General features: G+C 72.4%; 39 protein-coding genes and 2 pseudogenes. 24 read left to right on the top strand and 17 right to left on the bottom strand.

Features of this window, described 5'->3' with window-relative positions:
- Window positions 1-50: 50 nt before the first annotated feature.
- Both eno and ACWDN5_RS25405 read right to left on the bottom strand, forming a co-directional pair.
- Window positions 51-1334: a phosphopyruvate hydratase gene (eno, locus tag ACWDN5_RS25410; RefSeq protein ID WP_310973674.1), complete on the bottom strand. Its 1284-nt coding sequence runs from the start codon at window positions 1332-1334 to the stop codon at window positions 51-53.
- Window positions 1335-1408: 74 nt separating this feature from the next.
- Window positions 1409-2512 carry a sensor histidine kinase gene (locus tag ACWDN5_RS25405; protein WP_310973673.1) on the bottom strand — a complete coding sequence of 368 codons (1104 nt, stop codon included), beginning with the start codon at window positions 2510-2512 and terminating at the stop codon, window positions 1409-1411.
- Between ACWDN5_RS25405 and ACWDN5_RS25400 the strand changes: the two are divergent.
- From ACWDN5_RS25400 to ACWDN5_RS25365, 8 genes and pseudogenes are all read left to right on the top strand, one after another.
- Window positions 2469-3016: pseudogene (locus ACWDN5_RS25400) on the top strand (GTP-binding protein). The gene ACWDN5_RS25405 and the pseudogene ACWDN5_RS25400 sit on opposite strands and share 44 nt — an antisense overlap.
- On the top strand, window positions 3013-3876 hold the full coding sequence (locus tag ACWDN5_RS25395) for a hypothetical protein (protein WP_449678000.1): 864 nt from the start codon (window positions 3013-3015) through the stop codon (window positions 3874-3876). Before ACWDN5_RS25400 ends, ACWDN5_RS25395 begins: the two are co-directional and overlap by 4 nt.
- Window positions 3877-4039: 163 nt before the next feature.
- Entirely contained in the window at window positions 4040-5557 is a 1518-nt protein-coding gene (locus ACWDN5_RS25390; protein WP_449677999.1) for a cellulase family glycosylhydrolase, read from the top strand.
- A 123-nt stretch (window positions 5558-5680) separates the two neighbouring features.
- Window positions 5681-6517 (top strand): serine hydrolase, encoded by an 837-nt coding sequence (locus ACWDN5_RS25385; protein ID WP_449678004.1) that lies wholly within the window; start codon window positions 5681-5683, stop codon window positions 6515-6517.
- Between the two features lie 196 nt (window positions 6518-6713).
- Complete coding sequence (locus tag ACWDN5_RS25380) at window positions 6714-7865, top strand: thioester domain-containing protein (protein ID WP_449677998.1); 1152 nt, start codon at window positions 6714-6716, stop codon at window positions 7863-7865.
- A 193-nt stretch (window positions 7866-8058) separates the two neighbouring features.
- A complete protein-coding gene (locus ACWDN5_RS25375) occupies window positions 8059-8886 on the top strand; it encodes an AraC family transcriptional regulator (RefSeq protein WP_449678003.1) in 828 nt (275 codons plus the stop codon).
- A 73-nt stretch (window positions 8887-8959) separates the two neighbouring features.
- A complete protein-coding gene (locus ACWDN5_RS25370) occupies window positions 8960-9799 on the top strand; it encodes a dioxygenase family protein (protein ID WP_449677997.1) in 840 nt (279 codons plus the stop codon).
- A gap of 113 nt (window positions 9800-9912) precedes the next feature.
- Complete coding sequence (locus tag ACWDN5_RS25365; RefSeq protein ID WP_449677996.1) at window positions 9913-10659, top strand: thioesterase II family protein; 747 nt, start codon at window positions 9913-9915, stop codon at window positions 10657-10659.
- A 34-nt stretch (window positions 10660-10693) separates the two neighbouring features.
- On the opposite strand, the gene ACWDN5_RS25360 is transcribed toward ACWDN5_RS25365, so the two are convergent.
- Together ACWDN5_RS25360 and ACWDN5_RS25355 are read right to left on the bottom strand one after the other, a co-directional pair.
- Window positions 10694-11767, bottom strand: a complete 1074-nt coding sequence (locus tag ACWDN5_RS25360) for a glycoside hydrolase family 19 protein (RefSeq protein WP_449678002.1) — start codon at window positions 11765-11767, stop codon at window positions 10694-10696.
- A 277-nt stretch (window positions 11768-12044) separates the two neighbouring features.
- Entirely contained in the window at window positions 12045-12293 is a 249-nt protein-coding gene (locus ACWDN5_RS25355) for a hypothetical protein (RefSeq protein ID WP_310973662.1), read from the bottom strand.
- A gap of 172 nt (window positions 12294-12465) precedes the next feature.
- Between ACWDN5_RS25355 and ACWDN5_RS25350 the strand changes: the two genes are divergently transcribed.
- A complete protein-coding gene (locus ACWDN5_RS25350) occupies window positions 12466-12783 on the top strand; it encodes a zf-HC2 domain-containing protein (RefSeq protein WP_310974180.1) in 318 nt (105 codons plus the stop codon).
- A gap of 294 nt (window positions 12784-13077) precedes the next feature.
- Here ACWDN5_RS25350 and ACWDN5_RS25345 read toward each other — a convergent pair.
- The 5 genes and pseudogenes from ACWDN5_RS25345 to ACWDN5_RS25325 form a co-directional block, all read right to left on the bottom strand.
- Window positions 13078-13122: pseudogene (locus ACWDN5_RS25345) on the bottom strand (hypothetical protein); the annotation flags it as partial.
- A gap of 625 nt (window positions 13123-13747) precedes the next feature.
- On the bottom strand, window positions 13748-14392 hold the full coding sequence (locus ACWDN5_RS25340) for a hypothetical protein (protein WP_449677995.1): 645 nt from the start codon (window positions 14390-14392) through the stop codon (window positions 13748-13750).
- 264 nt (window positions 14393-14656) lie between these two features.
- Window positions 14657-15064, bottom strand: a complete 408-nt coding sequence (locus ACWDN5_RS25335; protein WP_449677994.1) for a hypothetical protein — start codon at window positions 15062-15064, stop codon at window positions 14657-14659.
- A gap of 43 nt (window positions 15065-15107) precedes the next feature.
- Complete coding sequence (locus ACWDN5_RS25330; RefSeq protein ID WP_449678001.1) at window positions 15108-15977, bottom strand: oxidoreductase; 870 nt, start codon at window positions 15975-15977, stop codon at window positions 15108-15110.
- Window positions 15978-16431: 454 nt separating this feature from the next.
- Window positions 16432-17616, bottom strand: coding sequence for a glycoside hydrolase family 3 N-terminal domain-containing protein (locus tag ACWDN5_RS25325; protein WP_449677993.1), 1185 nt, complete (start codon window positions 17614-17616; stop codon window positions 16432-16434).
- Window positions 17617-18391: 775 nt separating this feature from the next.
- Here ACWDN5_RS25325 and ACWDN5_RS25320 point away from each other — a divergent pair.
- The 5 genes from ACWDN5_RS25320 to ACWDN5_RS25300 are packed head-to-tail and all read left to right on the top strand — an operon-like array spanning window position 18392 to window position 23322.
- Complete coding sequence (locus tag ACWDN5_RS25320) at window positions 18392-18970, top strand: helix-turn-helix transcriptional regulator (protein ID WP_310973654.1); 579 nt, start codon at window positions 18392-18394, stop codon at window positions 18968-18970.
- Window positions 18971-18977: 7 nt separating this feature from the next.
- A complete protein-coding gene (locus tag ACWDN5_RS25315; RefSeq protein WP_396136961.1) occupies window positions 18978-20225 on the top strand; it encodes an ABC transporter substrate-binding protein in 1248 nt (415 codons plus the stop codon).
- Window positions 20226-20231: 6 nt separating this feature from the next.
- Entirely contained in the window at window positions 20232-21128 is an 897-nt protein-coding gene (locus tag ACWDN5_RS25310) for a carbohydrate ABC transporter permease (protein WP_449677992.1), read from the top strand.
- Window positions 21125-21949 carry a carbohydrate ABC transporter permease gene (locus ACWDN5_RS25305; protein WP_449677991.1) on the top strand — a complete coding sequence of 275 codons (825 nt, stop codon included), beginning with the start codon at window positions 21125-21127 and terminating at the stop codon, window positions 21947-21949. Before ACWDN5_RS25310 ends, ACWDN5_RS25305 begins: the two co-directional genes overlap by 4 nt.
- A complete protein-coding gene (locus ACWDN5_RS25300) occupies window positions 21946-23322 on the top strand; it encodes a GH1 family beta-glucosidase (protein ID WP_449677990.1) in 1377 nt (458 codons plus the stop codon). Before ACWDN5_RS25305 ends, ACWDN5_RS25300 begins: the two co-directional genes overlap by 4 nt.
- Here ACWDN5_RS25300 and ACWDN5_RS25295 read toward each other — a convergent pair.
- Both ACWDN5_RS25295 and ACWDN5_RS25290 read right to left on the bottom strand, forming a co-directional pair.
- On the bottom strand, window positions 23281-26907 hold the full coding sequence (locus ACWDN5_RS25295) for a BTAD domain-containing putative transcriptional regulator (protein WP_449677989.1): 3627 nt from the start codon (window positions 26905-26907) through the stop codon (window positions 23281-23283). The genes ACWDN5_RS25300 and ACWDN5_RS25295 overlap by 42 nt on opposite strands.
- Before the next feature lie 101 nt (window positions 26908-27008).
- On the bottom strand, window positions 27009-30260 hold the full coding sequence (locus ACWDN5_RS25290) for a BTAD domain-containing putative transcriptional regulator (protein WP_449677988.1): 3252 nt from the start codon (window positions 30258-30260) through the stop codon (window positions 27009-27011).
- Window positions 30261-30433: 173 nt separating this feature from the next.
- Here ACWDN5_RS25290 and ACWDN5_RS25285 point away from each other — a divergent pair, with 173 nt between their 5' ends.
- Genes ACWDN5_RS25285 through ACWDN5_RS25270 form a run of 4 tightly spaced genes read left to right on the top strand, consistent with a single transcriptional unit; the run spans window position 30434 to window position 32952 of the window.
- On the top strand, window positions 30434-30688 hold the full coding sequence (locus ACWDN5_RS25285) for a WXG100 family type VII secretion target (RefSeq protein ID WP_449677987.1): 255 nt from the start codon (window positions 30434-30436) through the stop codon (window positions 30686-30688).
- The gene (locus ACWDN5_RS25280) at window positions 30685-30930 is read left to right on the top strand and encodes a WXG100 family type VII secretion target (protein ID WP_103336999.1); all 246 of its coding nucleotides are present in this window, start codon (window positions 30685-30687) and stop codon (window positions 30928-30930) included. Before ACWDN5_RS25285 ends, ACWDN5_RS25280 begins: the two co-directional genes overlap by 4 nt.
- A 46-nt stretch (window positions 30931-30976) precedes the next feature.
- Window positions 30977-31579 carry a helix-turn-helix transcriptional regulator gene (locus ACWDN5_RS25275; RefSeq protein ID WP_086845415.1) on the top strand — a complete coding sequence of 201 codons (603 nt, stop codon included), beginning with the start codon at window positions 30977-30979 and terminating at the stop codon, window positions 31577-31579.
- Between the two features lie 47 nt (window positions 31580-31626).
- Window positions 31627-32952 (top strand): amidase family protein, encoded by a 1326-nt coding sequence (locus ACWDN5_RS25270; RefSeq protein WP_449677986.1) that lies wholly within the window; start codon window positions 31627-31629, stop codon window positions 32950-32952.
- 615 nt (window positions 32953-33567) lie between these two features.
- On the opposite strand, the gene ACWDN5_RS25265 is transcribed toward ACWDN5_RS25270, so the two are convergent.
- The 4 genes from ACWDN5_RS25265 to ACWDN5_RS25250 form a co-directional block, all read right to left on the bottom strand.
- The gene (locus tag ACWDN5_RS25265; RefSeq protein WP_449677985.1) at window positions 33568-34770 is read right to left on the bottom strand and encodes a cell division protein DivIVA; all 1203 of its coding nucleotides are present in this window, start codon (window positions 34768-34770) and stop codon (window positions 33568-33570) included.
- Between the two features lie 135 nt (window positions 34771-34905).
- Window positions 34906-36900 carry an SDR family oxidoreductase gene (locus tag ACWDN5_RS25260; protein ID WP_310973639.1) on the bottom strand — a complete coding sequence of 665 codons (1995 nt, stop codon included), beginning with the start codon at window positions 36898-36900 and terminating at the stop codon, window positions 34906-34908.
- A 101-nt stretch (window positions 36901-37001) separates the two neighbouring features.
- Complete coding sequence (locus tag ACWDN5_RS25255; protein ID WP_449677984.1) at window positions 37002-37817, bottom strand: class F sortase; 816 nt, start codon at window positions 37815-37817, stop codon at window positions 37002-37004.
- A gap of 4 nt (window positions 37818-37821) precedes the next feature.
- Entirely contained in the window at window positions 37822-39291 is a 1470-nt protein-coding gene (locus ACWDN5_RS25250) for an MSCRAMM family protein (protein WP_310973636.1), read from the bottom strand.
- A 313-nt stretch (window positions 39292-39604) separates the two neighbouring features.
- On the opposite strand from ACWDN5_RS25250, the gene ACWDN5_RS25245 reads away from it, so the two are divergent.
- Together ACWDN5_RS25245 and ACWDN5_RS25240 are read left to right on the top strand one after the other, a co-directional pair.
- A complete protein-coding gene (locus ACWDN5_RS25245; protein WP_449677983.1) occupies window positions 39605-40438 on the top strand; it encodes a Bax inhibitor-1/YccA family protein in 834 nt (277 codons plus the stop codon).
- Window positions 40439-40631: 193 nt separating this feature from the next.
- Window positions 40632-41318: an LppU/SCO3897 family protein gene (locus ACWDN5_RS25240; RefSeq protein ID WP_310974176.1), complete on the top strand. Its 687-nt coding sequence runs from the start codon at window positions 40632-40634 to the stop codon at window positions 41316-41318.
- Between the two features lie 55 nt (window positions 41319-41373).
- Here the strand turns inward: ACWDN5_RS25240 and ACWDN5_RS25235 are convergent, their stop codons facing one another.
- The gene (locus ACWDN5_RS25235) at window positions 41374-42594 is read right to left on the bottom strand and encodes an acetyl-CoA C-acetyltransferase (protein WP_310973632.1); all 1221 of its coding nucleotides are present in this window, start codon (window positions 42592-42594) and stop codon (window positions 41374-41376) included.
- A 116-nt stretch (window positions 42595-42710) separates the two neighbouring features.
- On the opposite strand from ACWDN5_RS25235, the gene ACWDN5_RS25230 reads away from it, so the two are divergent.
- From ACWDN5_RS25230 to ACWDN5_RS25215, 4 genes are all read left to right on the top strand, one after another.
- Window positions 42711-43655 carry a pentapeptide repeat-containing protein gene (locus ACWDN5_RS25230; RefSeq protein WP_449677982.1) on the top strand — a complete coding sequence of 315 codons (945 nt, stop codon included), beginning with the start codon at window positions 42711-42713 and terminating at the stop codon, window positions 43653-43655.
- Window positions 43656-43705: 50 nt separating this feature from the next.
- Entirely contained in the window at window positions 43706-43864 is a 159-nt protein-coding gene (locus tag ACWDN5_RS25225) for a hypothetical protein (protein WP_310973629.1), read from the top strand.
- 115 nt (window positions 43865-43979) lie between these two features.
- Window positions 43980-45350 carry a cystathionine beta-synthase gene (locus ACWDN5_RS25220; RefSeq protein WP_310973627.1) on the top strand — a complete coding sequence of 457 codons (1371 nt, stop codon included), beginning with the start codon at window positions 43980-43982 and terminating at the stop codon, window positions 45348-45350.
- 127 nt (window positions 45351-45477) lie between these two features.
- Entirely contained in the window at window positions 45478-47028 is a 1551-nt protein-coding gene (locus ACWDN5_RS25215; RefSeq protein ID WP_449677981.1) for a hypothetical protein, read from the top strand.
- Between the two features lies 1 nt (window position 47029).
- Here the strand turns inward: ACWDN5_RS25215 and ACWDN5_RS25210 are convergent, their stop codons facing one another.
- On the bottom strand, window positions 47030-48022 hold the full coding sequence (locus ACWDN5_RS25210; protein ID WP_449677980.1) for an IS481 family transposase: 993 nt from the start codon (window positions 48020-48022) through the stop codon (window positions 47030-47032).
- Window positions 48023-48147: the final 125 nt, after the last annotated feature.

The following is a 48147-nucleotide window of genomic DNA, read 5'->3' as shown; positions in this document are numbered from 1 at the left end:
GTGGTAAGGCGGGTTCTAACCCGCCTTACCACTCACGACCGGCCGCGGTCTCAGCGCCGGCCGCTGATCGTGGTCGCCCCGGCGTAGCGGGCCTCGGCGCCGAGCTCCTCCTCGATGCGGATGAGCTGGTTGTACTTGGCCGTGCGGTCCGCCCTCGACAGCGAGCCGGTCTTGATCTGGCCGCAGTTCGTGGCCACCGCGAGGTCGGCGATCGTCGTGTCCTCCGTTTCGCCGGAGCGGTGGGACATCACCACCGAGTAGCCCGCCTTGTGTGCCGTCTCGACCGTGGTCAGGGTTTCGGTCAGGGTGCCGATCTGATTGACCTTCACCAGGATCGAGTTCCCGATGCCGCGCTCGATGCCGTCGTTCAGCAGGTTCACGTTGGTGCAGAAGACGTCGTCGCCGACGAGCTGGACGCGGTCGCCGATCGTGTCGGTCAGCTGCTTCCAGCCGGCGTAGTCGTCCTGGGCCAGACCGTCCTCAATGGACACGATCGGGTAGCGGGCGGTGAGCTCGGCGAGGTAGGCGACGTGCTCTTCGACGCTGCGCTTGCGGCCTTCGCCGGTGTAGTCGTACACCTCGCCGGTGTAGAACTCCGACGCCGCCGGGTCGAGCAGCAGGGCGATGTCCTCACCGGGCGTGTAGCCGGACTGCTCGATGGCCCGCAGCACGAACTCCAGCGCTTCGTCGGCCGAGCTCAGGTTGGGCGCGAAGCCGCCCTCGTCGCCGACGTTGGTGCTGTGCCCGGCGTCGTGCAGCGACTTGCGCAGTGTGTGGAACACCTCGGAGCCCATCCGCACCGCTTCGGCGAACGTCGTCGCGCCGACCGGGCCGATCATGAACTCCTGGAAGTCGATCGGGTTGTCCGCGTGCGCGCCGCCGTTGATGATGTTCATCATCGGCATCGGCAGCAGGTGCGCGAACACGCCGCCGGCGTACCGGTACAGCGGCAGCCCGTTGGCGGCCGCGGCCGCCTTGACCACGGCGAGCGACACGCCCAGGGTGGCGTTCGCGCCGAGCCGGGCCTTGTTCGCGGTGCCGTCCAGCTCGACCAGCGCGCGGTCGACCGTCGCCTGCGCCTCGGCGTCCAGGCCCACGATCGCCTCGGCGATCTCGGTGTTGACGGCGTCGACGGCCTTGCGCACGCCCTTGCCGTGGAACCGCGTCTTGTCCCCGTCCCGCAGCTCGACCGCTTCCCGGGTCCCGGTGGAAGCACCGGAGGGCACCGCGGCCCGGCCCCGCGAACCGTCCGCCAGTTCGACGTCGACCTCGACGGTCGGGTTGCCCCGGCTGTCCAGCACTTCACGGCCCTTGACACCGACGATGGCAGTCATCGCACTCCTCGTGAGTTCGTCGAGCGGGAGCGGCGCCACGGTGAGCCGCGAGACGAGGCGAGGCTAGCAGAATTTCACTGAATCGATCCCGAACAATTTTTGCCCCGGCGGGCGGGGAGCCGGACCGTGACGAGGAGGCCGCCGTCCGGACGCGGTGCCAGCTCCAGCATCCCGTCGTGGGCCCGGACGATGCTGTGCACGATCGCCAGCCCGAGGCCGACGCCGTCGTGCTCGTCGGTGCGCGTGCGCGCGGTCCCGCGCTGGAAGGGCTCGGTCAGCGTCGGGACCAGCTCGGGCGGCAGCGGCCGCCCGGTGTTCTCGACCAGCAGCACGCTCGCGTAGCGCCGGCGTTCGGTGTGGACGGTGACCGTGCCGTCCGGCAGGTTGTGGACGATCGCGTTCTGGACGAGGTTCACCGCCATGCGCAGGAGCAGCGCGGCGGACCCGGTCGCGTGGACCGGCTCCCCGGTGACGTCCAGCTCGATCCGCCGCTGTTCGGCCAGCGGCAACAGCGTTTCCGCGGCTTCTTCGGCGACGAGGGAGAGGTCGACGGCCTCGCGGGTGAAGTGCCGCCGGTCGCTGCGGCTGAGCAGCAGGAGGGCCTCGGTGAGGTCGATCGCCCGGGTGTTCACCGTGCGGAGCCGGTCGACGAGCTCCTCCCGGGGATAGTCCGGGTCCTGGCCGGCGACGTCGAGGATGGCCTGCGAAATGGCCAGCGGCGTGCGCAGCTCGTGGGAGGCGTTCGCGGCGAACCGCTGCTGCTCGCCGACCTGGGATTCGAGCCGTTCGAGCATGGTGTCGAAGACGTCGGCGAGCTCGCGGAACTCGTCGGAGGGGCCGGTCAGGCGGATGCGGTGGGACAGCGAGCCGTGCGCGGCCAGCCGGGCGGCGTCGGCGATCCGGGTGAGCGGGCCGAGCATCCGCCCGGCGAGGAGCCAGCCGCCCAGGACACCGAACACGAGCAGGAAGCCGAGCGCGGTGGCGGCGGCGGGCGCGAACGTGCGCACGAGCAGGTACCGGTTGGGCGCGATCCCGAGCAGGCCCTGGTCGTTGTCGGGCACGTACCGCAGCAGGGACGCCCACACGACGGCGAGCAGCACCGCGCCGGCGAGCAGGAGGAACCCGGCGTAGCTGATGGTCAGCTTCAGCCGCGCGCTGAGCCCGGGGCGCCTGTTCACGAGCCGTGAGGGTAGGCCGGACGGGATATCGCGGGCATATGCGGTTGATCCGTACCGGCGCGGGATCACGATCAGCACCGGCGTGGTCTCCTGCCGGGCCGGCGACCGGACGGTCACCGTCATCGACACGCCCAGGCACGCCGAATTCGTCGCCGAGGTCGAACGCGCGTGCCGACGCTGGTGTTCGTCAACAAGCTCGACCAGCCCGGCGTCGATGCCGCCGGGGTGCTCGACGAACTGCGGGCGAAGGTGTCCCACGCGATGGGGCCGGCCGCCGAGGCCGTTCGTGACCAGGTGACGGCCGGTGCGGCCTACCCGGTGTTCTTCGGCTCGGCCATCAGCGGCGCCGGCGTGCCCGAGCTCATCGCCGGGATCGTCGACTTCCTGCCCACGGCGGTGCCGGGCCCCGAGCTCCGCGCGACCGTCTTCAAGATCGAACGCGGCCGCGGCGGCGACCGGATCGCCTACGCCCGCATGCACGGCGGCGACGGATCACGGCGATGACGCTCGCCGGCGCCAAGGTCACGTGCGCGGGTGCGGGCGACCTGGTCCGGCTCTCGGGCCTCGGGGACGTCCGCGTCGACGACCGGCTCGGTTCCGCGGACGGCGTGGCGGGCGCCGGGCTGTTCCCGCCGCCCGGGCTCGTTTCGGTCGTCACCGCGCGGCCCGGCGAGGAAACCCGGCTGCACCAGGCGTTGCGGGAGCTGTGCGACCAGGACCCGCTGCTCGGTCTGCGGATCGATCGCGGCGGCCTGTCGGTGCGGACCTACGGCGAAGTCCAGATCGAGGTGCTCCTCGAGCGCCTGCGCGAGGAGTTCGGGCTCACCGCCCGGTTCACGCCGCCGGAGCCGATCCATGTCGAAAAGCCCGTCGGCGCCGGGGAAGCGGTCCAGTTCCTGGACCGGCTCGGCCCGGCCGTCGAACGCGGCTCGCTCCCGCGGGCCTTCCACACGGCCATCGAGCAGACGGTGTACCGCGCGGCGGGGTGCGGCCCACACGGCTGGGAGGTCACCGACTGCGTCGTCACCCTGACCCACTCGGGGTTCCAGCCGCTCAGCACGGCCGGCGGGTTCCGCGAAGTCACCGCGCGGCTGCTGGCGCTGGCGCTCGCGCGGGCGCGGACCCGCGTGTACGAGCCGGTGGACCGGTTCGACATCGAAGTGCCCGAGCACGCGGCCGGGGCGGCGCTGATCGCGCTGGCCAAGCTGGAGGCCGTCTGCGGGCCACCACTGGTCGAAGCCGGGGTCGCCCGGCTGAGCGGCACGCTCCCGGCCGCGGGCTTCCGGCGCCGATTGCCCGCCCTCGGCCAGGGCGAAGCCGTCTTCACGGCCGAACCCGGCGGCCACCGCCCGTGGCGGCCGTAGGGGACTCCAGGCGGCGGAGACGCCTGCGGTCGTCGGGTGAACGCGCCCGGCGCTGTTCGGCCCCATTCCCGGCGTTGGTGATTGACAACCCGGGGCCGGGCAGCGACGGTGTGACGGCGTCTGGGAACGCTCCCAGAGGCTCACTTCGCCGAAGGGAGTGCCGATGTGGGGAAGAGCCGGGAAACGTCCTGCCGCGCTCGCGGTGGCGGGGCTCGCGGTGGCCGCCGGGGTCGTCACGTCGACGACGGCGGTGTCGTCCGCGCGTGAGTCGAGCGCCGCGTTCGCCTGCCGCGTCACCTACTCGGCCAACGACTGGGGAAGCGGGTTCGGCGTCACCGTCGGGATCGCCAACGTCGGCTCCGCGGCGGCCGACGGCTGGACGCTGACCTACTCCTACGCCGGGAACCAGACCCTCCAGCAGGGCTGGATGGGCACGTGGACGCAGTCCGGCAAGCGGATCACGGTGAAAAACGCGAGCTGGAACGGCGCCATCCCGGCCGGCGGCTCGGTCAGCACCGGCGCGAACTTCTCCTACAGCGGCACCAACACCACCCCCACCGACTTCGCGGTCAACGGCGCCGCGTGCACCGGAACCCCGCCGACCACGGCGACCACCCCGATCACCAAGCCGACGACGACCACCTCGACCCCGCCGCCGCCCGGCCCGGCGCCCGCGCTGCACGTCTCGGGCAACCAGTTGCTCACCGCCGACGGCCGGACCTACCGGCTACTCGGCGTCAACCGCTCCAGCGGTGAGTTCGCCTGCGTGCAGGGCAAGGGCATGTGGGACAGCGGCCCGGTCGACCAGGCTTCGGTCGACGCGATGAAGGCGTGGAACGTCCACGCGGTGCGGATCCCGCTGAACGAGGACTGCTGGCTCGGCCTGTCCGGCACGCCCAGCGGCGCCTCCTACCAGCAGGCGGTCAAGGACTACGCGAAACTCCTGGAGGCCAACGGGATCAACCCGATCCTGGACCTGCACTGGACGCACGGCCAGTACACCGGGACGTCGTCGGCGTGCACCGACGTCAACGCCACCTGCCAGAAACCGATGCCCAGCCGGCAGTACACGCCGGCGTTCTGGACCCAGGTCGCCACCGCGTTCAAGGGCGACGACGCCGTGGTGTTCGACCTGTTCAACGAGCCCTACCCGGACGCGGCCGCCAACTGGTCCGACGCGGCCGCCGCGTGGAAGTGCCTGCGCGACGGCGGCACCTGCACCGGGATCGGCTACCCGGTCGCGGGGATGCAGGAACTCGTCGACGCCGTCCGCGCGACCGGCGCGAAGAACGTGGTGATGACCGCCGGCCTCACCTGGACCAACGACCTCACCCAGTGGCTGGCGTACAAGCCCGTGGACCCGGCGGGCAACCTGGTGGCGTCCTGGCACAGCTACAACTTCAACGCCTGCGTCACCGTGTCCTGCTGGGACAGTCAGATCGGGACGGTCGCGGCCCAGGTCCCGGTGCAGGCCGGGGAAATCGGGCAGAACAGCTGTGCGCACGACTACGTCGACCAGGTGCTGGCCTGGCTGGACGCGCACCACCTCGGGTACACGGCCTGGACGTGGAACCCCTGGGGCTGCAGCGGCGGTAACGTGCTGATCGAGGACTACGCGGGCACGCCCACCAAGACCTACGGCGAGGGGTACCGAGCCCACCTCCTGACGGTCGACCCGTGACGGGCCGGTGGTCGCCGCGGCCCGCCGGCCGGGCCGCGGTGACCGCCGGTGCTCGCCCCGGCGAGGTCGTCCGTGCGAGTCTGCACGGTGGACACACCCGCTCGCCGTCACCCGGGGGACTTCATGGGCAAGCTCCTGCTCGCCGCGCTGCTCGCGGCCTTCGCGCTGGGCCCGTCGCCCGCGCCGCCACCCCGGCCTCCGGCGTCGCCGCCGGACGCCGGTGACCCGTTCGGCGCGGACCTGCGGGCGCGGATCGCCCGGGCGCAGGCCTACGCCGACAGCCGCCCCGGGGTCACCGGGATCGTCCTGCGGGACCGCTCGACCGGCGCCGTCTACCGCAGCCCGGCCGCCGGCACGCTGATCTGGGCCTGCTCGACGCCGAAGCTCGCGATGGCCGTCGACCTGCTGCTGCGGTCGGACTCCGGAACGGTCACGCTGTCCGCCGAAGATCGCGACCTGATGCACCGGATGCTCCATTCGAGTGACGACGACGCGGCCCAGGTGTTGTGGACCCGTTATGGCGGCGAAACCGAATTCGGCCGTCGATTTCCGGCATACGGGATGACCGACATGCGGTTCAGCGACCGGCACCCGCACCACTGGGGCTGGATCCGCACCACGGCGGACGACCTGGACCGGCTGATCGAATACGTCCTGACCCGGATGCCCGCCCGGCACCGCGACTACCTCGTCCGGGAACTGCGCACCGTGGACGGCAACCAGCAGTGGGGCGTCTGGGGTGCCGGGGCGGCCGCGCACCCGGGTAACAAGAACGGCTGGTCGGATGACAACGACGACGGTTCGTGGATCATGAACTCCGTCGGTTTCGCCGGTCCTGACGAGCGGTACGCCCTGGCGCTGATGAACGACACGCGGGTGATCGCCGGCGGCGACGAGGTCGGCAAGGAGACCACCACGAAGATCGCCGGAATCCTGTTCGAAGGGTATTTCGGCGCCTGAAATCTGGGCCTCTTTCAGGGGATTTCTCCGGCGATTCGTGTTTATGGGGGCACCGTGCGTAGCTCTTGTGTGGTCTGTGTATGCTCCGATATCGCTTGACCGGGTGATCACTCACCCGAATCAGTGGCCGCCGTGGTCGGGGATGGTGATCCCACGGCGCCCCTAACGGCGTGGTTCGGGCTCGGATAGGAGATTTATGCAGGTCAGGTCAGCTCTCGTGCGTGGCGGGATCGCGGTGCTCGCCGCGGCCGCCGCGGTCATGGTCAGCGCCCCCTCGGCCCTCGCGGACGACGGCGCCGCGCGCGGCCGCGTCGTCGAGGACGCGGGCACGGTCGGCTACCGGATCAACCTCGAAGGCGGCGGCGACTACATCGCGAAGCTGTTCGGCTTCAAGCTGTCGGACGGCAAGACGCTCAAGCTCTACTGCGTGCAGATCACCGTCGGCATGCGCACCGACGTCGACATGGTCGAGACGCCCTGGAACAAGTACCCGGCCGCGAACTCGCCGTTCAACAAGAACAGCGACAAGATCAACTGGGTGCTGCACCACGGCTACCCGGGCGTGAAGCTCACCGACATCGAGGCCGCCCTTGCCAAGCAGGGCGTCAAGGTGCACGACGGTGTCTCCGAGCGCGAGGCCATCGCCGCCACGCAGGCCGCGGTCTGGCACTTCAGCGACGGTGTCAACCTCAACCTGACGAAGCCGCTGGCCGAGAACAACCCGGCCGAGGCCAACGCCGACGTCGCCGCGCTGTACAGCTACCTGATCGGCGACCAGAACAAGGGCATCGGCGAGCAGCCGAAGCCGACCCTGAACATCGCGGGGCCGAAGACCGAGGGCAAGGCCGGCACCAAGATCGGCCCGTTCCAGGTCGCCACGTCCGGTGACATCACGTCGCTGACCACCGAGCTGCCCGACGGTGTCAAGGTCACCGACGCCGACGGCAAGGAGCTGAAGACCGCCGACGTCAAGGACGGCAGCAAGCTGTTCGTCGACGTCCCGGCCGGCGCCAAGCCGGGCAACGGCTCGTTCTCCCTGAAGGCCTCCGGCGAGCTGGACACCGGCCGCCTGTTCGTCGCGGAGAACTACGCGAAGAAGCCGGCGCAGTCGCTGATCGTCGCCGACTCGGAGAAGACCCAGGTGGCCGCGAAGGCGACCGCGTCCTGGACCGAGGCGGGCGCCCCGACCACCACCGCGCCGAGCACCACGCCCGGTGGCGCGCCCTCCGGTGGTGGCGACCTCGCCAACACCGGTGTCGACGCCGCGGTTCCGTTCGGCATCGGCGGCCTGCTGCTCGGCGGCGGCGCGCTGATGCTGCTGCTGAACCGGCGCCGCAGCCGCGCCTGATACGTACCACCGAGCGGGGCTGGTCCACTGTGGACCAGCCCCGTTCCGCTGTCCGGTATCCGACGATCGGATTGCGATCATCGGGGCAAAACGGCCGAATCGCCGTCGGATTGGTCTAGACTTTTCGGCCATGCGCGGTACGACCGTTCCGCCCGGCACGCCCTGCCGGACCCCGCGGCCGGGGGAGCTGCCGATGCACCGGCTGGAGGTTCCCGCCCCGCACGCGCCGCCGTTCGCCGTCGGCACGTTCGACGCGATCGGGCCGCTGTCCCGCGCGGACTTCCCGCACCGGCACACTTTCCACGAGCTCGTCCACGTCACCGGCGGCACCGGCGCGCACGTCGTCGACACCGCGCGCTGGCCGCTGCGGCCGCCGCACTTCGGCGTCATCGCGCCCGGGCAGGTGCACCAGTGGGCCGGCGTCCGGGGGCTGACCGGGCACCTCGTGCTGTTCACCGACGACTTCCTCCTCGACCACCCGGCCGACCGCGAGCTGCTGCGGCGGCTGAGCGAACGACCGTGGCTGCACCTGGACGAGCACGCCGACGCGCGGGTCGCCCGGCTGATCGCCGACCTGGAGGACGAGTACCGCCGCGGCGGTGAGGGCACGGAGTCGGTGCTGCGGGCGCTGGTGCACGTCCTGGTCGTGCGGGCGGGCCGGCTGCTGGGCACGCCGCCGCCCGCGCCCGCCGGTGTGGTGGCGGCGGAGTTCGTCCGGCGCACCGGCCGCCCCGGGCCCGGGCCGTGGTCGGTGCGCGCGCACGCCGAACGCCTCGGCGTCACCCCCGGCCACCTCACCGAGGCGGTGAAGGCCGCGACCGGCCGCACGGCCGCGCAGCTGCTGCGCGAAGCCAGGATCCGGGAGGCGCAACGGTTCCTGCTCCGGACGGACCTCACCGTCCGGCAGGTCGCGAGCCGCGTCGGCTTCGCCGACCCGGCCTACTTCTGCCGGTTCTTCCGCCGCGAAACCGGGCTGAGCCCCGGTGCCTTCCGGCGCGGCGGGGAGAAGCACCACGACTGACGGGTCCAGTCCATCGCCGCCCGCCCGGTGCCTGCCTACGTTCGAGGGATCCCCCACCCACGAGGAGCCAGGCATGGACGAGGAAAACCAGTTGAGCCGCAAGACGGTGCTCAAGGCCGCGCTGGCCGCGGGCGTCGCCGCGCCGGTCGCGCTGATCGGCGGCCCGGCGCTGGCCCGCGCGAACGCCGTCGGCGGCACGGCACCGGAGCTGACCCCGGCCTGCCACGACGGCGACGAGCCGACGATCGAGCAGACCGAGGGCCCGTACTTCAAGCCGAACTCGCCGGAACGGACCAACCTCGTCACACCCGGCACCCAGGGCACCCGGCTGACCGTGACCGGCTACGTCTTCGGGCGCGCCTGCCTGCCGATCAACCGCGCGCTGCTGGACTTCTGGCAGGCGGACGTCAACGGCGCCTACGACAACACCGGCTACACCTTCCGCGGGCACCAGTACACGAACGCCCAGGGCGCGTTCACGCTGTCCACGATCGTCCCCGGCCTCTACCCGGGCCGGACCCGGCACATCCACGTCAAGGTGCAGGCGCCCGGCCGGCCGATCCTGACCACGCAGCTCTACTTCCCCGGCGAGCCGCGCAACAACACCGACACGATCTTCGACGCCCGGCTGCTGATGACGGTGCGGGACAACGGCTCCGCGAAGGAAGCCGCCTTCGACTTCGTGCTGAACGTCCCGCAGACGCCGACGTCGACGCGGCCCACGTCGACTTCGACATCGTCCCCGCCGACTTCGTCCACGCCGCCCGGGGGGACGTCCTGGGCGGTGGGTACGGCCTACCCGGCGGGCGCCCGGGTCACCTACAGCGGCCGCGGGTACGTCTGCCTGCAGGCGCACACCGCGCAGCCGGGCTGGGAGCCCCCGGCCGTCCCGGCGCTGTGGCGGGCCGAGTGAGGCCGCCCGGCTGACCGGGAACCGGCAGGCCCCGGCCGCATCCCGGGGCCTGCCGCCGGTACTGCGCACGTTAGGGGTCGACGCCGGTCCGGCGGCCTGCCAGATTGGGGACCATGACGATTTCCCTCGACGCCTCCGAGTGGGTCCGGCGCTTCCACCCGGCGCCGTCCGCCGCGGCGCGGCTCGTGTGCTTCCCGCACGCCGGGGGAGCGGCGAGCTACTTCCACCCGGTGTCGGCGGCGCTGGCGCCGTCGGTGGAGGTGCTGGCCGTGCAGTACCCGGGCCGGCAGGACCGGCACGCCGAGGCCCCGGTGGACGACCTGTTCGTGCTGGCCGACCGGCTGGCGGACGTGCTCGCCCCGGAGATCGCCGGGCCGGTGGCGTTCTTCGGCCACAGCATGGGCGCCAGCCTGGCCTTCGAGGTCGCCCGGCGGCTCGAAGCGCGGGGCACGAAGCTGCTCACCCTGTTCGTCTCGGGCCGTCGCGGGCCGTCGGCCCACCGCGACGAGCGGGTCCACGAAAAGGGCGACGAAGAACTGCTGACCGAGGTCAAGCGGCTCGGCGGCACCGACGCGGCGGTGCTGGACGACGAGGACATCCGCAACCTGGTGCTGCCCGCGCTGCGCAGCGGCTACAAGGCCGCGGAGCTCTACCGCTACCGTCCCGGCCCCGACGTCGGCTGCCCGATCGTGGCGCTGGTCGGCGACGCGGACCCCAAGGTCACCGAAGCCGAGGCGCGCCAGTGGGCGGAGCGGACGTCGGCGGGCTTCGAGCTGAAGACGTACCCGGGCGGCCACTTCTACCTGAACGACCACGCGGCGGCGGTCATCCGGCTGATCGCGGACCGGCTCGCCGGCTGAGCGGGCGGGGCCGTGACCCCGCCCGCCCGCGGGCTCAGCAGTACAGGTTGGCGCCGGGGTCGACGCCGAGGACCGCGGTGATCTGGCGGTACTTGTCGACGCGGCTCTGCACCTGGGCGGGGTTGCCGCCGTTGCATTCGATGGAGCCGTTGATGCTGCGGATGGTCTCACCGAAGCCGCGGCCGTTGACCATCGCGTTGTGCGGGGTCATGGAGCCGGGGCCGCTCTGGGTGTTCCAGTACCAGAGCCCGGTCTTCCAGGCGACGGCCGAGTTCTGCTCGACCTGCCACGGGTTGCCGAGCAGGTCGATGCCGAGCGCGTCACCCGCGGCCTTGTAGTTGAAGTTCCAGCTCAGCTGGATCGGGCCGCGGCCGTAGTAGGCGGCTTGGCCGGCCGGGCAGCCGTAGGGCTGGTTCCAGTCGCAGTAGTGCGGGTAGTTGGCGGTGTTCTGCTCGACGATGTAGACGAGCCCGCCGGTTTCGTGGTTGACGTTGGCGAGGAAGGCCGCGGCCTCCTGCTTCTTGACGGTGTCGCTGCCGGTGTTGGCGAAGCCGGGGTAGGCCGAGAGCGCGGCGGTGAGGCCGCTGTAGGTGTAGAAGGAGTTCCGGCCCGGGAAGATCTGGTTGAACTGGGCTTCGCTCACCACGAACGCGCCGGGGTTGCCGGGATCTGTGCCGCCGCCGCAGCTGAAGGGCTCCCAGTACCAAGTGCTGATGACGGGGTCGTAGCCCGGGTTGGCGTTCTTGGCGCGGTAGTAGCCGCCGTTGGTGTAGCGGACGACGGCGCCGACGTCGTACCACTGCCCGGCCACCCAGTTCGGGTAGCTGCAGGTGGTGCCGCCCCCGCCGTCACAGCTGTAGGGCTCCCAGTACCAGGTGCTGATGATGGGGTCGTAGCCCGGGTTGGCGTTCTTGGCGCGGTAGTAGCCGCCGTTGGTGTAGCGGACGACGGCGCCGACGTCGTACCACTGCCCGGCGACCCAGTTCGGGGCACTGCACGCGGCGGCGGCCGCCTGAGGTGCCTGCCCGGTGGCGGCGGGTACGCCGAACACGAGCCCGGCAACGGCGGCGACAGCGGACAGGACCGCGACAAGACGTCTTCTCAAGATTCGCTCACTCCTTCGGCCACGACGGAGTCCGGGCGCGGGGGCGCCCGGTGTCGGAGGGGGTGTGCTCATCCGGCCAGACGAGGGTGACACCGGTCACTAGAGCAGATTGGTCTAGTCCAGTCAAGATTGCCGGGGGCCGCGGGCAAGGGTTGTGCGCGAAGGTCCCTTCCGGTGAACCGCCTCCCGGTGTGGTCACGGCGAAGGCGTCCGGCTCTCGGGTGCGGGCGTGCCGCGGGGCGGGCGACGCGGCACCGGAGCCGCGTGCCCGCCCGGCACGTCACCGCGCTTGCGGGATCTTCACCTGCATGGCCGGGGCGACGTGCAGGATGCGCTGCAGCCTCGCCCGGCCCAGCCGGTGGAGCATCTCCCCGAGCTCCTCCGGCGCGATGCTCCCTTCGAGGTCGATCCGCGTCGTCCGGACGACGCGGTCGATCTCCGAGGCGGGGAGCCGCCCCGCGAACTCCCCGGCCAGCCACACCCCGACCTCGTCCACGACGTCGTCCGCCCGGTGGCTCCGTACGGTCATCGCTCTCCTCGTTTCGGATCGCCTTCTTGCCCAGGTCGAAGCGGGGAAATCCCGGTCCGACGCCAGTCCGACGAGCGAGCCAGGGACCCATGACGCCGAATCGGCGAAGTTCGTGGCACAAAAGCTTTCCGTGTTCGGACGGGTGAGGTGCGTGACCATTGCCGTCACTCACATGGGCTGTTTGCCCTCGGAAGTTGTCGGCCGTTCGGGTAGAAATCCGCGGAACTCCGCCGAGGACGCGTCCATCTCAGGACTCTGGAGGCATCGGGTAGTGCGGGCGTTCCTCACGGGACGCGGAACGGAGACGCGATCCATGGGCCGGTACGACCGGACCGACCTCGGGGCGTACAGCCTGGGGTTGCTCGACGCCGCCGAGGCGGCCCGGGTCGAGCGGCACCTCGCGGCGTGCCCGGACTGCCGCCAGGAGGTCCGGGAGTTCGAAGCCGTCCGCGGCCTGCTCGACCACCTGGTCGAGGTGAAGTCCACTTAGGACTTGTGCGCCGTTCCGCTCAGCGTGAGTCGGCCGCCTTGACCGTCCGCAGCAGATGGCCTCCAGCGCTCCGAGCCGGTGCGTCAGGTAGTGGTGCAGTGCGGCGGCGTCCGGGCACAGCGCCTGCGCCACCCGGTCCAGCTGGGCCGGTGCGACCGCCATCCACAGCAGCGCCTGCGTGGTCGCGCCCAGCGGCTCCGGATCGATCTCCAGGTCGAAGAACACGGTGCCGTCCGCCTGGAGGCCGGCCAGGCGGCGCGCGACGGTCGCCGCCGACCAGCCGGTCGCCGTCGCCGGCTCGGCCAGGCCCGCGCGGCCGTCACGCTGCAGCGCCGCCATCAGAGCGGCGTCGTCCCTGGTCAGCGGCTTGCCCGGGCCGTCGTGGCCCGGGGTGAGCGCGGCGATCTGGGCCGCGTCGAGGGCGTTGGCCCGGCCCAGCCACGCCATCGGGCCGCCCAAGTACCGGTGCAGCAGCTGGTGCGCCGATACCGCCGTGATGCTCGCCGTGCGCGGGATGTCCCGCAGCAGCAGCGCGTGGTCGCTCGCCGCCGGCGTGTGGACGTTCACGCAGATCTCCGTGCCGGCGGTCAGGCGGACCATCCACTCGGCCTGGCCGGTCCGCTGCGGGTCCGGCAGGCCGACGACGCGGAGCGACGCCTCGGCCCGGAGCCGGCGGCAGCGCCGCGCCACCGTCTCCGTGGAGACGCCGACGACGTCCCCGATCCTGGTGAACGGCGCCCGGTCGAGGTGCAGCGCGTTGCAGGTCGAAAAGCAGGGTGGGCGCCGAACGAAAGGAGTCCCGTGCCCACCCCGCTGCCGTTCGCCGCCTTCCTGATCACCGGCGGCCGGCTCGGCGACATCCTCGGCCGGGCCAAGGTGTTCAAGCTCGGCGTGACGGGCTTCGTGCTGGCGTCGCTGGCCTGCGCGGCGGCCCAGGACGCGGCGGCCGCGCTGATCATCGGCCTCATCCGCGCCCTCTTCGACGGCGGCGATCTCGCGAAGGGCCCTGGGCACGATCGGCCCGATGATGGGCCTTTCCGCGGTCACCGGGCCGCTGCTCGGCGGGCTGCTGACGCAGGCGATCTCCTGGCGGGCGGCGTTCCTCGTGAACGTCCCGCGCGGGCTCGCGGTGCTGATCGCCGCGCGGCTGCTGCGGGAGGACCGCGCGGCCACCCGGCCGCGGCTCGACCTCACCGGCACCGCGCTCGTCGTCGCCGGCGCCGGGTTGCTCGTCTACCCGCTGAACGACCCGGCGGGGACGAACTGGGCGCTGCTCGTGGCCGGCGCCGCGCTGCTGGTCGTGTTCGGCTTCCAGCAGCGCCGCGCGGCCGCGCCGCTGGCCGAGCCTCTTCACCCACGGCGGGTTCCCGGCCGCGCTCGCCGGGTCGCTGCTGTTCTTCGCGGTGATGACCGGCCTGACGCAGGTGGTGCCGATGCAGCTGCAGCTGGGGCTCGGCGCCGACGTCCGCACCGCGGGCCTGACGCTGCTGCCGCTGTCGGTGGGGCTCGCGGTGTCGTCGTCCGTCGCCGGCGCCCGGCTGGTGCCGAAGTTCGGCCCGCGCGTGATGTTCGCCGGGCTGGCGCTCCTGCCGGCCGGGGTCCTCGCCATGGCGGCCGGCGGGGCTGGGCGCGTACCCGTGGGCGCTGGCGCTGTGCGGGCTCGGGATGGGGACGTTCACGGTGCCGTTCTTCACCGCGGCCCTCGACCGGGTCCGCCCGCACGAGACGGGCTCGGCCGCCGGGCTGCTCAACGCGGTGCAGTAGCTCGGCGGCGCCCTCCTCGGCGGGCTCTACCTCGGCACCGGCACGGCCACCGCGGCGCTCGGCCTGGGTGCCGCGCTCGCCGTGGCTGCCGCGGTGGCGGTTGTGCCGCTCAGTAGTCGTCGCGGCCGGTGAACTGCTGCTCCAGCAGCTCGGCCGCGCCGGCGACCAGCTCGAGCGGGTCGGTGAACTCGTTGATGTCGAGGTTGATCAGCGGCAGCGAGTGGCGGAGCACGACGTGCTCGCCCATCACCGCGAGCCCGCCGACGACGATCGCCTCGCCGACCTCGGTCAGCACTTCCAGGAGGTCGACCTGCTCGTGCCGCGCGAACGGCGTCGCGATCTGCACCCAGTCCTCGCGCTGGTCGAGGATCTCGCGGGCGATCACGACGATCTGCGCCCGCTGTTCGGTGTCGGGATCGTCGCCGAAGACCAGGCGGATGCGCAGTTCGTCGGGCTCGTCGCGCACCACCCGGTACGACTCCCTGATGTACGCGACCAGATCGCCCCACTCCGCCACGGTTGCTCCGTTCTCGTGCTTGTCCGGGCGCTCAGCGTAGCGATCAGGCGGCGCCGATCCGGTCCAGATCGGCGAGAACGTCCGCGGGCAGTTCCAGTTCGGCGGCGGCGAGGTTCTCCCGCAGGTGCGCGGGCGACGACGTCCCGGGGATCAGCAGCATCGACGGTGACCGCCGCAGCAGCCAGGCGAGCGCGACCTGCATCGGCGTGGCCCCGGCCCGCGCGGCGCAGTCGTCGAGCAGCCCGGACTGCAGCGGGCTGAACCCGCCGAGCGGGAAGTAGGGGACGAAGGCGATCCCCTCGGCGGCGCACTTGTCGACGAGGGGATCGTTCTCGCGGTGGGCGACGTTGTAGTGGTTCTGCACGCAGACGACGGGCGCGATCGCCTTCGCTTCGTCGAGTTGCTCGGCGCTGACGTGGCTGAGGCCGAGGTGCCGGATCAGCCCTTGTTCTCGAAGCTCGGCGAGCACCCCGAACGGTTCGGCGATTGACATCGGGACGGGGTAGTCACCGGCGGCGTTGCTGAGCCGCAGGTTGACGACGTCGAGCGCGTCGACGCCGAGGTTTCGCAGGTTGTCGTGCACGGCTTCGGTGAGGTCCGCGGCGGACAGGGCGACCGGCCATCCCTTGTCGGCGCTCCGCCGCGCCCCGACTTTCGTCACGATGACGAGCGACTCGGGGTAGGGGTGCAGAGCTTCCTTGATCAGGGCGTTGACGGTGTGCGGGCCGTAGTAGTCACTGGTGTCGAGATGGGTGACCCCGCGTTCGACGGCTTCCCGCAGCACGGCGACGGCCGTGTCGCGGTCCTTCGGCGGCCCCCACACACCAGGTCCGGCCAGTTGCATGGCGCCGTAACCCATGCGCGTCACGGAAAGTTCGCCGCCGAGGGTGAAGGTGCCGCCGAGGTTCGCCATGCCGCTCCTTGCTCCGGGTGCCATCGCGGAAAGTCTAGCTACGGCTGGCGTCCCATTTCTGTCGGTGCCGATCGGTAGCCTGTAGATCGGGGGCTGCTCACGACGCCTGGCTGCTGTTTCCTTTGTGGCGCAAGGGAAGCGGCTTGGCGACTTGCCCGCCGATGTTCACCCGATTCAGTGGTGATCTTCGAACGCGCGTTCGGTACCGTCGTGGGTATGGCGACAACGATTCCTTCTGCACAACCGAAAACGCAGCCGCTTCTCCGCCGGCCGGGCAAGGCGCTCCCAGGCCGACGGCAAGGATTGCGCGGCCGGGTTCCCGATCGCGCCGGAGTCCGGCCGCTCGGCGGTCCGGTTACGCGTGCGTCCGGCGCGGATTTCGGCTTCTGGCAACAGATCCCGCTTCCTGGCGAGCCACGTCCTCGGGCGAGGCCGTCCAGGGGCAGGCCGGATCTCAGCAGAGGCCCTTGCCCCGCAGCACCCGCGCGACCGAATCCTGCACCCGCGGTTTCGGCAGTTCCCCGCTCTGCACGGCCTTGGCCAGCCGGTCCAGCACCTCGTCCACCCGCCCTCCGGAGGACCACAACGCCTCGTCCGCGCCGGCCTGCAGGGCCTTCAGCACCGCCTCGGGCAGCGGGTACTGCGCGGTGATCGCCTTCATGGCCCCGAGGTCGTCGGTCACCACCGGCCCGGTGAACGCGAACTCGCCGCGCAGCAGCCGGTACGCGGCCGGCGAAAGCGAGGCCGGCACGCCACCGGTCAGGTCCGGCACGTCGAGGTGGCCGACCATCACGGCGACCGGCCCGTAGTCGGCCAAGCCGCGGTACGGCACGAGGTCGACCGCGCGCAGCTTGTCGAGCGGCGGCGTGACCACCGTGCCCTTGTGGGAGTCGCCCGAGCCGTGGCCGTGGCCGGGGAAGTGCTTCAGCACCGGCTGGATCCCCGCGTCGCGCAGGCCCTCGGCGAAGGCTTTCGCGTACGTCTTCACCTTGGCCGGGTCGGGGCTGAACGACCGGTCACCGATGACGTCGTCGTCCGGGGCGTTCGTGACGTCGGTGTCCGGGGCGAAGTCCACGGTCACCCCGCGGGCGCGCAACTGGCGGCCCCGCTCGGCGGCCAGCGCCCGGACTTGGTCGGGAGACTTCGTCTCGGCCATCGTCCGCGCCGAGGGCAGGTCACCGTCGAGGTCGTCGATGCGCTGGACACGGCCGCCTTCCTCGTCGACCGACACCGCCACCGGCACCCGGGCGACGGCCTGCACCGCGTCCAGCGAGCGATCTTTCAACAACGCTGTTGCGTTACCCCCGATGAAGATCCCGCCGACCTGGTGTTCCCGCACCAGCGAAACGGTCGCCGCCGGGTTGTCCCCGGACACACCCACGACGACCAGCTGCGCAACCTGGGCCCGAACATCAAGCCCGGCCGCCATTGACGCGCAGTCGCCCGGCCGCGCGAGCTGGGAGGTAGGAGCGGACGCAGCAGGAGGAGAAGCCGCCGGAGCAGGAGCCGGCCGAGTGGAATTGGAGGCCAGAGGCACGGCCAACCCGGACACGACCCGCGGTTGCAGGCCCGCGACCAGCAGACATCCGGCCACGATGGAGAACGCCACCCCAAGGGCAGCAAGACGTCGGCGGTTCATCGGTCCCTTCACTAGTCCGTGTGCCCCCCGACCGTAGTCGACGCCCCAACTCGGCGACGTAAAGAACGGCCCCGCTGCCCCGGCCTGACGACCGCGGCCGGATCCCTGCGGCCGCGACCAGCGTGCTCAATGCCGTGACCAGCACCCCGCCGCCTCACGACCGCAGGCCGCAACGCCCCAGCTGGCCCCGCCGGCCACAACCAGCGTGCTCGACCCCGTGGCCAGCCACCACGCCGCCATCGAAGCCGCCTCCGCTGCCCTGCCTCGCGACCGCGGGCCGCAACGCTCCAGGTGGCCCCGCCGGCCACAACCAGCGGGCTCGACTCCCTTGACCAGCCATCCCGCCGCCGTCGAGGCGGCCCCCGGGCTGCCCTGCCTCGCGACCGCGGGCCGCAACGCTCCAGCTGGCAGCGCTGGCCGCGAACAGCGTGCTCGACTCCTTGACCAGCCATCCTGCCGCCGTGGAGGCCGCCCCCGCTGCCCGCGATCGCTGGCCGAAAGGCGACAGCAGGCCCGGCCGGCCACGAGCCGCGCTCAGCCCCATGGCCAGCCACCCCGCCGCCATCGAAGCCCTCCTGCCCCGTCCTCGCGACCGCGGGCCGAAACGCGACAGCGGGCCCCGCCGGCCACGACCAACGTGACCAGCCACCCCGCCGCCATCAAACAGCCCAACTTCACGGCGTGAAGAATGGCTCCGCCGCCGTTAGAGAATTCGTGAAGGCGGCCTCAGCAGACTGGTCCGAGGCAGGCGTTGTCGTGGGCTGAGGAGGGTTCGATGGACCAGGTGCGAGTGGCCGCGTGGGCGTCCGACCCGATTGCCCTGACCGGGCTGATCAACCACCTGAAGTCCCGCCCCGAACTGCTGGTCCTGCCGCGGGCCCGCCGGGGTGAGGCGGCCGTTCTCGTGTTCGCCGTCGGGGAGGTCGACCGGGAGGCCGTGGCCGCTCTGCGGGCCGCCTCTGCCGAGTCTCCCGCCGCTATTGTGCTGGTGGCCGGGCGTGTCGATCCGGCGCACGTCGGCCTGCTCGCCGACTGCCACGTCTCCGCCGTGCTGCCGCGGACCGCGCTCGATCGGGTCACCGGGAGCGTGCTCGCCGCCGCTCGGGGGCGATCCGCGCCGCTGCGTGAGCAGGTCGAGGCTCTCGCCGATGAACGCGGTGGGGCGGCACTCACGCCGCGCGAGGTGGATGTGCTTCGCCTGATGGCCGAAGGCTGGGACACTGCCGAGATCGCGGGAAAGCTCTGCTACTCGGAACGGACCGTGAAGAACGTCATCTACGCCATGACCAACCGGCTCAACCTGCGCAACCGGCCGCACGCGGTCGCCTACGCCGTGCGGGCCGGTGTGATCTGAGGAAGCCCTGTTGCGAACGATCGCCATCCTGGTCGCCGCGTTGATCCCGCTCGCCGCCTGCACTCCGGGTGACGCCGGGGGGAAGACCGAGCTCACCATCGCGACCTTCGGTGAGTTCGGCTACGCGCCCCTGATCGCCGAGTACGAAAAACTGCACCCGGACATCACGGTGCAGAACCGCGTCACCGACTTCGACACGCACCACAAGGGCCTCGCGACCCAGCTCGCCACCGGACGCGGTGCCGCCGACGTCGTCGCGATCGAAGAGCAGTACATGCCGCAGTACCGGAAAGCGAAGGACAAGTTCGCCGACCTGGCCGGCTTCGGTGCCCGCGAGCTGGAAAAGCAGTGGGTGCCGTGGAAGTGGGCGCAGGGCACCGACGGCGCCTTCGTGCTGGGCCTCGGCACGGACATGGGCAGCCTCGCCCTCTGCTACCGGCGCGACCTGTTCCAGGCCGCCGGCCTGCCGACCGACCGCGACGAAGTCGCGAAGCTCATGCCGGACTGGGACGCCTACGCCGCCACCGCCGAGCGGTTCACCAGCAAGACGCCGAACGTGAAGTTCGCCGACTCCGCCGGCACCGTCTACACGGCGATGCTCAACCAATCGCCGGAAAACTACTTCTCCCAGCGTGACGACTCCTTCATCGCCGACCGCAACCCGAGCGTGCGCACCGCTTTCTTCCTCTCCGGCGGCCTCGCCGCGAAGGGGCAGACCGCGGCGGCGACCACGTTCACCCAGGCGTGGAACGTGGCGATCAAGCAGGGCTCCTTCGCCACCGTCGCCTGCCCCGCGTGGATGCTCAGCCAGATCAAGGAAGCCGGCGGGGACGCCAACCGCGGCAAGTGGGACGTCACCACCGTGCCCGGCAAGAGCGGCAACCAGGGCGGCTCGTTCCTGACCGTCCCGAAGCAGGGCGCGCACCAGAAAGAGGCGTACGAGCTCGCCCGCTGGCTGACCGCCCCGGAGCAGCAGAAGAAACTCTTCCTCTCCGACGGCATCCTGCCCAGCGAGCCCGGGGTGTACGAGGATCCGCAGGTCGTCGCGCACACCGACAGTTACTTCGGCGACGCACCGACCGGGCGGATCTTCGCCGCTTCGGCCGACCAGCTGCGTCCGAACTACCGCGGGCTGCGCGACGCCGACGTCCGGCCGGAGTTCGGCCGAGCCCTCGGGCGGATCGAGGAGAAGACCGACACCGTCGAGCAAGCTTGGACGACCGCCGTCCAGCAGGCCCAAGCCGCCCTGAAGTAGCCGCGCGTGCAGCACCGCCTCGACCGCAAGGTCACGCCGTTGCTCTTCGTCGCGCCCTTCTTCGCCCTGTTCGTCGTCTTCGGGGCCTTCCCGCTGCTGTACACGGCGTGGGTTTCGCTGCACGACTGGAACCTGCTCGAAGGCGACCGGGGCGGCTTCGGCCTCGCCAACTACGGCGACCTGCTCACGGATCCGCACTTCTACAACGCGCTCGCCAACACCGTCTCCATCTTCCTGCTCGCCGCCATCCCGGAGTTCCTGCTGGCCCTGGGCATCGCGGCGCTGCTCGACCGGCCGCTGCGGGCCGCGACCTGGTGGCGCACCGGGGTGCTGCTGCCGAACGTCGTGTCCGTCGTCGCCGTCGGGCTGGTCTTCGGGCAGCTGTTCAGCCGCGACTACGGCGTCGTCAACGAGGTCCTCGGCTGGTTCGGCGTGGCGCCGGTCAACTGGCGGGCGACGACCTGGACGTCGCACTTCGCCGTCGCGAGCATGGTGCTCTGGCGCTGGACCGGCTACAACGCCCTGATCTACCTGGCCGCGATGCAGGCCGTCCCCGGTGACCTCTACGAAGCCGCCGAGCTCGACGGGGCCTCGCGGTGGCGGACGTTCTGGTCGATCACCGTGCCCGGCATCCGGCCCGCGCTGGCCTTCACCGCCATCGCCGGCACGGTCAACGGCCTGCAGCTGTTCGCCGAGCCGCAGCTGTTCGACGCCGGCGGCTCGGCCGGCACCGGCGGCAACGACCGCCAGTTCCAGACGCTGGTGATGTACCTGTACGAAAAGGGGTTCACGCACCTCGACGCCGGCTACGTGGCCGCGCTGACCTGGGTGATGTTCGTGATCTGCGCGCTATTCGCGCTGGTCAACTACCGGCTGGTGCGCCGGTTCGTGAGGTCGGCGTGACGGCGCGGCGGCGGCCGGGCGGCTGGGTGTACGCCGCGCTGACCGGGGTGCTCGGCGCCTCGATCTTCCCGCTGTACTGGTCGTTCGTCGTGGCCACGCGGGACAACTCGGCGATCGGGGAGACGTCGCCGCTGCTGCTGCCGGGCGGGAACCTGCCCGAGAACGTGCGGCGCGTCTTCGACACCGTCGACTTCTGGCTGGCCATCGGGAACTCGCTGATCGTCGCGACCACCGTCATGGTGTCCAACGTCGTGCTGGCGAGCCTCGCCGGGTTCGCCTTCGCGCGGCTGAAGTTCCGCGGCCGCAACACGCTGTTCCTGCTGGTCGTCGGCTCGGCGATGGTGCCGGCACAGCTCGGCGTCATCCCGCTGTACCTCGTCGTCGGCGACCTCGGCTGGTACGGGCGGCTCGAAGCGGTGATCGTGCCGGCGCTGGTCAGCGCCTTCAGCGTGTTCTGGATGCGCCAGGCGTGCGAGAACGCGATCAGCCCGGACCTCGTCGACGCCGCGACCGTCGACGGCTGCTCGATCCTGCGCACCTACTGGCACGTGGCCGTGCCCGCCCTGCGCGCGCCGGCCGCGGTACTCGCGATGCTGACGTTCATGGCCACCTGGAACGACTACTTCTGGCCGCTGGTCGTCCTCGACCCGAACGAGACGCCGACCGTGCAGGTCGCGCTGTCGCAGCTGGCCAGCGGCTACTACACCGACTACGCGCTGATGCTCACCGGCGCGACCGTGGCCGTCGTGCCGGTCATCGCGCTGTTCCTGCTGCTGGGCCGCCACCTCGTACGGGGCATCGTGAAAGGGGCACCGGTATGACCTTCCCGGCCGGCTTCCGGTGGGGCGCGGCGACCGCGTCCTACCAGGTCGAGGGCGCGGTGTCCGAGGGCGGTCGCGGACCGTCCATCTGGGACACGTTCGCGGCCACCGAGGGCAAGGTGCTCGGGGGCGCGACCGGCGCCGTCGCCTGCGACCACTACCACCGCTACCCCGAGGACATCGGCCTGCTGGCCGATCTGGGTCTCAACGCCTACCGGTTCTCGGTCGCGTGGCCGCGGGTGATGCCGGACGGCCGGACGACGTCCGCGGCCGGGCTCGCCTTCTACGACCGGCTGGTCGACGAGCTGCTCCGCCGGGACATCGTGCCGGTGCTGACGCTGTACCACTGGGACCTGCCGCAGGCGCTCGAAGACGCGGGCGGCTGGCCGTCGCGTGACACGGCGTTGCGGTTCGCCGACTACGCGGCGGTGGTGCACGCCGCGCTCGGCGACCGCGTGCGCCAGTGGACGACGATCAACGAGCCGTTCTGCGCCGCCTTCCTCGGCTACGGCAGCGGCGTGCACGCACCCGGCGTCCAGGACCACGACACGGCGCTGGTGGCGGCCCACCACCTGCTGCTGGCGCACGGCCTGGCGACCCGTGCGCTGGCCGGGCCGGAGCACGAGTTCTCGCTCGCGCTCAACTTCGCCCCGGCGATCGCGGACGGCGACACCCCGGCCCACGCGGAGGCGGCCCGGAAGTTCGACGGCATCCACAACCGGTTCTTCCTGGACCCGGTGCTCGGCCGCGGCTACCCGGCGGACGTGGTGGCGGCCGCGGGCCGGTTCGCCGAGTGCGTCCGCGACGGCGACACGGACGTCATCGCGGCTCCGATCGACTGGCTGGGCGTGAACTACTACGCCCCGGCCCGCGTCACGCCGCTCGAGGACCCGCAGGCGCCGAGCAACTGCCCGCTGCCGACGTTGCGGGGCATGGACGTCCTGCCGGCCCGGCCGCCGCTGACGGCGTTCGGCTGGGAACAGGCCCCGGGCTCGCTGACCGACCTGCTGCGGTGGATCGACGACCGGTCCGGTGGCCTCCCGCTCGTGGTGGCCGAGAACGGAGCGTCCTTCGCCGACACGGTGGTGGACGGCCGCGTGTACGACGCGGCGCGGGTGAACTACTTCATGGAGCACCTGCGGGCGGTCCACGACGCCATCCGCGCCGGGGTCGACGTCCGCGGCTACTTCGCCTGGTCGTTGCTGGACAACTTCGAGTGGGCGATGGGGTACACGCAGCGGTTCGGCCTGGTGCACGTCGACTTCGAGACCCAGCGGCGGACGGTCAAGGAATCGGGCCGCTACCTGGGCCGGGTCGCCATGGCCAACGCGTTACGGCCGGCGGCGGACGGCGTCGGCGACGCCGGAGCGTGACGGCGTCTCCAGCTTGCCCAGCAGCCGGGCCACGTGGGCCTGGACCGTCCGGCGCGGCAGGGACAGCTCGGCCGCGATGTCCGGGTTCGACCGGCCTTCCGCCACCAGCCCGGCGATCCGGACCTCGATCGGCGTCAGCGACTCCCAGCCGTGGCCCGGCCGGATCGGCGAGAACAGCGCACCCCGCCGCACGCCGAGGCGGCGCAGGCGGGTCTCCGCGCGCCGCAGGTCCCAGCGGGCCGCCAGCGCCGTGTACAGCTCGGCCGCCTCCTCGAAAGCCGCGTGTGCCGCGTCCAGCCGGCCCGCGCGGGCCAGCAACACGGCCGCGTCCTCCAGCGCCGAGGCGAGCTCGGGGCGCCGGCCGACCGCGCGGAAGTGCTCGGCCGTCGCCAGCACCGGCGCCGGGTCCTCCTCGATCAGCCCCCGGCACCACGACGCCGCCGCGTGCGCCCGCGCCGGGCGTCGCTCCTTCGCCGCTTCTTCCTCGCACACCGCCAGAGCGCGCCGGGCGCGGTCGAGTTCGTCCTGCTCCGTCGCCAGCCGTACGAACGCCGGCAGCCACTGGTGCCGCAGCATCATCTGCGCGTAGGTCGGGTTCAGGATCGGCTCGAGGACGGCCAGCGCGCGGACCCGGTCGCCGCGCTGCTCGGCCGCCAAGGCGTCGGCGACCAGCAGGAAGTCGAAGCTCTCGCGCTCGGCGCCGGTCGCCGGGGCGTACTCCTCGGCCGCGTCGAGGTGGGCCGCCGCCTGGGCGCGGTCGTCGCGGCGGCCCGCGATCAGGGCCGCGACGCCGTGCAGCAGCAGCGCCGCCGGGCCTGGCTCGCGCAGGCCGTAGAACGTGATCGCCGGGCCGTCCTCGATGACCGTGTCCAGCTCGACCAGCGCTTCGTCCCAGCGGCCTTCCCAATACCGGTGCACCGCGGCCGACACCTGCAGCCCGACCGGCAGCGCGTGCCGCGCCGCGACTTCCCCCGCCGCCCGCAGGGCCTCGCCCGCCTCGGCCAGGCGATCGAGGTTCTGCAGCGTGAAGACGCGGTTGTCGAGCAGGTCGAGGTGCAGGTCCGCCAGCTCGTGCTCGTCGCCGACGGCCTCGATCGCCGCGTCGATGTGGGCGAGCGCGCGGTCGTGCTCGCGGCGCACCGAATCGACCAGCCACAACGACTGCAGCGCGTGCGCGGTCAGGTAGCGGTCGCCGCCGGCGAGCGCCTTCGTCTCGTGCGCGGTCCGCTCCGCGGTGTCCAAATCGGACAGACTGCCGCGCCGGAAGTTCGCCAGCAGCTGCCGGTGCTTGACCCGCCAGAGCTCCGGCACGGCCGGGTCGTCGACCCACGCTGCGAGCGTCGCGACGGCGCCTTCGGTGTCCCCGCGCCGGTGCCGCAGCGCCGCGAGCACGTGCCGCATCTCCTCGACGGCGTCCGGGTCGGTGGCGACGTCGAGGGCCTGCCGCGCCAAGGTTTCCGGGCTGCGTTCCAGCCGGAACAGCACCTTCACCAGCGCCACCAGCAGCGTCTCCCGGCGCGGGTCGGTGGCGGCGGCCGCGGCCAGCGCGCGCTCCAGCAGCTCGACGGCGATCAGCGGGGCCCTGGTCGACACGACCGCGTGGTGCGCGGCGAGCCAGTCCAGCACCCATTCGTCCACTGTGGCCGGTGCCGCCACCAGCTGTTCGGCGACGCGCTTCACCGGCGCGCCGATCCCGGCGAGCGCCTCGGCGGCTTGCCGGTGCAGCGCCGCCCGCGTCCCGGCCAGCAGCCGGTCGTACAGCGCCTGGCGCAGCAGCGGGTGGCGGAACGCCAGCTGCGTCCCGGTGTCGATGAGGACGTTCGCCGTGACGGCTTCCTCCAGCGGTGCCAGCAGGTCCGACGGCCGGGTGCCGAGCACCGCGGCGACGTCGCCGACGGCGAACTCCATGCCCAGCAACGCGCCCCAGCGCAGCACTTCCTGCGTCCGCGCCGTCAGGAAGTCCAGCCGCCGGTCGACCGCGGCGACCAGCGACCGCGGCGCTTCGAACTCCGCCGGGTCGTCGACGTCCGCCTGGCCGCCGCTCACCGCCACCGAGCCGGCCCGGCGCAGGACGTCGACCATCTCCTTGACGTACAACGGGTTCCCGGCACCACGGGCGGCCAGCTCGCGCAGGCCCGGCCCGGGCGGCGCGCCGAGCTGGTCTTCGATCAGCCGGCCGACGTCCTCGCCGGTCAGCGGCGCCAGGTCGAGGACGACCCCGTCCCGCGCCTGGACGCCGCGGCGCAGCTGGGCGAGCTCGGCGCGGTCCGGCGCCGGGCGGGTGGCGGCCACCAGCAGCAGCGGCAGCTGCCGGGTCGCCGCGCAGAGCCGGTGCCAGACCAGCACGGACGCTTCGTCGGCCCACTGCAGGTCGTCGAGCACCAGCACCTGCGGCGACTGCGCGCACAGCTCGTCGACCAGCGCCAGCAGCCGGTCGACGGCGCCGAGCACCGGGTCGGCCGGGCCCCAGCTGCGCCGCGCCGGGCCCTCACCCGCGAGCTCCTTCGCCACCCGCGCGCGCCGCGGGTCGGGCGAATGCGCGTCGATCGCCAGGCACTCCAGCACGACCTGCAGCGGGAACCGGGTGCTCAGCTCGTCGGCGGCCGCCCAGAGCCGCTGGAAACCGGGGCCGTCCGGCAGCGAGGAGGTGAGCAGCGCGGACTTGCCGATCCCGGCGTCCCCTTCGATCCAGACCGCCCGGCCCCGCCCGGCCCGGACGTCGGCGACGAGCTCCGCGAGCTGGGCCGTTTCGGCTTCCCGGCCGAACAGCCGGTGCCCGGTGACGACGACCGGCGCCGCGGGCGCGTCGAGGGCCGGGTCCTGGGCGAGGATCTGCCGCTGGAGCCGTTGCAGCGCGGGGCCGGGTTCGACGCCGAGTTCCGCGACGAGCGTGGCGCGGGCGTCGCGGAAGACGTCGAGGGCGTCGGCGGGCCGTCCGCTGCGGTAGAGGGCGAGCATCAGCGACTCCCGCAGCGATTCCCGCAGGGGGTGTTCGCCGGCCAGCACCGCCAGCTCGGGCGCGAGGTCGAGGTGCCCGCCGAGCGCCAGCACGGCTTCGGCGCGGCGTTCGAGGGTGTCCAGCCGGAGTTCGGCGAGGTATTCGCGGTGCCGTTCGGCGAACCCGCCGGGGACGCCGGAGAGCGCCTCGCCCTGCCAGAGCGCGAGAGCGTCGTCGAGTTCGGTGACGGCCGCCCGCGGATCGCCCTGCTCGAGGTGCCGCTGCGCGCGTTCGCGGTGCCGTTCGAACAGGGCCGCGTCGAGGGCGTCCTCGTCGAGGACCAGGGAGTACCCGGCGGGGTCCGAGACGAGCACGCTGGCCGCCGACCAGCGCGAACGGTCCGGTTCGATGGCCCGGCGCAGCCCGGAGACGTAGGTGTGGACACTGCCTTCGACGCTCGCGGGCGCGGAATCGCCCCAGACGCCGGCGATCAGTTCGGCGCGGGGGACGGGCCGGCCGGCGTTGACGGCGAGCACCGCGAAGATGGCGCGCTGACGGGCGGGGCCGAGGCCGATCTCGGCCGTCCCGCGCCAGGCCCGCAGCGGGCCGAGCACGCCCACCCGCAGGCCGGGGTCTTCCCCTGGCATGTCGTTGCCGTCCCCTCTGGGACTTCGCGTCCCAGACCCCATCCCCCAGGGACATCTCCGGTGACCTTACCGACGTGGCAACCCCCGCGAAGGTTGCGCGTTCACTTTCCGGCGGCCGCCCGGGAGCGCACCGAAGCCGCCCGCCGGATGCCGAACGGGCCCATCCGGGCCTCCGCGCGCCGCACGTCCCACACCGCGCCCATCTCCGTGTACGCGGTCAACGCGCCGCGGAACGCCGTGCGCGCCTCGGCCAGCTCGCCCGACTCCGCCAGCAGGATCGCCGCGTCTTCGGTCGCCTTCGCGTGCTTCAGCACCCGCCCGGCCGCCCGGTAGTGCCCGGCCGCCGTCAGGACCGGGCCGGGATCGCCCGTCACCAGACCCCGGCAGTGTGCCGCCGCCGCGGCGTGCGCCGGCGGGACCTCGCCGTCCGGCTCGAGCAGGCGCACCGCCTCCTGCATCCGCTCCCGGTCGCCGAGCAGCAACGCCAGCCGGACCAGGTCCGGCAGCCACTGGTGGCGGGCCGCCGGCGGGTAGGTGTCCTCCAGCAGCGGCAGCAACGCCGTCAGCGCCGCCTCCGGCCGGCCCTCCTGCTCGGCCAGCAGCGACCGCGCGGCGAGCAGGAAGTCGCCGCCGTCCGGCTCCAGGCCCGGGGGCCACTGCTGCCGAGAGGCCGCGTCGAGGTGCGTCCTGACCTGGCCCGGCTCGCCGCGGTGGCCGGCGATCAGCGCGCCGACGCCGTGGACCAGCAACGCCGACCCCGGGCTGCGCAGCACGTACGACGCCGTCTCGGCGCCGTCGCGGATCACCGCGTCCAGCTCGGCCAGTGCCTCCCGCCAGCGGCCCAGCCAGTAGTAGTGCACCGCGCCGGCCAGGTGCATCTCGCCCGGCACCGCGCGCGTGGCGGCGATCCGGCGGGCGGCGTCGAGCGGTTCGGCGGCGTCGTCGAGGCTGTCGAGGTTCGGCACGGCCAGCGCCGCGTCGTCCAGCGGGTGCAGCCCGGCCGGGGCCAGCGCCGTCTCCTCGCCCAGTTTTTCCAGCGTGGCCAGCAGCGACTCGTGCCGCCCGCGCCACATCTCCGGGACGTCGGCGTCGTCGAGCGTCCGCTTCAGCTCGGCGGTCGCCTCGGAGAAGTCACCGCGGCGGTAGTAGACGTACGCCAGGATCCAGCGCATTTCGGCCGCGCGCCTGCTGTCGGACGTCCGCGCGACGACCGAGCGCGCTTCGGCTTCGGGCTCCCGGCCGAGCCAGAACAGCAGCCGGGCCAGGGTCGCGGTCAGCGTCTCCCGCGCGTCCGGCGGCAGCGTGCCTTGGGTGACGGCGTGGCGCAGCAGGTCCACCGCGATCCGCGGGGCCTCGGTGGCCACCGTCCCGATGTGCTCCAGGAGCCACCCGGTCACCCACGGGTCCACCTGCGCGGGCGCGGCGGCGAGCTGCTCGGCGACGCGTTCGGCGGGCGCGCCGGCGGCAGCGAAGGCCTCGGCCAGCTGCCGGTGCAGCGCGACCCGCATCGCGGCCGGCGTCTTCTCGTAGAGCACGCGGCGCACCAGCGAGTGCCGGAACGCCAGCCGGTCGCCCGATTCGACGAGCACCCCCGAGGTGATCGCCTCGTCGACCGCGCCGACCAGCGCCATCGGCGGCCGTTCGGTGGCGACCGCGATGTCGCCGGGCGAGAACTCGCGGCCCAGCAGCGCCGCCCAGCGCAGGGTGTCGCGGGTCCCGCTGGACAGGAAGCTCAGGAACTGCGTGATCCGCGCGCCCAACGGCGACGGGATCGTCTGGCACGAATTGCCGTCCAGGTGCGCGTGGACGCCGTCGAGCACGATCATCGACTGCGCGAGCAGCGTCTCGACGATTTCCCGGACGTAGCGCGGGTTCCCGGCCCCGTAGGAGACCAGCAGCTGCAGCCCGGGCCCGGGTGGCGCGCCGGCCAGCTCGGTGGCCAGCTCGTGCGCGGCGTCCTCGGTCAGCGGCGGCACCGGCAGGACGGTGATGTCATCGTTGTCAAGCAGGTCGTCCAGCGCGGCCGGCCGGGGTACCGGGCGGCACGCCCCGACGAGCAGCAGCGGCAGCTGCCGCGTCTCCCGGCTCAGGTAGCGCCAGACGCGCAGGGTGGTGTCGTCGGCCCACTGCAGGTCGTCGAGCACGAGCACGAGCGGCGCCTCCGCGCACAGCTCGCGGACGAGCTCGAGGACGTCGTCCACCGGATCCTCGCCGGGCTGTCCGGCGAGCCGCGCGGCCAGGGCGGCCCGGCGCGGGTCGGTGGCGCGCGGGTGCACGCCCAGCGCGTCGAGCAGCGGCCGCAGGGCGAACCGCTGGTCCAGCGCGTCCGCGGCGGCGAAGGCCGGGCGGAAGTCCTGGGCCGCGGCGAGGACTTCGGCGAGCAGGGCGGTCCGGCCGCTGCCCGGCTCGCCTTCCAGCCAGACCGACCGCCCCACGCCGGCCCCGAGCTCGACGACGGCTTCGTGGAGCCGGTCGAGTTCCGCCTCCCGGCCGACGAAGATCTCCGCTCGCTCCGGCAGGGCGGCGGCCGGCAGCCGCGTCACCGGCGAAACCGGCGCCGGCTTGGGTTCCGGTGCCGCCGCCGGCTTCGCCAGCAGCTCGTCGTGCAGCCGCCGCAGGGCCGGCCCCGGTTCGGTGCCCGAGGACTCGACGAGCCTTTCGCGGACGTCGGCGTAGACCGCGATCGCCTCGGTCCGCCGCCCGGCCCGGACCAGCGCGCGCATGAGCAGCCCGCGCAACGTCTCGCGGAACGGGTGCTCGCGGGTCAGCGCGGTCAGTTCGGCGACGAGTTCGGTGTGCCCGCCCGAGTCCAGGACGACCTCGGCGCGCCGCTCGATGGTCGCCAGCCGCACCTCGGTGAGCCGGGCGCGCTGCGCGGCGGCGAACGGGCCGGGCAGGCCGGACAGCGGGACGCCGTGCCAGAGCCCCAAAGCCTCGTCGAAGGCCTCGCGGGCGCCCCGGAGGTCACCGGCCGCGTGCCGGCGTTGCGCCTGCTCGCGCAGGGCTTCGAACCGGTGGACGTCGATCGCCTCGGCGTCCAGCCGCAGCGAATAGCCGGAACCGATCGACGCGAGCAGCTGCGGGCCCTCGCCCTTGGCGCGCCCCGGTTCCAGCGCGCGCCGCAGCCCGGAGACGTAGGTGTAGATGGAGCCCTGCGCGCTCTGCGGCGGCGCGTCACCCCAGACGGCGTCGATCAGCTCCTCGCGCGAAACCGTGCGGTCCGGGCGCATCGCCAGTGCGGCGAGGACCGTGCGGCGGTGCGCGGAGCCGAGGTCCAGCTCCGTTTCGCCCTGCCAGGCCTTGAGCGGGCCCAGCAGCTGGAGTCTCGGTGCGGAGCTGTCCGCGGCCGACATCGGTCTCCCTTCGTGCGTGAACGAATCGTCACGCGCCGGATGCCTGCCGTGAGCATACGCGGACGCCGTGAACCGGCAGGCAAGGATGGCGGACATTCGGGCAAGGGCACCCGGGCGGGGTTCCGCGCCGCCACGGCGTGCGCCACGCTCGGGAGCCGGAGAGGAGCCCCCGAATGGCGACAGCGCCGACCGAAGACATGCAGCGGGCCGCCGCCTGCTTCGCGGCCACCCTCGACGGCGCCCGGTCCCGCCTGCGCGACGTCAACAGCGAGATGGCGATGGTGCAGGCGTCCTGGCGCGGTGAGGCATCGGTGCGGTTCGGCCAGGCGATGAGCGACTGGGAGCAGGAGTTCGACGTGATCCTGTCGCGGCTGGCGCGGCTGCTGGAGGCGACCGGCGGCCCGATGCCGCGGCCGCGCCTGCCGTGACGCGGCTCGACTTCCGGTTCGCCGATCTGGTGCTGGACCGGATGGGCGCGATCACCGGCGAACTCGGCGAGCTGCTGGCCGACCTGGAGGCCCGGGTCGAGCCGGAGCTGGCCGGCTGGACGCCGGAGGCGCGGGAGGAGTACTGGCGCGCCAAGCGCGACTGGGCCCGCGCGGCCGGGCGGATGCCGGGGTGCCTGGAGCGGGCGCGGGCGGCTTTCGGGGAGCTTTCTTCACGGGCGTGAAGACGGAATAGGGAAGGCGTGAAGACACGCCGTCCACACTGCCCCCATGAAGCCCGTCGAAGTGAGCGTCCTCGCCTCGGACCCGATCACGCACGCCGGCGCGGTGAGCCTGCTGGACAACCATCCCGACGTCCGGCTGACCGACCTCGTGCCGGACGTGCTGCTGGTGATGGAGGACCACGTCACCGAGGCCGTCCTGGGCGAGATCCGCGCGGCCAAGGCGTCGCACGTCGTGCTGGTCGTCGAGCACTTCCGCGAAAGCGACCTGATGGCGGCGCTGGAGGCCGGCGTGGTGGCGATCCTGCCGCGCCGCGAAACGGGCGGCGCCGAGCTGGTGACGGCGGTGCTCGCGGCGGGTGACGGCACGGCCAACCTGCCGCCGCGGCTGCAGGGCGCGCTGCTCGCGCAGGTGCAGCGGATGCGCAAGGACGTCCTGGAACCGAACGGGCTCACGCTGTCCGGGCTCGCGGCCCGCGAGTGCGACGTGCTGCGGCTGGTCGCCGAGGGCTTCGGGACCGAGGAGATCGCGGCGAAGCTGTGCTACTCCGAGCGGACCGTGAAGAACGTCCTCTACGGGCTGATGACCCGCTGCGGCCTGAACAACCGTGCCCACGCCGTCGCTTACGCCTTGCGAGCCGGCGCGATCTGAGACGTTTTCTTTGCCACTGTCACCTTTCCGTGGGCTAGGGTCCGATCATGGTGCTCACGGCAGTGGAGATCGCGGCCTCCGTCCGGGCCGGGAAGCTCGATCCGGTGCAGGTCACCGAGGAGGCCCTGGAGCGGATCGCGGCGGCGGACGGCGTCGTCGGCGCCTTCCGGCGGGTGCGCGCCGAGGAGGCGCTGAAGGAAGCCGCAGAGGTCGCCGCGCGGCCGGATCTCGCGACGCTGCCGCTGGCCGGGGTGCCCGTCGCGGTCAAGGACGTCACGGAGGTGGCCGGCGAATACGCGTCGCACGGTTCGCTGGCGGGGGCGTCGGCGCGGGCGGATGCGGACGGCGTGATCGCGACGCGGCTGCGGGCGGCGGGCGCGGTGATCGTCGGGCTGACCCGGGTGCCGGAGCTGTGCATCTGGCCGATGAGCGACACCCCGGACGGCATCGCCCGCAACCCCTGGGACCCGACGTACGCGGCGGGCGGCTCATCGGGCGGCAGCGCGGCGGCGGTGGCGGCCGGGCTGGTCCCGCTGGCCCACGGTTCGGACGGCATGGGCTCGGTCCGCCTTCCGGCGGCGATGTGCGGCCTGGTGGGGCTGAAGCCGGGCGCGGACCTGCTGGCGGAGGGCGGCTGGTTCGGCATGTCCGTCCACGGCCCGCTGGCCACGACGGTCGCCGACACGGCGTTGCTGGTGTCGGTGCTGGCAGGCTCGCCTGAGCTGGCCACGGTGACTTCGCCGTCGCCGGTCCGCATCGGCATGTCGACGACGGTGCCGTTGCTGCACAGCCCGGTCCCGCGCGAGCTGGTGGCGGCGGTCTCGACGGCGGCGGGCCTGCTGGCGGCGGCGGGCCACGAGATAGCCCCGGCCGCACCCCGCTACCCGGCGACGATGGTCCTGGGCATGACGGCTCGCTGGCTGGCGGGCCCGGCAGTCCAGGCCCGCGAATTCGACGTCAAGCGGTTGCAGCGCCGGACCCGGGCCCACGTCCGCGCGGGCCGCCTGGTCGAGCGGGCGGGCCTGATCCGCCCGCGGACGCGTGATCGGTGGATGGCCCGGGCGGAGGAGTTCTTCGCGGCGCACGAGGTGCTGCTGACGCCGACGCTGTCCCACTGGCCGGTGAAGGCGGGCCGCTGGCACGAGCGAGGCTGGCTGGCGAACGTGCTGCCGTCGACGCGCTTGGCGGGCTTCACGGGCCAGTGGAACTTCGCGGGCTACCCGGCGATCACGGTCCCGATGGGCAGGTCGGTGGTGTCGGGCCTGCCGACGTCGGTCCAGCTGGTGGCCCGCCCGGGCGGGGAGTCCCTGCTGCTGGGCTTGGCGGCCCAGCTGGAGACGGCGAACCCCTGGGCCCGGACGGCGCGCAACTGAGAGCCCGCAGCTGTGCACAACTGAACGCGCGCTGCCCGCGGGCGCCCGGAATTGTCGGTGGTCGCCGGTAGCGTGGAAACCGGGGGCTGCTCAGACCCGGAAAGCGCCGAGGCCGCCACGAACGAAAGGCCGCCTCGAACGATCGAGGCGGCCTGCCGCGGCCAGGCGGCCTTTGCGCGGCCAGGGCGGCGGTGGTGGCTCAGTTGCCGGGCTTGCTGCCCGTCGGCGGGAGCGGCTTGGCGCCGTTGCCGTTCGAGCCGTTGCCGTTCGCGGGCTTGGTGGCCGGGCCGTTCGAGTTGGCCGGCTTCGGGGCCGCAGCGGGCTTCGCGGCCGCCGCAGGCCTGGTTGCCGCGGCGGGCTTGGTTGCCGCGGCGGGCTTGGTTGCCGCGGCGGGCTTGGTTGCAGCAGCGGGCTTGGTTGCCGCGGCGGGCTTGGGTGCCGCAGCGGGCTTGGTTGCCGCGGGGGGCTTGGGTGCCGCAGCTGGCTTGGTTGCCGCAGGGGGCTCCGGGGCGGCCGACGCAGCCCGGAAAGCGCAAAGGCCGCCTCGAATGCTCCGAGGCGGCCTTGCCGAGGCCAGGCCGCCTCCGATGCTCGAGGCGGCCTTCGGCGGGTGACTCAGTTGCCCGGCTTGCTCCCACTCGGCGAAAGCGGCTTGGCGCCGTTCCCGTTCGAGCCGTTGCCGTTCGCGGGCTTGGTCGCCGGGCCGTTCGAGTTGGCCGGCTTCGGGGCCGCAGCAGGCTTGGGCGCCGCAGCAGGCTTGGGCGCCGCAGCAGGCTTGGGCGCCGCCGCGGGCTTCGGCGCCGGCTTCGGGGCCGCCGACTTCGGGATCGACGGCTGCACCACCGGGACGACCGGCGCCGCCGGCGTGGTCGCCGACTCCGCGTCCCCGCCGACCAGCTTCGACGCCTGGGGGATCACCGCCTCCTCCGGCAGCGTGGCCAGCTGCGTCTCGCTCCGGTTGAGGATGTCCTCCGCCATCGCCAGGCTCTTGCGCGCCTGCTCGCGGATCTCCGCCAGCCGCTCGACCTTGCGGTTGGCCGCCGTCGTGCGCTGGGCCGCCTGGGTGGTCGCCTCGTCGAGCCGGCGCTTGGCCTCCGCGGTCGCCTCGTCCAGACGCCGCTTCGCCTCCGCCGTCGCCTCCGCGATCCGGCGCTCCGCCTGGTTCTTGCTCGCCGTGCGCTGGTCCGCGATGTGCTTCTCCAGCGTGGCCTTCTGGGCCGCCTGGGACGCCTCGAACTCGCGCTCGAGCTTCCGGCGCTTCCGCTCCGCCTCGTTGTCCAGCAGCTCCCGGCGCTGGGCCGCCTCGATCGTCAGCCGCTGAACCTCGGCGCGCGTCTCCGCCAGCGCGTTCTCGTGCTCGGAGTGCAGCAGGTCGGCCTGCTTGTCCAGCTCCGCCACCAGCTTCGAGTACCGCTCACGCAGCTTCGTCGACGCCTCCGTCGAGGACGCCCACGTCTTCTCCGCGGCGACCTCGGCGCGCTTGATGATCTCGTCCGCGCGCGCCTGGGCGAGCGTCACCGTGCGCTGCATCCGCTCGTCGAGGTCCTCGAGCCGCTCCGGCGGCTTCTTCAGCTCCTCGATGCGCGCTTCCAGCGCCGCGACCTGCTGCCGCACCGTTTCGGCCTCGCGGGTCGCGGCGGCGGCCTGTGCCGCGGCGGCGTCGCGTTCGCTGAGCACCCGGCGCAGCTGGGCTTCGACGTGATCGAGGTACTGCCGGACCTCGTTGCGGTCGAAGCCGTGCCAAGCCTGCGTGTACTCACGACGGAGGGGGAGGAGGCCGTTGAGGGCGGTTGCGGCGGGGTCGCGCTCAGGAACCATGGGCCCGACCGTACCCGGGCACCCGCCGCCTCCGCCTTCCGGCTTCACGAATCACCAACACGTGTCGCCGTGTCGCCGGAATGGCCTCACCCCGGGAACGCAGAGTGAGACCACCGTGCTGACCAGCCGGACCGACTACCAGTGGAAGCCGCGCGAGAGCCGGGCCAGCGCCATCGCCGCGCGCGAGAGGTGTTTCTCGCCACGCCCGATCTTGAGTTCGCCCGAACCGCCCGCCGCGGCCGAATCCGGGAAGATCCGGAAACCCTGGTACGCGACGGCGTCGGTGAGGCCCGGCGTGAGCGTGTACGCCAGCCCGATCGCCTGTCCCGCCGGGGTGCCGATGTGCTTGGGCCGCTCGACGAGCGCCTTCATCACCATGTCCGCGGCCTGCTCCGGCGACTTCGTCGGGAACGCGTCGTAGATCTTCGTCGGCCGGATCATCGGCGTCCGCACCAGCGGCATGTGGATGGTGGTGAACGTGATGCCGTCGCCGTGCGTCTCGGTCGCCGCGATCCGCGAGAAGTAGTCCAGCGCCGCCTTCGAGGCCGCGTACGCCGAGAAGCGCGGCGCGATGCCCTGGACGCCGATCGACGACACGTTCACGATGTGCCCGAACTTCCGCTCCGACATGTGCGGCAGCACCGCGAGGATCAGCCGCACCGCGCCGAAGTAGTTGATGGCCATCGCGCGCTCGTAGTCGTGCATCCGGTCGTAGGACAGCTTGATCGACCGGCGGATCGACCGGCCGGCGTTGTTCACCAGCATGTCGATCCGGCCGTGCTCGGCCAGCATCGCGTCGACGGCCTTGCGCACCGAGTCCTCGTCGGTCAGGTCGGCCGGGTACACCGACGCCGTGCCGCCGGCGGCGACGATCTCGTCGCGGACCTCTTCCAGCTCGTGCTGGCGGCGCGCGACGAGCAGCGGCACGCCACCCGCGGCCGCCACCTTCAGCGCCGTCGCCCGCCCGATGCCCGAGGACGCGCCGGTGATGATCACGCGCCGGCCGTCGAGCTCGCCGCGCGGGCCGTGCTTGCGCGCGCGGAACGGGTCGAGGTGCTCGCGCCAGTAGCGCCACAGCGTCGGCGCGTACTCCTCCAGCCGCGGGACCTCGACCGTGCCGGCCAGCGCCTTGCGCGTCTCGGCCGAGGAGAACACCGACGGGAACGCCATCGTGTCCAGCAGCACCGGCGGGATGCCGAAGCGCTCCATGACGGCGTCGCGCGCGATGGTGACGCCGGGGATGTGCTCGGTCAGCTTGACCAGCCCGACGATCCGCTTGGAGAGGCCTTCACCCAGCTGCACGGTGATCGTCGGCGCGCCCGCGGCCCGCGCGAAGGCGTTGTACACCGAGACGACCGGCTGCGGCTCGGGGTTGACCAGGTGGAAGGCGTGGCCGTCGAGGCCCGGCTTGACCACCAGCTCCAGCAGCGCCTTGGCGACGTAGTCGACCGGCACGATGTTCGTGTCGCCGAGGTCGGGGCCGACGACCGGCAGCACGTCGGGCAGCCCGGCGAGCCGGTTGATCGCGGGGAAGAGGTAGTACGGGCCGTCGATCTTGTCCATCTCGCCGGTCTCGGAGTGCCCGACGACCACGGCCGGCCGGTACACCCGCCAGGGCACCTGGTCCTGCTCGCGGACGATCTTCTCGGCTTCGAACTTGGTCCGGTGGTACGGCGTGACGAGGCGCTGCCCGGCGTCGAACATCTCCTCGGTGAACACGCCTTCGTGGTCGCCCGCGACGGCCACCGACGACACGTGGTGCAGGCAGCCCGCGCGCAGGTCCGCGGCGAGGTCGACGACGGCCCGCGTACCGTCCACATTGGCCTTGATGCTGGCTTCGTCGTCGGCGGTGAGGTCGTAGAGCGCGGCGAGGTGGACGATGTGGTCGACGCTCCCGCGCAGCTGCTCGCGGTCCGCTTCGGACACTCCGAGCAGCGGCTCGCCGAGGTCACCGGTGACGAGCGTGACGCGGTCGGAGTGCGGCCACTGGTCGACCAGCGCGGCCAGCTTGGCCCGCGAGGACGCGCGCACCACGAGGGCGACGCGGTCGTCGTCGGGGCGGGACAGCAGCAGCCGGGTGAAGTGACGCCCGATCAGTCCGGTCGCGCCGGTCACCAAGAACGTCGCCATGGTCTTCACACCTCTCGCTCCGCAGCCCTGACCCTGGGCATTCTGCTGCATGGCGAGGCCCGCGACCACCGTTTCGAAACGTGATGTTACCCACGAGTAACTTAGCTGGGCTCCGCGATGACGACGCGGTTCTCCTCGTAGCCGTCCGAGCCGCCGACCCAGCGGCCGCCGCACGTCACCAGCACCACGCGGTGCGGGCCGGACTGGCCGAACAGGTAGTCGGCGCGGGCCGGCAGGTCGCTCTTGTGCACCGTGACCAGCTGCGCGATCCGGTACCGCCAGGTCTGACCCGCACTGTCCACAATGGTCACCTCGGCGCCGACCTGCGCGGTCCACAGCTCGGCGAACGGCCCGGTCGCGCCCCGCCAGTTCACGTGGCCGGCGAACACGCTCGCCCCGCCCGCGGCGTCGAGTGACGCGCCCCACCACGTGGCCTGGCCGAGGTCGGTGGGCACCGGCAGCTCGCCGCCCGGGCCGAGGTCCTTGCGCACGAGCGTCGCCGTCCCGCCGGCGGGCAGCCGGACGGTGCCCCGCGGCTGCGGTGGCGGGGACGGCGGCGGCGCGGCCGGCGACGGCGTCCCCGCGGCGGGCGCGGCCGGAGCCGGGGACGAGGTGGCCGCCGGGGATGGGGACGGCACCGCGGCCGCGGCTCCCGCCGCCCCCGCGGCGGGCAGCGCCGTACCGGACACGACGGCCACCCGCGGCACGGTGACCACGGAGGAGCCGAACTGGACCGCCAGCACGGTCGCCGCGCCGAGGGCGAAGCCGGTCAGCAGCCGGCCCCGGCCGGGTTTGCGCGCGGGCGGCTCCGGGGGCCCGCCGGGCGGCTCGTCATCGCCGGCCGCCCAGCCGATACCCCGGTGCCATTCCTCGACGAACCAGTCTTCGGCCCGCCAGTCGCCGCCGTGCTCCGCCACGCCGTTACCGCCGGGAGGCCCGCCGCGCGGCGACGCCGATCAGCCCGCCCGCCAGCAGCACGAGCAGGCCGAGCCCGGCCAGGCCCGGCACGGAGTAGCTCGTCTCGACGACCCCCTGCGCCCGCGCGACCGGCTGGTCGCCGGCCGGGATCGCGCGCGGGACCTCGTTCGGCTTGTTCGTCACGGTCAGGGCGAGCGTCTCGCCCGGCTTGACGGTGCCGCACGCCGACGGCGGGTTCTTCGGGTCGAAGGCGTTCGTGTAGCCCGGCGGCGGGCTCGCCTCGACGACGCAGATCTCCTGCGGGGCGCGCAGGTTCTCGACCGTCACGCCGCCGGTCTTGCCGTCGGTGGTGACGACCGCGGGCTTGCCGTCGGCTCCGGTGAGCGGCTTGCCGTCCTGCCCGATGGCCGCCGACGTCTTGTCCTTGCCGGTGATCCGCAGGACGGCGCCGCCGACGCCCTGGCCCGTGTTCGCGTCCGTCTTGGTCACCTGGACCGTGCCGGGCTTGGCGACGTCGACCACGCCCTGTGCGGTCAGTTCCTTCTCGCCGCCGGTGGAGACCACCCGCTGCACCTTGGTGTCGACCGGCACCCGCACGTACGGCCGGTCGGCCGGGGCGGACAGCGCGGCCACGAGCCTCGGCTGGTCGCCGGTCGGGGTCAGCTTCACCGTCACGGTGCCGTCGGCGCCCGTCTTGAGCGTGACGTCCTTCGCGGCAGCCTGCGGGCTCGAGTTCCCGGCCGCGGCGTCCGCCTTCCCGCCGTCCTCACTGTCGAGGGTGGCGGCGGTCGCCGTCAGCTTCACCGGGACGTCCGGGACGCCCTTGTCCTTGGCGTTCTTCACCGTGACCGTCCACTCGGCGGCCTCGCCGGGGTGCTGGTCGCCCTTCGGCGTGGTCACCGAAGCCGTCCACGGCCCGCGGTTGGCCTCGGCGTCCGTCTTCAGCCGGTCGACGGCCGCCTTGGCGTCCGCGGGCAGGAGGTCGAGGTGGTACTTCGCGTCGTAGCCGATCTTGTCGTAGCCGAGCGACGGGTCCAGGTCGGCCGCCGTGCGCGGGGCGGCGGTCCACGAGTGCAGCAGGTGGGCGAGCGCGGCGGCTTCGGCGGGCTTCTTCGTGTCGCCGTAGCGCAGCAGCAGGTAGGAGATGTTCGCCGCCTGGTCGGCGGGCAGCTTCGTGCCCCACTTCGTGAGCAGCTCGTCGCCCGGCTTGTACTGCTCGTCGGTGTCGGGCGCCTTGAGCTGGAAGCTCACGCAGAAGACCTGCGCCCCGCCGACGACGTACGAGCCGAGCCAGTTGCGGCTGGGCCGCGGGGTCATGTCCTGGCCCGGCTTGACCTCGTAGCCGATGCCCTCCTGGCTCGCGGCCGAGGCGGCGGGCGCGCCGGCGGTCACGGAAAGCGTGCCGAGCAGGGCCGCGGCGACGAGCCCGGTGAGCGCGCGAGCACCCGCGCGCGGGCGTGTTGACCACCCCATGTGTCAATGCTCCTTCGTTGGACGCGCGGCAGCGCCCGGCGTCTCTGCAGGTCACACGACTGATCAAAACCCCGACACGCGTTCGGTGAACGTCCGAGCACGCGAGGTGAGCGTTGCGCCAAGGGGCGAAACTGTGTACCGCTCTTCGGGTGGCTGTCGGCGAACGGTCGTGATGTCCGTCGCTTACCGTGTCGTCCGAGGCAGGCGGCCTGCCGTCGAGTAAAGTCGTCTTTACTCGACGGGAACCCCGCGCCCGCGGCGGTCGTTGAACCCGATGCAGCGATGATCCAAGCAGCAGATCCAGGAGGATCAGGTGCGTTCCAGTAGCAACCCGGCGTTCCGCAACCTGCCCGGCGGCGGAACCCAGACTTACGGGCAGTACGGGCCCCCCGTGGGCTTCAACCAACCCCAGGGCGGCGTGCCCGGGTACGGCCCCGGCCAGGCCGCCTCCGGCGAGGGCGACCGGCCGATGACCGTCGACGACGTCGTCGTCAAGACGGGCATGTCCCTCGGCGTCGCGCTGCTCGTCGGGGTGATCACCGGGATCTGGGCGCAGGTCCAGATCGCCGAGACCGGCCGCCTGTCGGGCGCGCTCATCGGCGCGATGCTCGGCGGCTTGATCGTCGGGCTCGTCATTTCGCTGGTGATCATCTTCCGCCAGAAGCCGAGCGGCGCGCTGACGCTGACGTACTCCGCGGCCGAAGGCCTGTTCCTCGGTGCGCTGAGCGGCGTCTTCGAGGCGATCTACCCCGGTATCGCGCTGCAGGCGATCATCGGTACCGCGGGTGTGTTCATCGGCATGCTGGTCGTCTACAAGACCGGCGCGGTCAAGGTCACGCCGAAGCTGACCAAGTGGATCGTCGGCGCCGTCGTCGGTGTCGCCATCCTGATGCTGTTCAACCTGATCAGCTCGCTGGCGTTCGGCTTCAACCCGCTGCGCGACGGCGGCCCGCTGGCCATCGTGTTCAGCCTCGTCTGCATCGGCATCGCGGCCTTCAGCTTCCTGCTCGACTTCGACCAGGCGGACCGGATGATCCGCGAAGGCATGCCCTCGAAGTGGGCCTGGTACACCGCGTTCGGCCTGATGACGACGCTGGTCTGGCTGTACCTCGAGATCCTGCGGTTGCTCTCGTACTTCCGCGAGTAACCTGGCTCACAGTTCCGCAGTGAAGGCGCTCCGTAACCGGCGGGGCGCCTTTTCTGTGGGTAATTAGTGCAAATAGGGACCCCGCTGCGGACTCCGCTCACCCTGCGTGTTTGATAACCCGGTCGGTTCTCATTTCACATGTGTGAGGTTCACAGTGAGCGTTCCCCCTCCGGCCCCCGGGGGCCAGCAGCCGGTGGGTCAGCCCGATCCCTACGGACCGCCTCCCGGCGGCCAGCCGCAGCAGCCGTACGGCCAGCCCGGCCAGTACGGACAGCCGCAGGGCCAGCCGGGCCAGTTCGGCCCGCCGCCCGGCCAGTTCCCGCCCGGCGGCCAGCCCGGCTTCCCGCCCGCGCCGCCGAAGCGCTCGAAGGCGCCACGGCTGATCCTGGGCGGCATCGGCGCCATCGTGGTGGTCGCGATCGTGATCATCGGGATCGTCTCGTTCATGAAGTCCCCGGCCACCTCGAACGCCGGTGACTGCCTCACCATCACCGAGTTCACCCAGGGCGGCGACGACCCGGCGAAGGCCGACTGCAACGACCCGAAGGCGAACGTCAAGATCGCCAAGAAGCTGGAGAGCTCCTCCGAGAACTGCCCCGGCGGCTCGGACGCGGGCTACGACACCTACTCGGTCAGCGGCCGCAGCTCCTACAAGCTGTGCCTGATGATCAACGCGAAGCAGGGCGACTGCCTGGCGAACTTCACGTCCCAGACCAAGGGCTACCTGAAGGTCCCGTGCACCGACCCGACCAAGGACGGCGAGCTCGTCAAGGTCGTGACGGGCCAGGCGGACAAGAGCGTCTGCGAGGGCACCGACGCCACGCGCGTCGCGGTCTACCCGGAGCCGGCGACGACGATGTGCGTGAAGACGAACGAATAACACTGGTTCGGCAAACGGCCCCCGCTCGCGTCGAGCGGGGGCCTTTCGCGTCGAGTCAGGAAAGGCGCTCGATGATCAGCGCCATGCCCTGGCCGCCGCCGACGCACATCGTCTCGAGGCCGAACTGCTTGTCGTGGTGCTGCAGGGAGTTGATCAGCGTCGAGGTGATCCGGGCGCCGGTCATGCCGAACGGGTGGCCGACCGCGATCGCGCCGCCGTTGACGTTCAGCCGGTCCAGCTCGATGCCCAGGTCCTGGTAGGACGGGATGACCTGCGCCGCGAACGCCTCGTTGATCTCGACCAGGTCGATGTCGCCGATCGACAGCCCCGCGCGCGAGAGCGCCTGCTTGGACGCCTCGACCGGGCCGTAGCCCATGATCTCCGGCGAAAGCCCGGTGACCCCGGTGGAGACGATCCGCGCCAGCGGCGTCAGGCCCAGTTCGCGCGCCTTCGTGTCGGACATGACGACCAGCGCCGCCGCGCCGTCGTTGAGCGCGCAGCAGTTGCCCGCCGTGACCCGGCCGTCCGGGCGGAACACCGGCTTCAGGCCGGAGACGCCTTCCAGGGTGACACCGGCGCGCGGGCCGTCGTCCTTCGAGACGACCGTGCCGTCCGGCAGCGTCACCGGGGTGATGTCCTTGGCCCAGAAGCCGTCCGCGATGGCCTTCTCGGCCAGGTTCTGCGAGCGGACGCCGAACTCGTCCATCTCCTCGCGCGTGACGCCCTTCAGCCGGGCCAGGTTCTCCGCGGTCTGGCCCATCGCGATGTAGACGTCCGGGACGTTGCCCTCGGTGCGCGGGTCGGTCCAGGTGTCGGTGCCGGACTCGGCGGTCGCCTTGGTGCGTGCTTCGGCGTCGGCGAACAGCGGGTTGTGGGTGTCGGGCCACGAGTCCGAGCTGCCCTTGCCGAACCGCGACACGGTCTCGACGCCGGCCGAGATGAAGACGTCGCCCTCGCCGGCCTTGATCGCGTGGAAGGCCATCCGGGTGGTCTGCAGGCTGGAGGAGCAGTACCGGGTGATCGTGCAGCCGGGCAGGTGGTCGTAGCCCAGTTCGACGGCGACCGCGCGGCCCATGTTGAACCCGGACTCGCCGCCCGGCAGGCCGCAGCCCAGCATCAGGTCGTCGATGTCGGCCGGGTCGAGCTGGGGCACCTTGGCCAGCGCCGCCGTGACCATCTGGGCGGTCAGGTCGTCGGGCCGCATGCCGACCAGCGAGCCCTTGTTGGCCCGCCCGATGGGCGAGCGTGCGGTGGAGACGATGACGGCTTCAGGCATGACGTGACACATCCTCGTATCGCGAGCTAAGCAGTTGCTCACCATACTGCCGGGTACGGCGCCCGGGAGAAAGCCGGAGCGACTGTGAGGTTGCCCGGTCTGCCAGGATCAGCCGGGTGGGAAACCAGCTCGAGCGGGTGCTGCGGACCAGGACGATCGTGCTGTGGAGCGCCGGTCTGCTGACCGTTGCCGCGCTCGCCGCCACCCTGCTGCTGACGCTGCTGGGCGGTGGCCGCCCGGAGGACTCGGCCCGGCTCGACGCGCTGAAGACCGCCGCCAACATCGTCGTCGGCACCGGGGGTGCCGCGGCCCTGCTGCTCGCCGCGCGGCGGCAGCGGTCGGCCGAGCTGGAGCTGGTGCAGAAGGACCACGACGCCACCGAGCGCCGGATCACCGAGATGTACGGCAAGGCCGCCGACCAGCTCGGCAGCGACAAGGCGCCGGTGCGGCTGGCCGGGCTGTACGCGCTCGAACGGCTCGCCGCCGGCCACCCGGAGCACCGGCAGACGATCGTCAACGTCTTCTGCGCCTACCTCCGGATGCCTCACGACCCCGGCAAGGACGCCGAGGAGCTGCAGGTCCGCAAGGCCGCGCAGCGCATCCTCATGCTGCACCTGCGGCCCGGCCGGGCCGAGCAGCCGAGCGGCGACTTCTGGCCGGACACCGACCTCGACTTCTCCGGGGCCGAGCTGGTCGGGCTGACCCTCACGCACTGCTCGATCCGTTCGATCGTCTGCTACGAAACGAAGTTTCTCGGACTGGCCTCGTTCCGCGGGACCGAATTCCGCACCAAGGCCGACTTCAACAAAGCCGAGTTCGCCGATCGCGTCGATTTCCGCGGAACCGTTTTCGGTGGCGAACGCGAAAGTTTCAACGGCGCCGTTTTCGCAGGTCCGGCCGATTTCGGGACGAAGTCCGCCGCCCGGCTCGCCGGTGCGCGCGCGAAGCCGGGTTTTCCGCGAACCTGGCCCCCGGGCTGGGAAGAACGGCCGATCGCCGGTCAGGCCGGCCAGGTGGAATTGACACGAAAGGACGAACCGGGGCAACCGGCGGCCCGATAGGATCGTCCCGCTCGTGAAGGCTCGCCATTCCGCTGGGAGGTGAACTGGCGATGATGATGGTCCAGAACGCCTTCTGGACGTCCCTGTCCCTTCGGACCGGCTGCCCGGCCATCGACGCCGGGCGGAACCTCCGGGACGGGATGACGGCTCAGCGTGTGACGGCCCTCGGGCCGGTACCGGCGCGGACGAGCGGCTTGGTGGCCGCCTAGGTCCCCGCCGGGCGGCCCGACCCCGCGCTCGCGGCCCGGCATCGCCGACGCGCACCCGGAGCCCGCCCCGCGCTGGGTGGACAGCGCCATGGGGACGCCGTTTAGGCTGGCGGTCGTGGAGTACGCAGAGCACATCGCAGACCTCGTGGGCAACACCCCGCTGGTCAAGCTGAACTCGTTGACCAAGGGGCTCAAGCCGCTCGTGCTGGCCAAGGTCGAGTACCTGAACCCGGGTGGCTCGGTCAAGGACCGCATCGCGCTGCGCATGATCGAGGCCGCCGAAGCATCCGGCGAGCTGCGCCCGGGCGGCACGATCGTGGAGCCGACGTCCGGCAACACCGGCGTCGGGCTGGCCATGGTCGCCCAGCGCAAGGGCTACCGGTGCGTGTTCGTCTGCCCGGACAAGGTCAGCGAAGACAAGCGCAACGTGCTCAAGGCGTACGGCGCCCGCGTCGTGGTGTGCCCGACGGCGGTGCCGCCCGAGCACCCGGACTCCTACTACAACGTCTCCGACCGCCTGGTCCGCGAGATCGACGGCGCCTGGAAGCCCAACCAGTACGCCAACCCGCAGAACCCGGAGAGCCACTACCACTCGACCGGCCCGGAGCTGTGGGCGCAGACCGAAGGCCGGATCACCCACTTCGTCGCGGGTGTCGGCACCGGCGGCACGATCTCCGGCACCGGCAAGTACCTCAAGGAGGTCAGCGACGGCGCCGTGCAGGTGGTCGGCGCCGACCCGGAGGGCTCGGTCTACTCCGGCGGCAGCGGCCGCCCGTACCTCGTCGAAGGCGTCGGCGAGGACTTCTGGCCGGACACCTACGACCGGGACATCGCCGACGAGATCATCCCGGTCTCCGACGCCGACTCCTTCCAGGTCACCCGGCGCCTCGCACTGGAGGAGGGCCTGCTGGTCGGCGGCTCCTGCGGGATGGCCGTCGCCGCCGCGCTGAAGCTCGCCGAGCGGCTCACCGAGGACGACGTCGTGGTCGTGCTGCTGCCCGACGGCGGCCGCGGCTACCTGACGAAGGTGTTCAACGACACGTGGATGTCCTCCTACGGCTTCCTGCCGCCGGACTCCTCGGGCGCGACGGTCGCCGACGTGCTCACGAAGAAGAGCGGCTCGCTGCCCGATCTGGTGCACTCTCACCCGAAGGAGACCGTCGCCGAGGCGATCGCGATCCTCTCCGAATTCGGCGTGAGCCAGATGCCCGTCGTCAGCGCGGAGCCGCCGGTGATGGCGGCCGAGGTCGTCGGCGCCGTCAACGAGCGTGACCTGCTCGACGCGCTGTTCACCGGCAAGGCGCAGCTGGCCGACCGGCTCGAGCAGCACATGTCCCCGCCGCTGCCGACGATCGGTGGCAGCGAGCAGGTGGGCGCGGCGATGACCGCGCTCCAGGGGGCCGACGGCGCGCTCGTGCTGGTCGACGGCAAGCCGGCCGGCGTCGTCACCCGGCACGACCTCCTGGGCTTCCTGGCCGGTCGCTGACCGCGTCCGAAGGGAGCCTTTATCGGCGGACCCGGCAGGGGCGTTACGAGCGCCCCGCCGGGCGATCCGATAGCGTGGGCGCGAGTAGAACACTTTCGCGTCCTCGTCAAGGGGGTTCAAGACCCACATGAGTGCACCGCAGCCACCGAACCAGCCGTGGGGTGGCGGCCAGCCGCCTCAGGGCCCGCCGAGTGGCCCCCAGCCGCAGCAGGACCCGTTCGGCAGCCCGGAACCGACCCAGGTCGTCCAGCCCGCCCAGCCTCAGGGCGGTTCCCCGTTCGGGGAGACGCCGGAGCCGACCCAGGTGGTCCAGCCGGGCCGGCCGGGTGACGGCGGGGCGGGCGCGACCCAGGCCATGCCGCCGGTCGACGCGAACGCGACCCAGATGGTGAACCCGGTCGGCGGCGGCGACGCCCCGGTCGCGGACTCGACGCAGCTGGTGCCCCCGGGCTCCCAGCCGCCGCCGGCGATCCCGTACACCCCGCCGCCGAGCGCGGCCGACAACCCGGCCGCGGCCTTCGGCCAGCAGCCCGGTGGGTACGGCCAGCAGCCGGGCTTCGGGCAGCCGGGCCAGCAGGGCGGGTTCGGCCAGCAGCCAGGCTTCGGCCAGCCGCCGCAGGGGTTCGGTGCCCCCGGTTTCGGTGGCCAGCAGCCCGGCTTCGGCGGGCCGCAGCAGCCGTTCGGCGCGCCGGCCGCGGGCGGCAACGCCCTCTTCGGCTACATCGCCGGTGGCGTCGTCGCCCTGCTGGGCCTGATCGCGCTCATCATCTCGTTCAACTACATGGGCGACGCGAGCGACTACTCCACGATCGTCGGCAGCACGGACTCGGACATCATCCAGAAGGCGCTCGACGCCGCCGGGCTGATCGGCCCGGGGCTGGTCTGGTTCTACGTGATCATGATCCTGCTGGGTTCGCTGATCTCCCTCGCCGGCGGTGTCGGGCTGGCGCTCGCGGGCCGGCTGGGCGGCATCCGGAAGTTCGTCCCGATCGCGGTCGTCGCGGGTGGTGCGCTCCTCGCGGTGTTCGCTCTGCTGCTCAAGATCGGGATGACCCCGAACAGCGACTTCGTCGGCGGGGCGTCCGGCCGGGACACCTTCGGCATCGGGCTGCCCCCGCTGATCCTGGGCGTGCTCATCCTCATCGTGGGCGTGCTCGGGCTCATCCCGGCGACGCAGCAGTTCGTCGGCCTCGGTGCCGGCGGTGCCACGCCGGGCGGCCCGCAGGGCTTCGGCGGACCGCCGCCGGGCTTCGGTGGCCCGCAGCAGCCGGGCTTCGGCCAGCCGGGGCAGCCCGGTCAGCCGGGCGGGTTCGGGCAGCCCGGTGGCTACGGCGAGCCGGGTCAGCCCGGCGGGTTCGGGCAGCCCGGTGGTTACGGGCAGCCGGGCCAGCCCGGGCAGCCGGGTCAGCCGGGTTACGGCCAGCCGGGTGGCTACGGCCAGCCGGGCGGGCCCAACCCGTCCAGCGGCGGGTTCCCGCAGCCGTCGAGCGGGGGCTTCCCGCAGCCGGGTCAGCCGGGCGGGTACGGCCAGCCCGGTGGGTACGGCCAGCCGGGTCAGCCCGGGCAGCCGGGTCAGCCTGGTCAGCCGCCGCAGGGCTGGGGCCAGCCGCCGGGGCAGCAGGGCCCGCCGAGCGGCGGGTTCGGCCAGCCCGGCCAGCCCCCGCAGCAGCAGTGGTGAGCTAGCTGTGATGTCCAGGGAGGTTGGTCAGCCGGGTGACCGGCGGCTTGCCGCCGGTTGAGCTGTGGGGTCGATGGTGATTGTAGAAGTGCAGCCACCCCGGCAGCGCCGCCCGCCGCAGTGTCTCCGTCGGGTAGAAGCAGGCGTAGGCCCACCCGTCGGCCAGCGTCCGGTGGAACCGTTCTATCTTGCCATTGGTCTGCGGCCGGTAAGGCCGGGTCCGTTTCGGGATGATCCCCAGCTCGGCGCACGTGTCCCGCCAAGCATGGGAGCGGTAGGCCGAGCCGTTGTCCGATAACACGCGCTCGACGGTGACGCCCAGGTCGGCGAACCAGGACACCGCCCGGCGCAGGACCGCCGTGGCGGTGGCGGCGGTTTCGTCGGCGTGGATCTCGGCGTAGGCGACGCGGGAATGATCGTCGATGACCGTGTGCACGAACGCGGTCCCGGTGCGGGGCTTGTAGTCCGCGCCGCGGGCCAGGCCGGGGGTGGCGCGTTTGTTGATCTCGCCCTGTTGCCGGCCGACGTAGCGGTGGCCGCCGCCGTCGGGGATGTTGCCGAACTTGGTGACATCGACGTGGATCAGCGAGCCGGGGTGGTCGTGTTCGTAGCGGCGCAGCGGTTCGCCGGTGACCCGGTCGATACGGGACAGGCGGTTGATCCGGCAGCGCACCAGCACCGCGTGCACCGTGGAGGCGGGCAGGCCGAGCCGGCCGCCGATCTGGACCGGGCCCAGCCTGTGCCGCCAGCGCAGCCGCACGATCGCCCGGACCACCTGCCTGGGGGTGCGGGTCGGGCTGCGGTGTGGGCGTGAGCTGCGGTCAGCCATCCCCGCCGCGCCCTCGAGCCGGTAGCGCTGCGCCCATTTCGCGGCCGTTTTGGCGGCGACCATGAACATCTTCGCCGCTTCGGCGCAGGTCCAGCCCTGCTCGACGATCAGGCGGGCCAGCCGTAGCCGGGTGCGTGGGGTCAGGGTGGCGTTAGGGTGGGACACGAAGGCCTCCGGAGGCGTGATGTGGTTCCTCGACAGCTCCACTTCACAACCGGAGGCCTTCACCTGTCAGCACGACAGGCCGCTCCTGGTCACCTCGACTCGGGACAACGTCCCTGGACATCACA

The organism is Amycolatopsis sp. NPDC003731 (assembly GCF_053586895.1).
Note: the sequence above shows the minus strand (reverse complement) of the source record. Positions and strands in the feature narration are given on the sequence as shown.

What these genes read in the sequence shown, in the direction of transcription:
- eno (WP_310973674.1), bottom strand. Translation starts at nt 1,334, where the DNA reads ATGACTGCCATCGTCGGTGTCAAGGGCCGTGAAGTGCTGGACAGCCGG.
- ACWDN5_RS25395 (WP_449678000.1), top strand. Translation starts at nt 3,013, where the DNA reads ATGACGCTCGCCGGCGCCAAGGTCACGTGCGCGGGTGCGGGCGACCTG.
- ACWDN5_RS25390 (WP_449677999.1), top strand. Translation starts at nt 4,040, where the DNA reads ATGTGGGGAAGAGCCGGGAAACGTCCTGCCGCGCTCGCGGTGGCGGGG.
- ACWDN5_RS25385 (WP_449678004.1), top strand. Translation starts at nt 5,681, where the DNA reads ATGGGCAAGCTCCTGCTCGCCGCGCTGCTCGCGGCCTTCGCGCTGGGC.
- ACWDN5_RS25380 (WP_449677998.1), top strand. Translation starts at nt 6,714, where the DNA reads ATGCAGGTCAGGTCAGCTCTCGTGCGTGGCGGGATCGCGGTGCTCGCC.
- ACWDN5_RS25375 (WP_449678003.1), top strand. Translation starts at nt 8,059, where the DNA reads ATGCACCGGCTGGAGGTTCCCGCCCCGCACGCGCCGCCGTTCGCCGTC.
- ACWDN5_RS25370 (WP_449677997.1), top strand. Translation starts at nt 8,960, where the DNA reads ATGGACGAGGAAAACCAGTTGAGCCGCAAGACGGTGCTCAAGGCCGCG.
- ACWDN5_RS25365 (WP_449677996.1), top strand. Translation starts at nt 9,913, where the DNA reads ATGACGATTTCCCTCGACGCCTCCGAGTGGGTCCGGCGCTTCCACCCG.
- ACWDN5_RS25355 (WP_310973662.1), bottom strand. Translation starts at nt 12,293, where the DNA reads ATGACCGTACGGAGCCACCGGGCGGACGACGTCGTGGACGAGGTCGGG.
- ACWDN5_RS25350 (WP_310974180.1), top strand. Translation starts at nt 12,466, where the DNA reads ATGGGCTGTTTGCCCTCGGAAGTTGTCGGCCGTTCGGGTAGAAATCCG.
- ACWDN5_RS25340 (WP_449677995.1), bottom strand. Translation starts at nt 14,392, where the DNA reads ATGGCGAGGACCCCGGCCGGCAGGAGCGCCAGCCCGGCGAACATCACG.
- ACWDN5_RS25330 (WP_449678001.1), bottom strand. Translation starts at nt 15,977, where the DNA reads ATGGCGAACCTCGGCGGCACCTTCACCCTCGGCGGCGAACTTTCCGTG.
- ACWDN5_RS25325 (WP_449677993.1), bottom strand. Translation starts at nt 17,616, where the DNA reads ATGAACCGCCGACGTCTTGCTGCCCTTGGGGTGGCGTTCTCCATCGTG.
- ACWDN5_RS25320 (WP_310973654.1), top strand. Translation starts at nt 18,392, where the DNA reads ATGGACCAGGTGCGAGTGGCCGCGTGGGCGTCCGACCCGATTGCCCTG.
- ACWDN5_RS25300 (WP_449677990.1), top strand. Translation starts at nt 21,946, where the DNA reads ATGACCTTCCCGGCCGGCTTCCGGTGGGGCGCGGCGACCGCGTCCTAC.
- ACWDN5_RS25295 (WP_449677989.1), bottom strand. Translation starts at nt 26,907, where the DNA reads ATGCCAGGGGAAGACCCCGGCCTGCGGGTGGGCGTGCTCGGCCCGCTG.
- ACWDN5_RS25290 (WP_449677988.1), bottom strand. Translation starts at nt 30,260, where the DNA reads ATGTCGGCCGCGGACAGCTCCGCACCGAGACTCCAGCTGCTGGGCCCG.
- ACWDN5_RS25285 (WP_449677987.1), top strand. Translation starts at nt 30,434, where the DNA reads ATGGCGACAGCGCCGACCGAAGACATGCAGCGGGCCGCCGCCTGCTTC.
- ACWDN5_RS25275 (WP_086845415.1), top strand. Translation starts at nt 30,977, where the DNA reads ATGAAGCCCGTCGAAGTGAGCGTCCTCGCCTCGGACCCGATCACGCAC.
- ACWDN5_RS25270 (WP_449677986.1), top strand. Translation starts at nt 31,627, where the DNA reads ATGGTGCTCACGGCAGTGGAGATCGCGGCCTCCGTCCGGGCCGGGAAG.
- ACWDN5_RS25265 (WP_449677985.1), bottom strand. Translation starts at nt 34,770, where the DNA reads ATGGTTCCTGAGCGCGACCCCGCCGCAACCGCCCTCAACGGCCTCCTC.
- ACWDN5_RS25260 (WP_310973639.1), bottom strand. Translation starts at nt 36,900, where the DNA reads ATGGCGACGTTCTTGGTGACCGGCGCGACCGGACTGATCGGGCGTCAC.
- ACWDN5_RS25250 (WP_310973636.1), bottom strand. Translation starts at nt 39,291, where the DNA reads ATGGGGTGGTCAACACGCCCGCGCGCGGGTGCTCGCGCGCTCACCGGG.
- ACWDN5_RS25235 (WP_310973632.1), bottom strand. Translation starts at nt 42,594, where the DNA reads ATGCCTGAAGCCGTCATCGTCTCCACCGCACGCTCGCCCATCGGGCGG.
- ACWDN5_RS25225 (WP_310973629.1), top strand. Translation starts at nt 43,706, where the DNA reads ATGATGATGGTCCAGAACGCCTTCTGGACGTCCCTGTCCCTTCGGACC.
- ACWDN5_RS25215 (WP_449677981.1), top strand. Translation starts at nt 45,478, where the DNA reads ATGAGTGCACCGCAGCCACCGAACCAGCCGTGGGGTGGCGGCCAGCCG.